This window comes from Thermostichus sp. OS-CIW-29 (assembly GCF_054058195.1).
This window is the reverse complement of the sequence record NZ_JBSSAB010000021.1, coordinates 1-53,419: the sequence shown is the minus strand read 5'-3', so window position 1 is coordinate 53,419 and position 53,419 is coordinate 1. Positions and strand designations below refer to the sequence as shown.

General features: G+C 59.0%; 46 protein-coding genes. 24 read left to right on the top strand and 22 right to left on the bottom strand.

Features of this window, described 5'->3' with window-relative positions; translation table 11 throughout:
* Positions 1–1,386: 1,386 nt before the first annotated feature.
* Entirely contained in the window at positions 1,387–1,905 is a 519-nt protein-coding gene (locus tag ACVWZJ_RS08815) for an HNH endonuclease (RefSeq protein WP_011432587.1), read from the bottom strand.
* 155 nt (positions 1,906–2,060) lie between these two features.
* Between ACVWZJ_RS08815 and ACVWZJ_RS08810 the strand changes: the two genes are divergently transcribed.
* The 5 genes from ACVWZJ_RS08810 to ACVWZJ_RS08790 all read left to right on the top strand — a co-directional run bounded on the left by ACVWZJ_RS08810 (position 2,061) and on the right by ACVWZJ_RS08790 (position 7,972).
* Positions 2,061–4,268 (top strand): glycoside hydrolase, encoded by a 2,208-nt coding sequence (locus tag ACVWZJ_RS08810; RefSeq protein WP_011432588.1) that lies wholly within the window; start codon positions 2,061–2,063, stop codon positions 4,266–4,268.
* A 27-nt stretch (positions 4,269–4,295) separates the two neighbouring features.
* Positions 4,296–5,246, top strand: a complete 951-nt coding sequence (pip, locus tag ACVWZJ_RS08805) for a prolyl aminopeptidase (RefSeq protein WP_011432589.1) — start codon at positions 4,296–4,298, stop codon at positions 5,244–5,246.
* A gap of 240 nt (positions 5,247–5,486) precedes the next feature.
* The gene (locus ACVWZJ_RS08800) at positions 5,487–6,026 is read left to right on the top strand and encodes a PDZ domain-containing protein (RefSeq protein ID WP_238376905.1); all 540 of its coding nucleotides are present in this window, start codon (positions 5,487–5,489) and stop codon (positions 6,024–6,026) included.
* 31 nt (positions 6,027–6,057) lie between these two features.
* A complete protein-coding gene (locus ACVWZJ_RS08795) occupies positions 6,058–6,366 on the top strand; it encodes a hypothetical protein (protein ID WP_011432592.1) in 309 nt (102 codons plus the stop codon).
* 10 nt (positions 6,367–6,376) lie between these two features.
* Positions 6,377–7,972, top strand: coding sequence for a hydantoinase B/oxoprolinase family protein (locus ACVWZJ_RS08790; protein WP_011432593.1), 1,596 nt, complete (start codon positions 6,377–6,379; stop codon positions 7,970–7,972).
* Here the strand turns inward: ACVWZJ_RS08790 and ACVWZJ_RS08785 are convergent.
* Together ACVWZJ_RS08785 and ACVWZJ_RS08780 are read right to left on the bottom strand one after the other, a co-directional pair.
* Entirely contained in the window at positions 7,909–8,301 is a 393-nt protein-coding gene (locus ACVWZJ_RS08785; RefSeq protein ID WP_041437173.1) for a thioredoxin family protein, read from the bottom strand. The two genes, ACVWZJ_RS08790 and ACVWZJ_RS08785, sit on opposite strands and share 64 nt — an antisense overlap.
* A gap of 34 nt (positions 8,302–8,335) precedes the next feature.
* A complete protein-coding gene (locus ACVWZJ_RS08780; protein WP_457395819.1) occupies positions 8,336–9,076 on the bottom strand; it encodes an NnrU family protein in 741 nt (246 codons plus the stop codon).
* A gap of 68 nt (positions 9,077–9,144) precedes the next feature.
* Here ACVWZJ_RS08780 and psb27 point away from each other — a divergent pair, with 68 nt between their 5' ends.
* Both psb27 and ACVWZJ_RS08770 read left to right on the top strand, forming a co-directional pair.
* Complete coding sequence (gene psb27 / locus ACVWZJ_RS08775; protein ID WP_011432596.1) at positions 9,145–9,546, top strand: photosystem II protein Psb27; 402 nt, start codon at positions 9,145–9,147, stop codon at positions 9,544–9,546.
* A gap of 190 nt (positions 9,547–9,736) precedes the next feature.
* On the top strand, positions 9,737–10,240 hold the full coding sequence (locus ACVWZJ_RS08770) for a YHS domain-containing (seleno)protein (protein WP_071818149.1): 504 nt from the start codon (positions 9,737–9,739) through the stop codon (positions 10,238–10,240).
* Positions 10,241–10,264: 24 nt separating this feature from the next.
* Here the strand turns inward: ACVWZJ_RS08770 and ACVWZJ_RS08765 are convergent, their stop codons facing one another.
* The 3 genes from ACVWZJ_RS08765 to ACVWZJ_RS08755 form a co-directional block, all read right to left on the bottom strand.
* Positions 10,265–11,080: a sensor histidine kinase gene (locus ACVWZJ_RS08765; RefSeq protein ID WP_148202698.1), complete on the bottom strand. Its 816-nt coding sequence runs from the start codon at positions 11,078–11,080 to the stop codon at positions 10,265–10,267.
* An 87-nt stretch (positions 11,081–11,167) separates the two neighbouring features.
* Positions 11,168–12,055, bottom strand: coding sequence for a peptide chain release factor N(5)-glutamine methyltransferase (gene prmC, locus ACVWZJ_RS08760; RefSeq protein ID WP_041436326.1), 888 nt, complete (start codon positions 12,053–12,055; stop codon positions 11,168–11,170).
* Positions 12,056–12,067: 12 nt separating this feature from the next.
* Positions 12,068–12,922 carry a Tic22 family protein gene (locus ACVWZJ_RS08755; RefSeq protein ID WP_011432600.1) on the bottom strand — a complete coding sequence of 285 codons (855 nt, stop codon included), beginning with the start codon at positions 12,920–12,922 and terminating at the stop codon, positions 12,068–12,070.
* A 497-nt stretch (positions 12,923–13,419) separates the two neighbouring features.
* Between ACVWZJ_RS08755 and ACVWZJ_RS08750 the strand changes: the two genes are divergently transcribed.
* The 4 genes from ACVWZJ_RS08750 (at position 13,420) to ACVWZJ_RS08735 (ending at position 17,615) form a co-directional block, all read left to right on the top strand.
* Positions 13,420–13,611 (top strand): hypothetical protein, encoded by a 192-nt coding sequence (locus ACVWZJ_RS08750; protein WP_011432601.1) that lies wholly within the window; start codon positions 13,420–13,422, stop codon positions 13,609–13,611.
* Between the two features lie 145 nt (positions 13,612–13,756).
* A complete protein-coding gene (locus ACVWZJ_RS08745) occupies positions 13,757–16,270 on the top strand; it encodes a DUF3656 domain-containing U32 family peptidase (protein ID WP_457395815.1) in 2,514 nt (837 codons plus the stop codon).
* A gap of 164 nt (positions 16,271–16,434) precedes the next feature.
* Entirely contained in the window at positions 16,435–16,959 is a 525-nt protein-coding gene (ilvN, locus tag ACVWZJ_RS08740) for an acetolactate synthase small subunit (RefSeq protein WP_011432604.1), read from the top strand.
* 74 nt (positions 16,960–17,033) lie between these two features.
* Positions 17,034–17,615, top strand: coding sequence for a hypothetical protein (locus tag ACVWZJ_RS08735; protein ID WP_187147264.1), 582 nt, complete (start codon positions 17,034–17,036; stop codon positions 17,613–17,615).
* A 25-nt stretch (positions 17,616–17,640) separates the two neighbouring features.
* On the opposite strand, the gene ACVWZJ_RS08730 is transcribed toward ACVWZJ_RS08735, so the two are convergent.
* The gene (locus ACVWZJ_RS08730) at positions 17,641–18,387 is read right to left on the bottom strand and encodes a DUF3120 domain-containing protein (protein ID WP_457395813.1); all 747 of its coding nucleotides are present in this window, start codon (positions 18,385–18,387) and stop codon (positions 17,641–17,643) included.
* A gap of 152 nt (positions 18,388–18,539) precedes the next feature.
* Here ACVWZJ_RS08730 and ACVWZJ_RS08725 point away from each other — a divergent pair, with 152 nt between their 5' ends.
* From ACVWZJ_RS08725 to ACVWZJ_RS08715, 3 genes are all read left to right on the top strand, one after another.
* Entirely contained in the window at positions 18,540–19,583 is a 1,044-nt protein-coding gene (locus ACVWZJ_RS08725) for a glucokinase (RefSeq protein WP_414344654.1), read from the top strand.
* Positions 19,584–19,845: 262 nt separating this feature from the next.
* On the top strand, positions 19,846–20,832 hold the full coding sequence (locus ACVWZJ_RS08720; RefSeq protein ID WP_457395811.1) for a methyltransferase domain-containing protein: 987 nt from the start codon (positions 19,846–19,848) through the stop codon (positions 20,830–20,832).
* 13 nt (positions 20,833–20,845) lie between these two features.
* Positions 20,846–22,063 carry an FAD-dependent hydroxylase gene (locus ACVWZJ_RS08715; RefSeq protein WP_011432610.1) on the top strand — a complete coding sequence of 406 codons (1,218 nt, stop codon included), beginning with the start codon at positions 20,846–20,848 and terminating at the stop codon, positions 22,061–22,063.
* Here the strand turns inward: ACVWZJ_RS08715 and ACVWZJ_RS08710 are convergent.
* Positions 22,060–23,787, bottom strand: coding sequence for a helicase HerA domain-containing protein (locus ACVWZJ_RS08710; RefSeq protein ID WP_011432611.1), 1,728 nt, complete (start codon positions 23,785–23,787; stop codon positions 22,060–22,062). The genes ACVWZJ_RS08715 and ACVWZJ_RS08710 overlap by 4 nt on opposite strands.
* A 109-nt stretch (positions 23,788–23,896) precedes the next feature.
* Between ACVWZJ_RS08710 and ACVWZJ_RS08705 the strand changes: the two genes are divergently transcribed.
* Positions 23,897–25,090: an RNA-guided endonuclease InsQ/TnpB family protein gene (locus ACVWZJ_RS08705; RefSeq protein ID WP_011432612.1), complete on the top strand. Its 1,194-nt coding sequence runs from the start codon at positions 23,897–23,899 to the stop codon at positions 25,088–25,090.
* Between the two features lies 1 nt (position 25,091).
* Here ACVWZJ_RS08705 and ACVWZJ_RS08700 read toward each other — a convergent pair whose 3' ends face one another.
* On the bottom strand, positions 25,092–25,895 hold the full coding sequence (locus ACVWZJ_RS08700) for an Ig-like domain-containing protein (RefSeq protein WP_071818150.1): 804 nt from the start codon (positions 25,893–25,895) through the stop codon (positions 25,092–25,094).
* A 256-nt stretch (positions 25,896–26,151) separates the two neighbouring features.
* Positions 26,152–26,520 (bottom strand): AbrB family transcriptional regulator, encoded by a 369-nt coding sequence (locus ACVWZJ_RS08695; RefSeq protein WP_011432615.1) that lies wholly within the window; start codon positions 26,518–26,520, stop codon positions 26,152–26,154.
* A gap of 339 nt (positions 26,521–26,859) precedes the next feature.
* On the opposite strand from ACVWZJ_RS08695, the gene coaBC reads away from it, so the two are divergent.
* A complete protein-coding gene (gene coaBC / locus ACVWZJ_RS08690; RefSeq protein WP_414344656.1) occupies positions 26,860–28,098 on the top strand; it encodes a bifunctional phosphopantothenoylcysteine decarboxylase/phosphopantothenate--cysteine ligase CoaBC in 1,239 nt (412 codons plus the stop codon).
* Positions 28,099–28,187: 89 nt separating this feature from the next.
* On the opposite strand, the gene sppA is transcribed toward coaBC, so the two are convergent.
* The 5 genes from sppA to ACVWZJ_RS08665 form a co-directional block, all read right to left on the bottom strand.
* Complete coding sequence (sppA, locus tag ACVWZJ_RS08685; RefSeq protein ID WP_011432617.1) at positions 28,188–28,994, bottom strand: signal peptide peptidase SppA; 807 nt, start codon at positions 28,992–28,994, stop codon at positions 28,188–28,190.
* Positions 28,995–29,068: 74 nt separating this feature from the next.
* On the bottom strand, positions 29,069–29,773 hold the full coding sequence (gene fabG, locus ACVWZJ_RS08680) for a 3-oxoacyl-ACP reductase FabG (RefSeq protein ID WP_414522981.1): 705 nt from the start codon (positions 29,771–29,773) through the stop codon (positions 29,069–29,071).
* A gap of 105 nt (positions 29,774–29,878) precedes the next feature.
* A complete protein-coding gene (gene rsmA / locus ACVWZJ_RS08675; protein ID WP_414428018.1) occupies positions 29,879–30,727 on the bottom strand; it encodes a 16S rRNA (adenine(1518)-N(6)/adenine(1519)-N(6))-dimethyltransferase RsmA in 849 nt (282 codons plus the stop codon).
* A gap of 75 nt (positions 30,728–30,802) precedes the next feature.
* The gene (locus ACVWZJ_RS08670; protein WP_457395807.1) at positions 30,803–32,548 is read right to left on the bottom strand and encodes a sensor histidine kinase; all 1,746 of its coding nucleotides are present in this window, start codon (positions 32,546–32,548) and stop codon (positions 30,803–30,805) included.
* 44 nt (positions 32,549–32,592) lie between these two features.
* Positions 32,593–33,726 (bottom strand): PIN domain-containing protein, encoded by a 1,134-nt coding sequence (locus ACVWZJ_RS08665; protein WP_457387685.1) that lies wholly within the window; start codon positions 33,724–33,726, stop codon positions 32,593–32,595.
* 514 nt (positions 33,727–34,240) lie between these two features.
* Between ACVWZJ_RS08665 and ACVWZJ_RS08660 the strand changes: the two genes are divergently transcribed.
* The 5 genes from ACVWZJ_RS08660 (at position 34,241) to ACVWZJ_RS08640 (ending at position 38,875) form a co-directional block, all read left to right on the top strand.
* Positions 34,241–34,483, top strand: coding sequence for a NifU family protein (locus ACVWZJ_RS08660; protein WP_011432622.1), 243 nt, complete (start codon positions 34,241–34,243; stop codon positions 34,481–34,483).
* Positions 34,484–34,615: 132 nt separating this feature from the next.
* Positions 34,616–35,713 carry an RIP metalloprotease RseP gene (gene rseP / locus ACVWZJ_RS08655; protein ID WP_011432623.1) on the top strand — a complete coding sequence of 366 codons (1,098 nt, stop codon included), beginning with the start codon at positions 34,616–34,618 and terminating at the stop codon, positions 35,711–35,713.
* A 6-nt stretch (positions 35,714–35,719) separates the two neighbouring features.
* Positions 35,720–36,424 carry an endonuclease III gene (gene nth / locus ACVWZJ_RS08650; protein ID WP_011432624.1) on the top strand — a complete coding sequence of 235 codons (705 nt, stop codon included), beginning with the start codon at positions 35,720–35,722 and terminating at the stop codon, positions 36,422–36,424.
* 110 nt (positions 36,425–36,534) lie between these two features.
* The gene (gene rapZ, locus ACVWZJ_RS08645) at positions 36,535–37,518 is read left to right on the top strand and encodes an RNase adapter RapZ (RefSeq protein WP_011432625.1); all 984 of its coding nucleotides are present in this window, start codon (positions 36,535–36,537) and stop codon (positions 37,516–37,518) included.
* Positions 37,511–38,875 carry a gluconeogenesis factor YvcK family protein gene (locus tag ACVWZJ_RS08640; RefSeq protein WP_011432626.1) on the top strand — a complete coding sequence of 455 codons (1,365 nt, stop codon included), beginning with the start codon at positions 37,511–37,513 and terminating at the stop codon, positions 38,873–38,875. Before rapZ ends, ACVWZJ_RS08640 begins: the two co-directional genes overlap by 8 nt.
* Positions 38,876–38,899: 24 nt before the next feature.
* On the opposite strand, the gene ACVWZJ_RS08635 is transcribed toward ACVWZJ_RS08640, so the two are convergent.
* Entirely contained in the window at positions 38,900–40,486 is a 1,587-nt protein-coding gene (locus ACVWZJ_RS08635) for an ArnT family glycosyltransferase (RefSeq protein WP_457395804.1), read from the bottom strand.
* Positions 40,487–40,545: 59 nt separating this feature from the next.
* On the bottom strand, positions 40,546–41,649 hold the full coding sequence (locus tag ACVWZJ_RS08630) for a hypothetical protein (RefSeq protein WP_457395802.1): 1,104 nt from the start codon (positions 41,647–41,649) through the stop codon (positions 40,546–40,548).
* A 262-nt stretch (positions 41,650–41,911) separates the two neighbouring features.
* On the opposite strand from ACVWZJ_RS08630, the gene ACVWZJ_RS08625 reads away from it, so the two are divergent.
* The gene (locus tag ACVWZJ_RS08625) at positions 41,912–43,780 is read left to right on the top strand and encodes a peptidoglycan D,D-transpeptidase FtsI family protein (RefSeq protein WP_457395800.1); all 1,869 of its coding nucleotides are present in this window, start codon (positions 41,912–41,914) and stop codon (positions 43,778–43,780) included.
* Between the two features lie 111 nt (positions 43,781–43,891).
* Here ACVWZJ_RS08625 and ACVWZJ_RS08620 read toward each other — a convergent pair whose 3' ends face one another.
* The 4 genes from ACVWZJ_RS08620 to ACVWZJ_RS08605 form a co-directional block, all read right to left on the bottom strand.
* On the bottom strand, positions 43,892–45,109 hold the full coding sequence (locus tag ACVWZJ_RS08620) for a glycosyltransferase (protein ID WP_457395798.1): 1,218 nt from the start codon (positions 45,107–45,109) through the stop codon (positions 43,892–43,894).
* Positions 45,110–45,307: 198 nt separating this feature from the next.
* Entirely contained in the window at positions 45,308–47,800 is a 2,493-nt protein-coding gene (locus ACVWZJ_RS08615) for an HD family phosphohydrolase (RefSeq protein WP_457395796.1), read from the bottom strand.
* A 66-nt stretch (positions 47,801–47,866) separates the two neighbouring features.
* Complete coding sequence (locus ACVWZJ_RS08610) at positions 47,867–48,316, bottom strand: plastocyanin/azurin family copper-binding protein (RefSeq protein ID WP_041436339.1); 450 nt, start codon at positions 48,314–48,316, stop codon at positions 47,867–47,869.
* A gap of 181 nt (positions 48,317–48,497) precedes the next feature.
* A complete protein-coding gene (locus tag ACVWZJ_RS08605) occupies positions 48,498–49,235 on the bottom strand; it encodes a 4'-phosphopantetheinyl transferase family protein (protein ID WP_071818151.1) in 738 nt (245 codons plus the stop codon).
* On the opposite strand from ACVWZJ_RS08605, the gene ACVWZJ_RS08600 reads away from it, so the two are divergent.
* Both ACVWZJ_RS08600 and htpG read left to right on the top strand, forming a co-directional pair.
* Positions 49,234–50,703 carry an LCP family protein gene (locus ACVWZJ_RS08600; protein ID WP_011432634.1) on the top strand — a complete coding sequence of 490 codons (1,470 nt, stop codon included), beginning with the start codon at positions 49,234–49,236 and terminating at the stop codon, positions 50,701–50,703. The genes ACVWZJ_RS08605 and ACVWZJ_RS08600 overlap by 2 nt on opposite strands.
* A gap of 107 nt (positions 50,704–50,810) precedes the next feature.
* The gene (htpG, locus tag ACVWZJ_RS08595; protein ID WP_457395793.1) at positions 50,811–52,670 is read left to right on the top strand and encodes a molecular chaperone HtpG; all 1,860 of its coding nucleotides are present in this window, start codon (positions 50,811–50,813) and stop codon (positions 52,668–52,670) included.
* Here the strand turns inward: htpG and ribH are convergent.
* On the bottom strand, positions 52,664–53,248 hold the full coding sequence (gene ribH / locus ACVWZJ_RS08590) for a 6,7-dimethyl-8-ribityllumazine synthase (protein ID WP_414421259.1): 585 nt from the start codon (positions 53,246–53,248) through the stop codon (positions 52,664–52,666). The genes htpG and ribH overlap by 7 nt on opposite strands.
* Positions 53,249–53,419: the final 171 nt, after the last annotated feature.

Genomic DNA, 53,419 nt, shown 5'->3' with positions numbered 1-53,419 from the left:
AGGACTTGGGTCATGGTTCTATCATAACTTCCGCATTCCTCCCGACACTGACCCTACGGGTACAGTGCGGGGCTCCTGCGATTTCTAGCTGAAAATTTGTGCAGCCAGGCTTGATGTTCGTTGCCAGAAGGCTCTTCACCCAGCGAGCCAGCAGACAGGGCAACCCATTTCCCCAACTCCAAATATTCGCTCAACAGCCGCGCCAACTTATAAACTCGATAATCGAGCTGCACTAAGCTACTTTTCATCTGCCCCAAAACACCCAGTCCTCTTCTGAGCCGACTTACAACCTTTCCCAAAACCTGCTGAGCAGGAAGCCAACCCCCACCTTGCTTGCTGCAGCCGAGGTGCAAGTTCCCTTTGCCCACAACAGAGCACCTGTAGCTCAGCCGCAAACCTGGACAAAGCTAGAAGAAGCTGTGCCTTACAGTTCTAGTACCAACAATTTTAACTAACGGGGGTGCGGGGGCAATAGGTCCCATGCTCTAGCCGCAGGGTGAGCACTGGGATACATGGATCCCCGCCATACCCCTGAGCGAAATCTGTAGTAAAGTCTACTTATGCTGGCGGTAACCTACAAGTACTGGGCTTATCCAGATGCCTCCCAACAAACCAGCTCACGGGCGGACGACGGGGATTGACCTGGTTTTGGAGCAATTCCTGACGACTTCAGAGGGCGCTTTTGGGAACGGCCCAAGGGCTTCAAAGCCCTGCAAGGCCAGCTGAGAAGGCTGCAACCCAGGGGGGCGAGAAAACAGCAGGGGTCTTGCCACTGGAAGAGAGCACCACTGCAGGTTGCCAGGATGCAGCAGGGCATTGCCAATGGTTGCCAAGAGTTTCATTTCCAGAGGGCCCATTGGCGTTGAGACCGAGGGCAGACCCTCTCTATCTTTTCTTTGTGGAAGATCTTTGTGGAAGACCTCAAGGCCAAGGGCTGGGCAAGGGGGATGTTGCCCAAGGATTGCGTCGAGGCTGCCTGGGGATAGATTCTCTGCCTTCTGGAGTGGGTTTGCTGGAAAGGTGGGGTGGACTTTGCCAAGGTTGACCCCAAAGGAAGCGGCCAAATCGGTTGCAAGTGCTGGGGGATGGTTAGCAACAGCTGGGCTGTCGGGGGGCCTCAGTGCCCTGAATGCCGGTACCGGGTGCATCAGGACTCAGCCTCAGCCTTGGGAACTGTGCTGGGTGGATTAGAGGTTGTTTTGCGAGCTGGCAGTGCCTAGGGGGGAGGCTGGGGAAGGGGAACCGCCTGTCCAGTTGTTCTGTCGGGGGTTGTAGACCCAGACAAGTGGCGTGGGGCAGGAATGCCCGACCGCGAGGTAAGGACTCCGTCCTGCTGACGGGAAGGGTGGCCCGCGCTCTGTCCATAGGATGAGCGCCGGGAGGATGTCACTCTTGCCGACTTTGGTGTTCGCGCCAGAACTGCTCCGCAAAAGCCACCGTCGGGTGGAGAGGGGCACGGGGTTTGCTGCGCAGGGGCATGTTGGCTTCTTCAGGGGTGCGGTTGCCCTTGCGTTGATTGCAGCGTTCGCAAGCCGTCACCACATTGTCCCAACTGTGGGATCCCCCTTTGGAGAGGGGCACGACATGATCCAAGGTCAAATTGTGGGTGGTGCCACAATACTGGCAGGTGTGGTGATCCCGCCGCAAAACCTCCCGCCGATTCACAGGGGGCACGCGCCAAGCGCGCTCTTTGCCCTTGATGGTCAGGCGAATATGTTCGGGCACTTCAATGACCTGGCTGGGGGAGCGCACCTTCCACACCGGCACATTCATCATCGAGAGCGGTTCGGCTTTGCCTGTTAGCAGCAGCACGATTGCCCGCTTGATATTGACCCGGCTGATGGGCAAATAGTTTTGGGAAAAGACAACGATCGACTGTTCCAGAAGGTGGGTAGCGGCAGTCATGGCTCAGCTCTTCCTTTTGCCGCCATTCTCCTGAGGAATCTTGCGAATGGCAAGCTTTTCCCCACCGGCAGCGCTCAGACATTCAAGAGTTTCTTACGATCGCGAGCCAGACAGATGGGCTAGTATCCGGGTGATGGTTGGATCCGGTACCGCCCATGACCTACCCGCTGCACGTCGCCCTGGTTTGGCACCAACACCAACCCCTCTACAAAAGTCCGGTGGCGGGTAAATATCGCATGCCTTGGGTGCGCCTACACGGGATCAAAGATTACCTGGACTTGGTCTTGCTGCTGGAGCGCTATCCCCGCTTGCACCAAACGATTAACCTGGTGCCCTCCCTGATTCTACAGATCGAAGAGTATGTGGCCGGCTCGGCTTTTGATCCTTACCTGGAACTGACCCTATCCCCTGTCGAAAAGCTCGGCCCCGATCAACTGCGCTTTGTGGTCGAGCGTTTTTTCGACAGCCACTACCCCACCATGATCGAGCCCTACCCCCGTTACCGGCAGCTCTACAACCAACGGGAATCTCAGGGGGTGAACTGGTGTCTGCAGTACTGGACTCCGCAGGACTTCGGGGATCTGCTGGCCTGGCACAACCTGTCTTGGTTTGATCCTCTCTTTCAGGAGGATCCTGAGATTGAGGGCTGGATCAAAATGGGATCCGGTTTTACCCTGGCGGATCGGCAGCGGATCTACGCCAAGCAACAACAGATCCTCGGCGCCATCTTGCCCCAGCACGCCAAACTGCAGAGCAACGGCCAACTGGAGCTGACCACCAGCCCCTATACCCACCCCATCTTGCCCCTGTTGGTGAGCGAGCGCTCGGCACGGGTGGCTCGGCCAGGGTTGCCTTTGCCTCGCTACCCCTTTCACTGGGAGCAGGATGTCCACAGCCAACTGGAGCGGGCTAAGCAGATCTATCGGGAGCGCTTTGGCCGCGAGCCGCGGGGCCTGTGGCCTTCCGAGCAATCCGTAAGCCCTGCCATTGTGCCGATTGTGCAAAAACAGGGCTTTGAGTGGATCATCTCCGACGAAGGGGTTTTGGGGTGGAGCCTGGGTCAACCGTTTCACCGCGATGGGCAGGGCCACATTCTGGAGCCGGAGAAGCTCTACCGCCCCTACCGCCTGGAAACCGAGCGGGGGGATCTGGCCATCGTCTTTCGGGATCACCGCCTTTCGGATTTGATCGGCTTCAGCTACAGCGCCATGCCCGCCGATGCTGCCGCCAAAGATCTCATCGGCCATCTGGAGAGCATCCGCAACCGCCTGCCCCAGGAGCAGCCCTGGCTGGTGACCATCGCTCTGGATGGGGAAAACTGCTGGGAGTACTACCCCCAAGATGGCCGGCCCTTCTTGGAAAACCTTTACACCCGCCTCAGCCAGCACTCCTCCCTGCGGCTGGTGACCGTTTCGGAGTTTCTGGATCAGTTTCCGCCCACCGAGTTTTTGCCGGCAGAGCAACTTCACAGCGGCTCCTGGATCGAGGCAGATTTCACCACCTGGATTGGGGATCCCGTCAAAAACCGCGCTTGGGAGCTCTTGGCTCAGGCCCGCCAGGTGATTCAGGATCATCCCCGCGCCAATCCCCAAGCCTGGGAAGCCCTCTGGGCCGCCGAGGGATCCGATTGGTTCTGGTGGTTTGGGGCAGGCCACTCCTCCGCCCATGATGCCGTTTTCGACCAGTTGTTTCGGGAGCACCTGCAGGCGCTCTACACTGCTTTGGGAGAGGCGGTGCCGACCGTGCTGCAATTTCCCCTGGAGGATCATGACGGCCTAGGGGATCGCCTGCCGCAGGGGTTTATCCACCCGGCCATCAACGGTCGTCCGGCAGAACGGGAGTGGAGCCAAGCGGGGCGGGTGGAGATTGGAGCGGCCCGAGGCACCATGCACCGCAACAGCATTGTTCGTCGCCTCTGGTACGGGTTCGATCACTTCAACCTCTACCTGCGGCTGGATTTTAACTCGGTGGTGCAGCGGCCCAGGCAATTGCTGGTGCTGTGGTTCTACCCCAACCGTGTCACCGTCAACAGCCCCATTCCCCTGCAGGGGTTGCCGGCAGAAGCTCCTCTCAACTACCACTACCGCCACCTGCTGCGGTTGTCGCTGCCGCCTCCCGGCACCGGCCAGCATCCGGCAGAGGTGCAAGCCCAGCTCTTGCAGGCAGGGGAGTACCACACCTGGCACGCCATCGGCCATCAAGTGAAGGCGGTGGTGGATGCCTGTTTGGAGGTGGCCATCCCCTGGAGCAATTTGGGCGCCCAGCCGGGTCAGGAGCTGCAATTTGTCATCCTGGCCGCGGATGGCGAGACCTTTCAGGAAGGGATCCCGCCCAAGGCCACCATTGCCCTGCGCAGACCCTGAGAGTGATGACCAGCAGAGCTTCAAGTTATGTCGCGCGATCTCTATCCCCCCATCGAGCCCTACGATCAAGGCTTTCTGGCGGTTTCCTCCCTCCACACCCTGTACTACGAGCAGTGCGGCAACCCGGCAGGCAAGCCGGTGGTGTTTTTGCACGGGGGGCCTGGAGGCGGGATCGATCCCATCTACCGGCAGTATTTCGATCCCAGCCGCTGGCGGGTGGTGCTGTTCGATCAGCGGGGCTGCGGGAAAAGTCGCCCCTATGCCGAGCTGCGGGAGAACACCACCTGGGATCTGGTGGCGGATATCGAGAAGTTGCGCCAGCATCTGGGCATTGATCGCTGGTTTGTGTTCGGGGGCAGCTGGGGCAGTGCCCTTGCCCTGGCCTATGGGCAAACCCACCCCCAATCCTGCCTAGGGTTTGTCTTGCGGGGCATTTTTCTCTTGCGCCCTTTTGAGCTCCGCTGGTTTTACCAGTCGGGGGCCAGCTACTTTTTCCCCGATGCTTGGGAACATTACCTGGAGCCGATCCCTCCCGAAGAGCGGGATGACCTGCTGGCAGCCTACCACCGCCGCCTAAACGACCCAGATCCCCAGGTACGGCTGAGGGCAGCTCGCGCCTGGTCCGTCTGGGAGGCCAGCACCAGCAAGTTGATCCCCAGCCCAGAGCTCATCGAGCGCTTTGGTCGAGGAGAGTTTGCCGAGGCCTTTGCCCGCATTGAGTGCCATTACTTTGTCCACGGCGGTTTTTTGGATCCGGAGGATCAGCTCCTCAGGGGGGTGGGGCGGCTGCGCCATCTGCCGGCGGTGATCGTCCAGGGACGTTACGACGTGGTGTGCCCTCCCATTTCTGCCTGGGAACTGCATCAGGCTTGGCCAGAAGCAGAGTTTCGGATGATCCCCGATGCCGGACATTCCATCACTGAACCCGGAATCCGCACCGCCCTCCTGGAAGCCACCGATCGCTTTGCCGGTTTGTGAGCCCCGCCGAGCCAACCCAGTGCTGCCAGGGATCCCAAGACCTTGAAGAATTGCTACAGGAAGGCCGGCAAAACCTTGGGATCCAGCCCAGAAGCACGGCCAAGCCTATCGACAGTTGGCGATTTTGGGTTTATCACTGAGGGAGGGGCGGTGCAAGCTGCCCACACCTGGCTGGTGCATCCACCCAAGTGCTTCGCGGATTCAAGCTCATTTCTACTTCACCGTTTCCAGGGTCGAACCATGCAGAAACCAACCCATCTGTTCAAGCTTGCCCTAGCCCTGCCCATCTCCTTCTTGCTGGCAGATGCAGTTGTGGCCTACCCCTGCGACTCGGTTGGGGGTGAAGCTTACAACCACCACGGCTCCACGGTTCAGGTCAGCAGCGACGCCAACAGCTTCGGGGTTCAGTGGTCGCCTGCCTCCTATGCTGTCGGCAACGGCTTCATTGGAGTTGCCATTGAAACGGTGAACGGCGAGCAAGCCCAGAGCGCCATCAGCCGTCGTCTGTTCGGCCCCGCACTTCGAGTTCAGGGGGTGCAGGTGGTCGGCTTGCTCCAGGATGGTCCTGCTCAACGAGCCGGTCTGGCCCAGGGCGATATTTTGATTGGAGTGGATGGGCAGCGGGTCACCTCCGTGCAACATGTGCAGCAGATCATCCAAAATACCCCGGTAGGCCAATCGGTGCCGATTACCTTCCGCCGTGGTGAGCAGGTGCTGTCAACGGTGGTTGTGGTGGGGGATGGCCGGGTGTTGCGCCCCTTGATGCTGCAGCAGCAGTGAGCCTTGTCGGGATCCCTACCCGGAGCTCTCTGTGAATGCCAATTGGAGTTCGGGATGGGCTGTCTGGGCAGTTTGCGGCCTCAACGGCTTGCTGTTTTTGGCCCTGGTTGCTCTCATTCCTGTCATTTTGAAGCTGCGCTCGGCTCTTGGGGTCACAGAGCAGGCCATGGCCGATTGGCGAGAAGCAGCTCAACAGGCCTTGGCTCCCACTCCCGCTGAGTTGCTGCGTCTGCGGGATCGTCTGCGCGAGAATCGCCATACCCTTGCCCGCTGGCAACGTCGTTTGCAGTTCTGGCAAGGGATCCGCAGGGTGGCCGTTTGGCTGCGGCGCAGGCTTTGATTGGAGAGGTATGGATAGCAACCGTCCTGTCTCCAACCCCATCCGGTTGCAGGTCATGGCCAACGCTCTGGCGGGGATTGCCGAAGAGATGGGGGCGCGCCTCATCCGCGGTTCATACTCGGCCAACATCAAGGAACGGCGGGATTGCTCCACAGCTCTGTTTGACGCGCAAGGGGCCTGTATTGCCCAGGCAGCCCACATCCCGGTACATCTGGGAGCCCTCTCGGAGGCGGTGCGGGCGGTGGTGGCAGCCGACCCCTGCCCCGGAGATGTGTTTCTCCTCAACGATCCCTACCAGGGGGGATCCCATCTGCCGGACGTTACGGTGGTCGCGGCCATTCCCGGCTGGAGGGATCCCGACCGGATTTGCGCCTATGCTGTGAACCGTGCTCATCACGCTGATATTGGAGGGATGCGCCCTGGCTCCATGCCCGCCGACTCCACAGAACTTTGGCAAGAGGGGCTGGTGATCCCGCCGGTACGGCTGGCTGGGCTCTCTCTAGAAGGAGAGTTGTACTGGCAGGAGGATCTGCTGCGCCTAATCCTGGCCAATGTGCGCAATGCCGAGCAGCGGCGGGGGGATCTGCAGGCCCAGGTGGGGGCCAGCGCAGTGGGGATGAGCCGGTTTCGGGAGTTGCTGGCCCGCTTTGGAGAAGAGGAAGCTTGGCAGTTGATCGCAGGGGTCATCGAGTACAGCCGCCGGCGGATGCGGGCGCAAATTCAGGCTCTGCCCGATGGGATCTACACGGCTGAGGATTGGTTGGAGGGCTACGGGGATCCGCCCGCGCCCCTTGAGATTCGGGTGCAGGTGGAAGTAGAGGGCGAGAAGCTGCGGGTGGACTTCACCGGCACTGCTCCGGCCATGGCGGGAAACCTGAACGCGCCCCTGGCCGTCACCCGCTCGGCGGTGTTGTTTGCCCTGCGCTGTCTGTTGGATCCCACGGCCCCCAGCAATGTCGGCTTGGAGGATCCCATCGAGATCGTGGCGCCGCCCGGCTGCTTGGTGAATGCCCAGTTTCCGGCAGCAGTGGTGGCGGGCAATGTGGAAACCTCGCAGCGCATTGCCGATGTGGTGTTCAAAGCTCTGGCTCCCGTGGCCGGATTGCGGAGCATCGCTCAGGGGCAGGGCACCATGAACAACTGTGTGCTGGGCAACCGCCACTTCACCTACTACGAAACCCTGGGAGGTGGTCAGGGGGCCAGCCGGCAACGACCGGGTTTGGACGGAGTGCATGTGGGCATGAGCAATACCCTCAACACCCCCATCGAGGCTCTGGAGCTGGAGTATCCCCTGCGGGTACTGCGCTACGAGCTACGCCAGGATTCCGGCGGCCATGGCCAACAGCGGGGCGGCTGGGGGCTAATCCGCTCCATCCAGACTTTGCAGGATTGCACCCTCTCCCTGCTCACCGAGCGGCGCCATTATGCCCCCCAAGGAGAACAGGGGGGTGGGCCAGGCCAGGTGGGGATCAACCTCCTCAACGGGGATCCCCTACCCGGCAAAATCAGCCGCTCCCTAAAAGCCGGCGACGTGATCACCCTCTACACGCCGGGCGGCGGGGCTTGGGGCTCAAACGAGGATGAGCAGGCTCCCGAACCCAGGTAGCGCAGGTGGTCAAGAAACAACTGCTCGCAGCGGCGAAGCACCTCATCGCGGCTGGCGAAGTGCTCCAGCCTTTGCACTTCTTGACCTTTCTCAAACAAAATTAGGGTTGGCAAAGAGCGCACCCGATAGCGGCGCGGCAGCCAAAAATTGTCGTCTACATTCACCCGCAGTACTTTGACCGCTCCTCCCCACTCGGCTACGAGACGGTCGGTAATCGGCTGAATGAAGCGACACAGGCCACACCAAGGGGCGCCGAAATCCACCAAAACCAACCCGTCACTTGTCAAAAGTTCTTGATTAAAAGCATCTAAAGCAACTTGCAAGGCCATCACTCCCAAACTAAAGAAGTTCTTTGGGATCATGCTACCAGGCAACTCGGCTGGCTGCAGAAACCATTTGGGGATGGAAGGCATAAAGAATCACTACAAAGCTGAACACCCCCAAATAGGCCCAGCGCAGAAACTCTCGCGGGCGCAGTTGCTGTCGCTTCTGCAGAATGGCCAAGCCGGGGATCACGGAGGTGCGCGCCTTGAGATCGCGGAAGGCCTGCCCGTATTTCCGCTCCAGGCGGTGATCCCCGTGCCAAACCGCAAACAGGTGGTAGGCAATGAGCCCAAGCGAGGTCACCACCATAAAGCTGGAGCCAATCCAAAGGGTATGGGCTACACACCAGATCACCTGGCCCACCATTTGGGGATGACGGGTGATACGGATGATCCCGGTTTCAAACAGGTGGATCTCCGGCTTGCGAATGGCGGCGATCTCCAGCAAGTTGAAGGTGGCCGGATACAAAAAGAAAAAAGAGAGGGCAGACAAAAGAGCAACGGTGGTGCGAATGCCCGGGACGGCTTGGAGATCCCAGAGAATCACCCCGTCGTAGCGGTGGTTGAAAAAATAGATGAGCAACAGCGGTGCCAAACTGAGGCTCACCAGAGCAAAGAAGATGCGGTACAGACGGGATCCCAGCCGGCTTTCCCCCCAGGGTCGCAAGTAGGCCAGTCCGCTGTGAGCACAGGCAAATCCCAAGATTAGGGCCAGCACTGTCCAATGGGATCCGTACTGGCCCAGCTTCTGCAGAAAGTCGCTGAAGGGGGTGAACAGCATCTTTTGGGTGACTCCTCTTCTGGTGTTGCTGTGGCTTATGCTTAAAAGTAAGTTACATTAGGTTCCCCATGCTCAAAACTTTTTTTCTGCGTCTTGTCAGCCTGCTCCTATCTGTAGCCCTTTTGCTGGGCTCAGCGAGCTCAGTTGCTCAGGCTGCCCGTCTCACCGGCAAGTATTACGAAGACAGCATGACCCTGATCCAAACCCTACGCACCGTCCTTTCAGAAGGGGATCCCCTGATGAACCCGGAAGAGGCGCGAGCGGAAGCCATGCAAGCCATCCAGGAGTTTTCTGGGCGCTACCACGGCCATCGCTACGATAAGCTGCAGTCTTTTACCACTTTGCGCACGGTGTTTAACACGCTGGCCTCCCAGTACCGCACTTCCAACCGGCCTCTCAACCCCGAAAAGGTGGAGCGGGTGCTAATGCAACTGGATCGGGCCGAATTGGCCCTGCGCCGAGAAGGTTGAGCTTTTTTTAGATTGGATCTCCCCGATCCAAATCACAGGCAAATCTCCTCGCTGTGGCCAAACTGTTCCCAGTCCCCGGAAGCCAGCATCTCCTCAGATGTCTTTTGTCAGATGTCTTTTGGAACCTGAAGGGGAAGAGTAAGGCTTTCTTGCTCATTTCGATTTTCGATTGAGGACTTGGGAGGTTGTGATGGTCAAAAATCGTTGGGCTTTGATCCCGCTGCTGCTGATGGTTGGGGCTGTTGCTTCTCACCCAGCTTGGCTCCTGTCTCTCCCAGCCCAAGGACAGGTTGTTGGGGCTGTCGAGGAGGGATCCCCGGGCCCCTTTTTTGCAACGGATGGCCTGGCCCTGCGGGGCTATGACCCGGTGGCCTATTTCATCGACGGCAAGCCGGTCAAGGGATCCCCAGCGTATGAATGGGAGTGGGGAGGGGTAACCTGGAGGTTTGCCAGCGCCGACAATCGAGAGCGGTTTCGCAACAACCCAGAGCGCTTTGCCCCCCAGTACGGCGGGTTTTGTGCCTGGGCCGTGGCCCACAACTACCTTTACCCGGTGGATCCCTTTGCCTGGAAAATTGTTGATGACAAGCTATACCTGAACGCCAACCAGCGGGTACAGCGTAACTGGGAGCGCGACATCCCCGGCTTGATCAAGAGGGCAGATGCCAACTGGCCAGCTTTGAGAAGCCGATAGGCCCAAGTCCCTCTGGCCTGGGGTTCAATGGGCGAGGCGCAGGGTCACCTTGATGCCAACTCGGTAGGGGCCGCTTTCGCAGAGTTCCAGCTGGCCTCCCATTTCTCTCAGGAGCCGCTCGCTTACCCGCCAGACAGCACAGCCCTCTGTTTGAATGGGCACATGGCATCGCCCCTCAAGGTTCCACCCCAGGCACAGTCGCCCCTCTTCTTCTGCGGTGGGATAGGGGTGCAAAGCCATCGAACCGTAGCGTAGGGTGCGGATGCCCCAGCGACACACTCCCAGCAGCGCCTGCACCAAGCCGTGGGGATCCGCCCAAACGGTGAGGCTGTCGGGGAGAAGGGGCACCTCAGAGGCTGGGGCTGGTTGTAGAACCGGCCATTCGTAGCGAATGCCCTGATCCTGGGCCTGTAGGCGAGTTAGGCTGTACACATCCTGCAGGAGGGGGCGTAGTCGGGTCGGTTCCGGTCGCAGAGGTTGGATGGGCAGGTCATGGCGAGCCAGGCGGGTGTATTCCTCAAGCAGCTTGATCAGGCGCTCTACCGCCTCTTTGGCACTTTGAAGGTATTCCCGCTCCTCTTCGGGGGAATCACACAGATCTGACAGCACCAACTGCAGGGATCCCATCTGGCTGCTGAGGGGATTGCGCAGCTCATGGCCGATGCTGACGAGCAACTCTTGTTGAAAGGCCCGCATCACCTCAGAGCGTTCAAAAGCAAATTGCCAATCCACAGCCTCTTGCTTGTCGGCAGAGGCAGCCTGCTGTAAGGGTGGGTCGGGTTTGGCTGTAGGCGAAGGCTCCCTCAAGAAGTGCTCCTGGCGAAGGACAGGGGATCCCATCCGTGCTCAGATCTCTGGGCTCGGAGCTTTAAGTTTTGGACAGTTCCGGCTCCGGCGATACCCCATCTTATGGGATCCTACCCTTTTCTATCCGACGAAGTGGGCGCTGACCACCCGTTCAACCCCGGCCAGATCTCGGTGAACTTGGATCTGCCGATAGCAGCTTCTAGCTTGCAACTGCTCCGCCACCCAAGGGGCTTGGCCTCGCATCACTTCCACCGCCCAAAAGGAGTTCGGGGCCAGGTAATCCGGTGCTGCTTGAATCAACAGTCGCAAGTGGGCTAGGCCATCTTCTCCGCCATCCAGAGCCTGTCGCGGCTCGTGCAGTCGCACCTCTGGCATGAGCGAGGCCAGGTCGGCAGAGGGAATGTAGGGAGGGTTGGAAACCAGGCCGCGCAGCCGTCCTCGCCAGGGATCCAAAGGTACAAACCAGGATCCCAGCAGCAAGTTCACCCGCTCCTGCAGATGGTGGGCTACCACATTGTCTGCCGCAACAGCCAATGCCTCTGGGCTAGAATCCACGGCCAGAAGCCGCAACTGGGGGTGCTGATGGGCCAACGCAATGGCAATCGCTCCGCTGCCTGTACCCAGGTCGGCAAAACAGGATCCCGGCGGCAGAGGATTGGCCTGTAGCCAAAGGGAAGCCTGCTCCACCAGCAGCTCGGTCTCCGGGCGCGGGATCAGCACCGCCGGCGTCACCCGCAAGCTCAAGCCCGCCCACTCAACTTTGCCCAACAGGTACTGTAGGGGGATGCGCTCTTCCACCCTTTGCCGCCAAAGGGCCTGCACCTCCTCCAGGGGATCCCCCTCCCCAGCCGGAGCGCGACCCATCAGCCGCTCCAACGGCCCCCACCCCAGCCGTTCTTTGAGCAAAATGTCCACTTCCTCGGCAGGGATCCCAGCCGCTTTTGCCGCCCTCAGGGCTTGGGCACGCCACTCTGTTAACCGCTTCACCAGAGCAGACGGGGATCCCATCAGGGGCTTAGGTTAACGCTGAGGCTGGGGACTTGCAGAAGGATTGGCAGGCCGGGCCAGGGATTGGATATACTCCAGCGCCGAGCGAGAGGGGATAAAAGCGATCTTCTGCACATCGGCCTGTGCGTCGGGAGCCAACATGCGCTCCACCACAATGGCCAGCGAGGTCACTTCAATCTGGGTCTTTCCAACTACATCCGGGTTCTGCGCTGCCGCTCGATCCAAAGCCCTCCGCAAATCGTTGCGGTCGAAGAAGAAGGGCACCACCTCATGGCCATCCTGCTCGATGGTCAGCAGCCCCTCTCCGGAGCGGCCATAGAACAGAGGCACACCAATCGCTTCTGCAGGCACATCTTGACCGGTTTCCTTCAGCACCTGCTTGGCTGCTTCCACATCAGAAGCCCGAGGCACCACCTCAAAATACAGGTCACTATTCTTGGCGCGCTCCTCTTCCGATTTTTCGTAGGCATACCCCAGCGAGAGAGGCACCACCCGGGCTTGACTGGCTATCTCGGGGTTGCTGGCTTTCACCTGCTCCAACACTTGCTGGGCCTGGGCCTGATCCAGCCAGAAGGAAACCACTTGGATGGTGCGGCCATCTCGCTCCACATTGGCGACAACGGGGGTGCCGTTCTGAGACACAATGGCAAAAACAGGCACCAGATTTAGCCGCTCCGCCACCTCTTGCCGGCTCATGGGGCCTGCGGCTGCCTGAGCCAGTAGGGCATTCTCCTGAGCCCAAACAGGAGTCACAGCCAAACCCCCCCAAGCTGTTCCGATCAGGATCCCGGCTACGCCGCCCACCTGAGCTGCACAGCGGCAGAGGGAGCGCACAGGCGATACTACATTACAACGCGTCATTCTCATCTCAACTCCCGGCATCGCGCCTTGTTCTGGTTGCTATGGGGTCAGCTTCCTAAGTACTAACCAACAGCCTGGGGCAAATCAAAAGCTGCCTAGATTAAACCCGCTCAACAGGGCTTAGGCTAGCGATGCGGCACACTCTCAGCCTTAGGATCCCGGTTGGCCATCGCTGACAACACCCCGGCACACCTATCTTGAAGAGCGCTCTTGGGCCACCCTAGAAGCCAAGGTTAGAACATCTGCTCGACCTCTGTCGAGGGGCAAAGCCCCTGTTTTGGGTGGGGATCCCGCATCACCCAATACTATATACGGAGTCGCATACAACTGATCCACGCTAGATGCAGATCCCTCCGAGGGTTGTGTACCCAGCTCTCCCATAAAACGCTGCCTATTCCAGCCTTGTTCGGCGGTGTCCTGATGTAGCCGCGCAAACGTGGCAGCTGCTGTTAACTTTTGTTAAGGTAGGGGTGTTAACCCACAGCTGTAGGGAGCATTGAGTCATGGCTAAGATCTTCACCGCTGAATTCAACCAATTTGAGACCATCAACGCTACTCAGGCCTGGTCTTTGTTTTTCACCATCAGCGCTTCCGATCGGCTGCTGGGTGACAACCCGGCTGTTGGCCGCTACCTAACGTTGGCTTTGTTCAGCGCCGTCCTCACCGGGATCCTGAATGTGCTGGTGGCTTCTTAGCTAGACCCTTTGCGGACGGAACGAGTTTTTTGTTAAGAGGTCGCCGGCAGAGGCAGCTTGACCTGAGACAAGGGGATCCTGCTCTCAGGTTTTTTGATTTTGAATGGGAAAGGATCCCTTGTTCTCTTTGTGGGGCTGTCTTCCGATGAAAGCTGCTGGGATAGATTTCGCGGAAACGGATCACTTTGAGGCGCCGCCTCTGACCACCAAGTTGCCCCTGCTGCTGGCCCCGGCGGGGGATTGGGAGTGTGCCAAGGCGGCAGTGGAAAACGGAGCCGATGCCATTTACTTTGGGCTGGAGCGCTTCAACGCCCGGATGCGCGCCCGCAACTTTACGGAAGCGGATTTGCCGGAACTGATGGCCTGGCTGCACCGGCGGGGGGTACGGGGCTATGTTACTTTGAATACTCTGGTTTTTCCAAGGGAGCTGACGGAAGCCGAGGGATACATCCGCTCGATGATTGCGGCGGGGGTGGATGCGGTGATTGTGCAGGATATTGGCATCGCCCGCCTGATCCGGCATCTTTCCCCCGATTTCCCCATCCATGCTTCCACGCAAATGACCATCACCAGTGGAGTGGGAGCGGAGTTTGCCGCTGAGCTGGGCTGTGAGGTGGTGGTGCTGGCGCGGGAATGTTCCCTCCAGGAAATCGCCCAGATCCAGGCCTATCTGCAAGAGAAGGGATCCTCCCTATCTCTGGAGGTCTTTGTGCATGGGGCGTTGTGCGTGGCCTACTCGGGGCAATGTCTGACCAGCGAGGCGCTGGGGGGGCGTTCGGCCAATCGGGGGGAATGTGCCCAAGCCTGCCGCATGCCCTATGAGCTGGTGGTAGACGGGATCCGCCGCGACTTGGGGGAGAAGCGGTATCTGCTCAGCCCTCAAGATTTGGCCGGGCTGGAGGTGCTACCGGAGCTGGTGAAGCTGGGGATCCGCTGTCTGAAAATTGAGGGCCGGCTGAAATCCCCAGAATATGTAGCCAATGTAACGCGGGTGTATCGGCAGGCCTTGGATGCGCTGGGGGTGGGACAGCCGTGGCAGCCCTCGCAACAGGAACGCTACGAGCTGGAGATGAGCTTTTCTCGCGGGCTCTACACAGGCTGGCTGCGGGGCATCAACAACCAGGAGCTGGTGCACGCGCGGTTTGGCAAGAAACGGGGGGTTTACCTGGGGCAGGTGGTGGGGATCCAACAGGATCAGGTGGGGATCCGGCTGGAGGCACCCCTCAAAGCCGGGGATGGCGTGGTGTTTGACCAGGGGCAGCCGGAGTTACCGGAGCAGGGGGGACGGGTTTACCGGGTGCAAGAGAAGCAGGGGCTGGCCTGGCTCAGCTTCGGAGAGGGGGTCATTGATCTCAAACGTCTGCGGGTGGGGGATCGCCTCTGGAAGACCAGCGACCCGGAACTGGAAAAGCGCCTGCGCCAAAGCTACGCCGGGGATCACCCCCGCTTTCAGCGGCCCGTCCACATGGAGGTTCACGGCCAAGTGGGATCCCCGCTGACGCTGATCCTGCGGGATGAGCAAGGTCATACGGTGCAGGTGGATTCGCCGCTGCCCCTGGAAGCTGCCCACCGCCAACCCCTCACCACCGAAAAACTGCGACAGCAACTGGGCCGTTTGGGCTCCACCCCCTTCAAATTGGAATCCCTGCACAATGCCTTGCAGGGGGAGGTAATGCTGCCGGTGAGCCTGCTCAACCAGATGCGCCGACAAGCGGTGGAACGCCTACAAGCTCTGCGAGCTCAGCCCCCGCGCTGGCAACTCAATCCCGAAGCTCGCTGGCAAGATCTGGTGCCTTCTCAGGAGGAGCCCGAAAGGGGATCCCCGCAGTTGGTGGTGTTGGTGCGGGATCCGGCGCAACTGCCGGCGGCGATAGCCAGCGGTATTAGGCAGATCTATCTGGAGTTTGAGGATCCCCGCCGCTATCGGGAGGTGATCCGCACAACCAAAGCCGCCCATCCCGAGGTGGAACTGTGGGTCGCTCCGCCCCGCATCACCAAGCCAGGAGAAACCTGGATCCTAAAGCAAGTGTTGGTCGGCGGAGCCGATGGCTACTTGGTGAGAAATTACGACCATCTCCGTTTTTTTGCCGGGCAGCGCTGCATTGGGGATTTTTCCTTGAATGTGGCCAATCCCATCACGGCCCACTATCTCAAAACCCGCTACAACCTAGAGCGCTTGACGGCTTCCTATGACCTCAACCACGAGCAACTGGGATCCCTGCTGCAAGCCGGCCCCGCCCATAGGTATGAGGTTACCCTTCATCAACATATGCCCCTGTTCCACATGGAGCACTGCGTCTTTTGCGCCTTTTTATCCAGCGGAACGGATTACACCAATTGTGGTCGCCCATGTGAAAAACACGAGGTGAAGCTGAGGGACAGGGCCAATGTCGAGCACATTTTGAAGGCCGATGCCGGCTGTCGGAATACCCTCTACAACGGCAAGGCCCAAACGGGGGCAGAATATGTGCCGAAATTATTGGCCTTGGGCCTGCGCTATCTGCGCATCGAATTTTTGCATGAATCCCCCGCCGAGATCCAACAAACCCTGCACCGCTATCAGCAACTCCTACAAGGTCAACTCAGCGGATCCCAACTGTGGCAGGAGCTGAAGCTACACAGCCAATTGGGGGTTACGCGCGGGTCTTTGGAGAGTTAACGGCTGCGCTGTCTTTCTCTAGGGCGCCGGCTCTGCAGCTGTGCTCCGACCGGAGCAATGCGAAAAACATTCCGGCAAAGTTGGCGTAAAATTTCCTCAGGGTATTGTTATTCCCAGGTGCTTCCCCAACCTCTTCTCAGCTTTTTCTCTATCCTCTGGTTGCCGTGAAACACACCCTCAGCGCCCTCGTGCAGGATCAGCCTGGCGTTTTAACCCGCATTGCGGGGATGTTTGCCCGTCGCGGCTTTAACATCGACAGCCTCACCGTTGGCCCCACCGAACGACCGGGGATCTCTCGCATCACCATGGTGGTGCAGGGAGATGAACACGATGTGGAGCAGATGACGAAGCAGCTCTACAAGCTCATCGACGTGCTGAAAGTTACCGATATCACCCATGTTCCCTGCGTGGAACGGGAGCTGATGCTGGTCAAGGTCAATGCCAGCCCCGATACCCGCTCCGCCATTATGGATGTGGCCCAAATGTTTCGCGCCCGGATTGTGGATGTGGCGGAGGAGTCTTTGACTCTCGAGGTAACCGGGGATCCCGGCAAAATGGTGGCCATCATCAAGATGTTGACCAGCTTTGGCATCCGTGAGATCGCCCGTACCGGCCTGGTGGCTCTCACCCGCGAGTCCGGCGTGAATACGGAATACCTGAAGCAACACCCCACCTTAGTTACCGTCTGATGGCCTCAGGGGAAGCGATGCCAAAACTGGGGTGGAGTTGTAGGGGATCGGTTCTGCGGGGCACGATTAGCCTTGTGGCTATTGTGCTGGTGGGGCTGCTGGCCGGCTGCGGCCCTAGACCGCCAAAGCCGATTGTGCAGCAGGCCCTCGCCTATCAGATCGCTCATTTGTCCGGGCCGGTGGGATCCTTAGTGGGCAGCGACCGGTTGTCGGCACATCTGGAATTGCAGGATGTGAAAATCCGCCAGGATCGCCGTGAACCTTTGCTGTTAGTCTCAGGAGAAACCCTGGAAGGCCATCACCTCAGCGGCACCTACACCCTAATCGTGCATCCGCCGGGATCCCGCCGCCCCTATCGCCGCAAAGGGGATCCCTTCCAGATCACCCTGGCCCACCAAAAGGCACAAACTGTTGCTACACAACGCTCGCCCGACCGCGTCAAAACCGTGCCCGAACGGTGGCTGCTGGCCTACAGCTCACCGGATTCCAAGACTTGGGAGGTCATCGACTTTCTGCCTCAGCCCGCACCGGCACCGGAGTTGCCTCCTGCTGGGCCAGAACCTACACTGCCGGCAACTGCACCTGCTGCCGCCGACGTTGGCAGGACGGAGTCCGATGGAGCTCCCAGCCCTACCAATACTTCTACTCCCACCTGAAGCAGAGTTATGGGGATGTCCCAGCTCACCGCAGCAGAGCTGCCCCCCAGCCAAATAGCCCATCCACCAACAGGGTATTCAGCACTGCTCCCGCAAATGCCCAATGGTGCAAGCGGCGGGATCCCTGGACTCTCCACAATCCAACACCCAGCAACAGAAGGCCCAAGCCGATGCCCCAACCCAGGCCCCAGGGGGTAGCCATTTTGTCGAGGGCCGCCCTAAAAGGGACAACCGCCTGCTCCAACCGGTCAAACTGCATCGCCTGCCGCCACTCAGGCAGCAGCCCCACCGAGTGAATGTAGAGATCTGTAACCGCCGTACCCCACAGGGAGCCGAGATAAAACCAGGTACCGATGCGGGCAAACCGTCGCCGTATCCCCCACCAGACAATCGGGATCCCCAAGGCTTCCATGGGCATGTGCCAAAGAGGCTCAAAGCGCAGCCATCCCCAATACAGGGATCCTGCCAGCCAAGTCAGGGTAAAGCCGTACAGCAAATCTCCCCACAGGCGGGTACGGGGCTGGGAGTAGAGATGCAAGCTAAGGCCCAGCCAGCCCAAAGACATCACCAAGCTGACCCAAGGGGCATACCGCACCAGGGGCGCTTGCACAAAAACGGGCAGACTCACGAGCAGAGCTGCCACTCCCCCAATGGCATGGTGGGATCGGAAACGCCTTTGAACCGAGAGAGGGTGGGGATCCAGCCCGGCCAAACGCTCAGAGGACAGCAGAGGCTCATCTTGGAGAGGGGGTAAAAAAGGTGTAGAAGACAAAATGCAATATTAAAAACCTTTACATCAGTTAACATAGCACCTTCTTTGCCCTTCCCTCTTCTCCCCAGCAGGAGCGGGGAAGCCTTGGGGGCCTGGCATTCTCTCTCCAGAGATGTCAGGGTGGGAAGGAGGTGCTGGCCGGAGGAAACCGTATGGACTTGTTGTTGGCAGGAGACATCGGGGGCACCAAAACCAGCCTCAGCCTTGTCAATGCCGAGGATCCCGAGCACAGCCTTTACCACTGCCGCTATGCCAGCCAAGATTACGCCAACCTCGCCCCAATGGTGGGAGAGTTTCTGGCCCAGGCTCGGCGGGAGCTGGGGCGAGATCCACAGCCTGCTGCCGCCTGTTTTGCAGTGGCCGGCCCCGTCATGGAAACAAGGGGCTCAGGGTCTGAGGGACAGACTGCCAAAGTGACCAACTTGCCCTGGGATCTGCAGTCGAGCCAATTGGCCGCAGAGCTGGGGATCCCGCGCGTAGCCTTGATCAACGACTTCAGCGCTGTGGGGTATGGCGTGCTTGCCCTCGGCGACCAGGATCTGGACACCTTGCAAGTGGGTGAGCGTCAACCGCGGGCTCCGATTGGCGTGATGGGAGCAGGCACGGGTTTGGGGCAGGCTTACCTTACCTGGGGAGAAGGGGGTTACCAAGTTCATGCCAGCGAGGGCGGTCACGTGGACTTTTCCCCGCGCACCCCTCTGGAGTGGGAGCTATTGAGGTATTTGCAAAAACGGCACGGACGTGTCTCCACCGAGCGGGTGGTCTCGGGGCAGGGGATCGTTGCCATTTATCAATTTTTGCGGGATAGCCAGTGGGGCTCAGGAGAAGAACAGCTGCTGGCCCAAATTGAGGCTTGGGAAAAGGGAGCTAAGCATATTGACCCGGCAGCCCAAATTGCCAATGCTGCCATGGAAGCACGGGATCCCCTGGCGGTGGAGTGTCTGCGGCTTTTCATCAGCCTGTACGGGGCTGCAGTCGGGAACTTTGCCCTACACCTGTTGCCGCGCGGGGGCCTGTTCATCGCCGGGGGGATCGCGCCCAAGCTCTTGCGCCTACTGCATCAAGGGGAGTTTTTGTCCTCGTTTTTGGACAAAGGGCGGATGCGTCCTCTCCTGGAGCAACTGTCGGTGCAGGTGGTGGTGAACGCGCAGGTGGGGCTGAGGGGAGCTGCTCGCTACGCCGCCAACCTTTGGTAGGGAGCAGCCGCTGCTACTGAGGTTGCCGCCCCGGCCCAGCAGGCGATCGCAGCAATCCCAATGGGTGCTGGAAAATCTCGCCCAGCTGCCCTTTGCCGGGATCCTAGACTTCTTCCTTGAGCCAGCAGATGGGGCAAGATGGGATTGCGCCTTTGCTGGGCTGGCCCCATACCGGAAAGCACTCCGCCTGGGGCTGCGCTATCCAACCGACAATGATTGCCACCACGCAGAGGGACTTCATAGAAACTTCATGGTTGATCCGATGAATCCAATCTTTTGGGCTTTGGGCATAGCTGTGCTGCTGGCCGTAGGCTTGGCAGCCTATCTGTTGACTGCTCGCAAATACGAGTCTCCCGCTTCCGTGGCCAAGTCTTACGACGAGTGGACTCGGGATGGGATCCTAGAGTTTTACTGGGGCGAACACATTCACCTAGGCCACTACGGCTCTCCTCCCCAACGAAAAAATTTTCTGCAGGCCAAGCACGACTTTGTCCACGAGATGGTGCGCTGGGGCGGGTTGGATCGACTGCCTGCAGGGACAACCGTGTTGGATGTGGGCTGCGGCATTGGTGGGAGCTGCCGCATCTTGGCCCGCGACTACGGCTTTGTTGTAACCGGTATCACCATCAGTCCTCAGCAGGTGAAGCGGGCACAGGAGCTGACCCCCCCCGATCTCAAAGTTGAATTTCGGGTGGCCGACGCCCTTGATCTGCCCTTCCCCGATGCCAGCTTCGATGTGGTGTGGTCCATTGAGGCAGGGCCCCACATGCCGGACAAGGCCCGCTATGCCCAAGAGATGCTGCGGGTGTTGAAGCCAGGGGGAATCCTGGTGGTGGCCGACTGGAACCAGCGGGACGACCGGCAAAAGCCCCTGAACTTTTGGGAGCGGCTGGTGATGCGGCAACTGTTGGATCAATGGTCACACCCTTCCTTCTCCAGCATCGAAGGCTTTGCCGAGCAGTTGGAGGCTACCGGGCTGGTGGCAGGACGAGTGGAAACCGCCGATTGGACTCAGGAGACCCTTCCCTCTTGGCTGGATTCCATCTGGCAGGGCATTGTCCGTCCCGAAGGGTTGCTGAAGTTTGGCTTGGTGGGCCTGATTAAGTCGCTACGGGAGGTGCCCACTTTCTTGCTCATGCGCCTGGCTTTCGGCACAGGGCTGTGTCGCTTTGGCATGTTCCGGGCCGTGCGAGCCGCCACGTCGGCAGACTCCACCCGCACAGAAGTGGTTGCCCACAGCAGCCAATAGGAGAATAAGAGAGATGACAACTCTTGCTCCCACTCCGGATACTTTGGCAGCCCTCTACGACGTGATTATCGTCGGCGGAGGCATCGCGGGCTTAACCCTAGCTTGTGCCCTGCGGGGATCCGGCCTGCGGTTGGCCCTCATTGAGGCCCAGTCGGCTGAGGCAGTCAAACAGCGCCCCCTGGCCTATGCCCTTTCGCCGCTGTCAATCCGCATCTTCCGGGCCGTCGGGGTGTGGGAGGCGCTGGCTCCCCACATTACGCCCTTTGCTCAGGTGATTTTAACCGACGCCAACGCTCCCCAGCGGGTGACGTTTAGACCGGAGGATGTGGGGGAAGCGGCAGTTTTCTACTGTGGCGAGCATGCCTGGCTGCAGCAGGCGCTCCAGGAGCAGGTGGCTGCCGATCCCAAAATTAGCTGCTACTACGAAGCCAAGGTGGAGAGCGTAACCTATGGGAAGGCTGCAGCCGAGGTAGAGCTGGAAACGGCCCAGGGGCGTCGCCAACTGCGGGCCTCCCTGGTGGTCGCCGCCGACGGCCTGCGCTCCCAGGTGCGGCAGTGGGCAGGGATCCCTAGCGACGGCTGGGACTATTGGCAGTCCTGCATCACCGCCTTGGTGGCCCCTTCCCAAGACCACCAAAACATTGCCTACGAGCGCTTCTGGCCTGCCGGCCCCTTCGCCATCTTGCCCCTGCCCGGCAACCGCTGTCAGGTGGTCTGGATCATGCCCCACGAGCAGGCCAAAGCCACCCTGGCCCTTCCTCAGGCCGACTTCTTGGCCGAGATGCAGCGCTACTACGGCGGTCAGAGCGGCCAGCTCACTTTGCTGAACCGGCCCCAGGTTTTCCCGGCTCGCCTACGGCAAAGCCGCCGCTACTATCAGCATCGTCTTGCCTTAGTGGGAGATGCCGCCCACCACTGCCATCCGGTGGCTGGCCAAGGGCTCAACCTCGGCATCCGCGACGCCGCTGCCCTGGCCCAGGTGCTCCTAGACGCCTGGAGACGGCATGAGGATCTGGGAGATGTCAAAGTCCTGCGCCGCTACGGTCGCCGTCGCCGCTGGGAAAACTGGGTGGTGCTGCTCTTCACGGATCTGCTCACCCGCACTTTCTCCAACTCCTACTGGCCCGTAGTGGTTATGCGGCGGTGGATCCTGAGAGGGATGATGGCCTTCCCCCCCCTGCGGTGCTTGCTGCTGTGCTTGATGACGGGACTTTGGGGGAGCTCTCCCTAAAGTCCCAGCTCCTCCTTGGCCTTCTGAGCGGCCAGGAGCACCTCCGCATCTTCGGCCTGCGACCAGTCGGGGTCGGCGATCTCGGCGTAGAACCTTTGGTCGTAGGAGCGGGTTTGCACCACCACCGGCATAGGCACGGCGTGGCCGAGAAGGAGGGCCTGTTGTTTGGAATCTAGCTTGGCCAACACCGTTTTCAGGTTCTGGCTACCCGCCACCCCTGTGAACACCGCCTCGATATCTTGGTCGTCGTTGAGGAGTGCCGTAATGCGAGTGCCCAACTGCGACATCACCTCGCTGTCGATGCGGGAAGGGCGCTGATCCACCACTAGCAGCGTGACAAAGTACTTGCGCATCTCGCGGGCAATGGTGCCGAAGATGGTCTGCTTGGCCGCCCGCGGATTCAAAAAGCGATGGGCCTCCTCAATGGTGATGCATAGTTGACGGGGCCGGTCGAGGGGATTTTTGGATTGCAAGTACCGCTCCGTCTGATGTACGTAGGCCTGGTGAATGCGGCGGGTGATGACGTTGGCAGCCAACATGTAGGAAAGCAAGTTGGACTGGGATCCAAACTCGATAACCACGTGAATGCCGCGGCTGAGGGCATCCAAAATCTGGCCGATGTAGTTGTGGGGCAGGGTGCTGCGGATGTACTTGAGGTTGTCAAGGCGGGTGAGCTTGCGCTGCAGGGCCATCATCGAGGCTTTGTTGCCCATTTTCTGTTCGCAAAACTCTTGAATCTCGGTGTTGGAAAGGCTCAAGAGGCGGCCGATCCAGTCGCGGCCAAACTCGTTGCGCAGGATAATGGCGTTTTCCAGGCTGGCTTCCGATAGGTTCAGCTCCTCTGCCAACAGGGCCAGATCCTCCACCTCGATCTGGTTGTAGGCGATGAAGAGCTCCTGCGCATCCCGCACCCCTCGCCGCCGGGTGGAATCGGGATCCAGGGTATAGATTTGTACCTGACCGGGAAAGAGCTGCCGCAAGCCTTTCACAGTAGTGGCGTGCTTGTCTTCGCTGGCCGCCTCCCAGCCGTACTCGGAGTGCATGTCAAAGATCAGGTTCACCGCCGCCCGTTTGCGGATGATACCGGCCAGGATCAGGCGGGCTAGAAAGGACTTGCCGGTGCCCGATTTGCCGAAAATGCCGTTGCTGCGCTCCACCCAGCGATCCAAGTCCAAACAGATGGGCACAGCCATGTCGAGGGGCTGGCCGATAGCAAAGTTGCGCCGCTCCGGGTCATCTTCCCAACCGAAGACGGTGCGAAAGTCCAGTTCCCGTGCCTCATACACCTGTGAAAAATGGGCGGGCACTGTTTTCACGGGCAGCAGCTCCATGGCGCCAGCGGAAGGGGGTTCTTGGCCGAGGGGAGCTGCCAACGCTTCTGGCCGTTCGGGATTGACCAGGGGATACAGCCTTTCCCCTTCCGTTTGCCGCGGCACCAACATCAGCATCGGGGTGAGGGCAATAATGCCATAGGTACCGGTACCGGCCAGCACCTCCTGCAGCAAGGTCTCTTCCGGGCGGGGGGGATTGACCAGAATTTGGGGGTTGCTGGTTTCTAGGGTAACGTCAGTAAGCAGGCCAAAGAAGCGGTTGCGCTGCCCCTGGATCACCACGAATTTGCCCACCCGCAAGTCTTCTACCGAGACACCGGGATTGAGGCGAGCTTCCAGCCCTCGACTCAGGGATCCCTGAATCACGGTGGCCAAAGGTTGAGGAGGGGTCATGGCAGTGGGGGTTGGGTTCCAGATGCCTTATTCAGCTAGAAATCGCAGGAGCCCCGCACTGTACCCGTAGGGTCAGTGTCGGGAGGAATGCGGAAGTTATGATAGAACCATGACCCAAGTCCTGACCGTCTCCTGCAAGCTCAAGGTGTCCCAGTCGCAGGCCGCAAAGTTGGATGCGACAATGGATGCCTTTGTGCAGGCGTTGAACTGGGTCAACCAAAACACACCAGAAAAAGTAGTCAACGCAGTCAAACTCCAGTCCCTTTGCTATTACCAGATTCGCGCTCGGTTTGGCTTGTCCAGTAACTTGGCTCAACAGGTGTGCAGACGGGTAGCGGGTTCCCGCAAAGTGGCTAAGCAGAAAAAGCGTCCCGTCAAGGAGTTTAAGAGCGGCTTTGTTACCTACGACGCCCGTATCTTTTCGTTCCGTCAAAAAGACTGGACGGTGTCGCTGACCACGGTGGAGGGTCGGGAGCGCTTTGAGCTGGCGATTGGCCGTTACCAGAGAGAACAGTTGGCAGGCTCCAATCCCAAATCTGCCACTCTGGTCAAGCGCAAAGACGGTTTCTACTCCATTCAAATCTGTGTGGAAACGGAGCCATCCCCACCGCAAGGCACGGATAGAGTGCTGGGCGTGGATTTGGGAAGGACGGATATTGCTCATACATCGGAAGGAGATAACTGGAATGGACAGCAGTTGAACAAAGTCCGCGACCACTACTCCCGGTTGAGGGCGGTACTCCAACGCAAAGCCAGTAAGGGCACACGCAGTTCGCGGCGCAGATGCCGTCAACTGCTGCAACGGCTGTCTGGCAAGGAGAGACGCTTTCAAGCGTGGGTTAATCATCGCATCTCCAAAGCTATTGTCTCCAGGGCAAAAGCTACCAACAGTGCTATCGCTCTGGAAGACCTGACAGGGATCCGGGAAAGGGTTAATCAACAGCCACGGAGCAAGACAGAGCGTAGACGGGCCAACAACTGGGCGTTTTATCAACTCCGTCAATTTTTGGAGTACAAGGCTCTGCGTGCGGGGGTTGCTTTGATTCTGGTGCCGCCTGCCTACACGTCGCAGACCTGCCACCGGTGTTTGCACATTCATCCCGACCCTGCGCAATCCTACCGCAGTGGAAAGAAGTTTAAGTGTGGACACTGTGGATGGGAAGGGGATGCGGATTTGAATGGTGCGAATGTGATTGCGCTTTTGGGGGCTGCTGTAAACCAGCCTAGAGGTTCGTGGTTGGCTTGCCAACTGCAGGGCTACCGAAAGCCCGCCCTGTACTGCGAAGCAGTCAGGGTCGGGTAGTTTACTTGCCCATCTGTAAGCGGGCGCTGGTGCGGGGGGCGCCATCCTGCACAATCCAGGTGCGGACGATCTCCACTTCCTCCGGCGTCCAAAAGCCCAGACGGGACAGGGGCAGCCCGCGAGCTTGAATGTAAGCAATCTCAGGGGATCCGCCGCGAGCTTGGGGGCGGTTGGGGTTAATGGCGTTGAGGATGTAGGCGTGGCGGCTCGTCCACCGGGGATTGATCAACTCGCTATTGGGATCCCCTGGCCTGACATAGGCCATCGTGGCCTCATAACTGTCCAGCAACTGGGTGCGCTGCCGTCCTGCCGGCTGATGGCAACCCACACAACTGGCTTCTAGCAGCGGTTTGACATCCCGTTCGTAGGTAAATTGCGGTTCGGTGCGAAAACTCAGCTGAATGGCCTGCTCGAGGGGCAGCCCCTCTTGGGGAGAAAGCGTGAGGGTGTAACGGGTGCTAAAGCGCAAGGGATCCCGAGGCTTAAGCAACAACTCGTCTCCCTGCACATCAAAAATAACCGCTGCCGGCGGATCCAACTGAACCGCCAGACGTTGTAGATTGGGATCCAGTGGCCGATTGAATTGCAGCCGAATGACTCCATCCACAAAAACATCCTGCTGTTCGGGAGTAGGCTGGGAAGACACCCACTCCAAAAATGCCTGACTTTGAGAAGCATTCGACTGAGGCCAAACTTGCCGATGAGACTCGATGACAAAGAACGCTGCTGCCAACAACAACAGCCCCGCCCAAGTTCGCCACCGCCGCCAATGGCGAAAGACATTTGGCACAGTCGGAGTGTTCATTGTTGCAGACTCAATTCAACTGTTGTCAGAATAGCGAACTTGCCCACACTTCAGCCATTGATGAGGTACAAACTGCCAGGGATCCCCAGCGGATCATGAGGATCCCTTGTTTGAAAAGTAGAGAAACAATAAACACCGGAGCGAAAGGAAGAAGTCGCTGCTCCCAGGCCCCTGAGGGCTAAAAAGAATACCGAGGGCTTTACCCTGGCTGAGATGAGATCACCAGCAGGGAAAAGCGGCACAGGGAGGCAGCAAATCAGTTGACCCGCTCCAGCTTGATGTTGTGGTGGCCCAGCTTGATCTCAAACTCATCTCCGGGCTTGAGGCCCATCTTCTTGGTGTAGGCAGCTCCGATCAGGAGATTGCCATTCTTATGAACCGAAACCCGGAAGGTAGGAGCGCGGCCACGGGATCCATTTTCGTCACTAGCGCCGAGATCCACGCCAACGGCCTTCAACAGGGCGTTGTTAAACTGCATCAGATTCACTCGCTCCTGACCATTCTTGGTGTAGGTGACATAACCACAGGCGCGAGCTTTTTCCTTGCGATCCGCATTTCCCATTGAAGTTACCTTGTCGAGGAGCTCTTGGCCAGTGAGTGGTTTTGGTTTACTGGTTGTAGCCATATCGAGATGGTTTTAGGGACAACTGTTAGTGTAGCCAGAAACAAACAGCGATTGCAATAGAGTTTGATCCAACTCTTCTTAATTAGAGGGAATGAGTGCGCGACTGCAATGGGATCTGAGGGGTGGTTGCGCAAAACAGCAGTGGGGAATTCCCTCTGAAGGCCAGAACCTATGGGGGAGACTTTGGCTGAAATGGGGAATGATAGGCTCTCAGGCCCTATTCTCGACAGGGTCATCCGTCCAAGTCAAAGTATCTTTGGGCGAGGGATCCCCGCTTTGCCGCCGGAATTGAGCAAAAGCAGGGAAACTGGAAACAAGGCTGTTTGCGTGTCACTCAATATGGATCCCTTTTGGTCGGGGCGGCGTCTCCTCATTGGGGTGAGCGGGGGGATTGCTGCTTACAAAACGGCAGCTTTGGTGTCTGCTCTGGTGCAGCAGGGAGCAGAGCTCAAGGTGGTTTTGACAAAAGCTGCGGAACATTTTATTTCTCCTTTGACTTTTGCCACCTTGTCCCGCCAGCCGGCTTTTACGGATGCCGCCTTTTGGCAAGCAACACGAGGACGACCGCTGCACATCGAGTTGGGGGAATGGGCGGAGGCTCTCCTCATTGCACCCTTGTCGGCCAACACCTTGGGCAAGTTGGCTCATGGGCTGGCGGATAACTTGCTCACCAATGTGGTTTTGGCTTCCCGGTGTCCGGTGGCGGTGGCACCGGCTATGAATACGCAGATGTGGAAGGCGGAGAAGGTGGCCGAGAATTGGCAGCGGCTACACCAGGATCCCCGTTTTTGGGCCTTGCCGACGGCCAGTGGCCGCCTGGCCTGTGATGCGGTGGGGGAAGGGCGCATGTTGGAGCCGGAGGCCCTGCAGGAGTATGTGCGGGCTTTGCTCTGGACAGGGGGGAAAAAAGATTGGCAGGGCAAGCGGGTGTTGGTGACGGCGGGGGGTACACGGGAGCCCATCGACGCGGTGCGTTTTATCGGCAATCCGGCCAGTGGTCGGATGGGCGTGGCATTGGCGGTGGCGGCAGCCTGCCGGGGGGCGACAGTGACGCTGGTCCATGGGCCGTTGGGGATCCCTTTTGATCCAGCGCCCTTCGCCATTCGGGCCATTCCGGTGGAGACGGCAGCCCAACTGGAGGCGGCTTTGCAGGCGGAATTTCCCCAGGCGGATCTCTTGTGGATGGCTGCTGCTGTGGGGGATGTGCGCCCCTCTCAGGTTTACGCGGGGAAGCTGCCCAAAGCCGATCTACCCCAGATGTTGCCGTTGGAGCCGATCCCTGACCTGCTGGCAGCTCTGGCCCGCCACAAACGCCCTGGCCAACGCCTCATCGGCTTTGCCGCCCAAAGTGGGGATCCCTTGCCGCCGGCCAGAGAAAAGCTCCGCCAGAAGGGCTTGGATGCCATTGTGGCCAACCCCATCGACCAACCGGATAGCGGCTTTGGCAGCAGCCACAACCAAGGCTATTGGATCCCCCAGCAGGGAAGTCCAGAGCGGATCCCATTGGCAACCAAGCCAACCCTGGCCCACCGGCTGCTGGATCTGGCCCGGCAATTGGAGTTGGGCTACTTTAGTTAAACTCCCTCTCCCTCTGCAAGAGGGGCCGGGGGTGGGGGCTGTGCGGTACAGAACGCTAAACTTCCCGGAATAGCTGTTCGCGAACTGCCTCAAGAACCTGTGTAAAGCCACAGGGGCAAGCCCGAGGTGCTCACTTCAAACTGCAGACGGGCCAAGGCTTCTGCTGCCGGCAAAAACCGAGACCAACCTCTGCGCCGGGGGAGCAGGTCGTAGAACTTCGCATCCGTCGGCAAACCGGCCAGCTCTGCCGCCCAAAGGCGGGCATCTTCCTCTGTGCCCAAGCGATCCACCACACCCAAGTGGAGGGCCTGCTCTCCGCTGAAAATGCGGCCATCGGCAAAAGTTTTGACCACATTCAAACTCAACTTGCGGGCAGCAGCAACCGTCTGCACAAACTGGCCGTAGGTGATGTCGATCAACTCTTGCAGGATGTTTCGCTCTTCTGGGGTCAGCTCGCGATCAAACGAGAGAATATCTTTGTAGGGGCCAGACTTAATTACCTTAAATGAAATCCCCACCTTATCCAGGAGGCGTTCGATATTGTTGCCTCGAATGATCACACCAATGCTACCGGTGATTGTTCCTGGGTTGGCAACAATTTTTTCGGCTCCCATGGCAATATAAACCCCCCCAGAGGCAGCAATGTTGCCAAAGCTGGCGACAATACGGGTGCCCTTTTTCTCTCGCAAACGCAAGAGGGCATTGTAGATTTCTTGGGAGTCGGCCACCGTCCCGCCTGGACTGTCGATGCGCAGCACCACAGCAGGGATCTGGTTTTCTTCCACCTCTTTCAGGGCCTTGAGAACCCGCTCGCGAGTTTTGCCATCAATGGCCCCTGCCACCTCAATGCGACCGATTTGCCGGCGCAAACCACCCAAGAATAATCGCTTCAGCATGGAAAAGAACTGGATAGGGATAAGTGCATATTCTGTATCATGAATGGCGGCTCATGGCTTGGTCAACCAGTTGCCTAGACGTTGCCATACACCGGGATCACCGCCCCTCGCAGATCCCGCGCTGCTTCTGAGACCAAAAAGGCGATCACCTGCCCGATGGACTCTGGCTTTACCCACAGCTCGGCTTGCTCGGATCCCATGGCAGCTCGGTTGGCCGGCGTGTCGATGATGCTGGGCAGGATGACGTTGGCTGTGATGTCGGTGCCTTGGGTTTCGGCGGCAATGGTACGGGTCAGGGCCACCACCCCTGCTTTGGAAGCGCAGTAGGCGGCCAATTGCGGGCCCGGCTCCACCGCTCCTCGGGATCCCACCGTTACAATCCTCCCATAGCCCTGTTGCCACATTCTGCGCAGGCTGTGCTTGCAGGTCAGGAATGTGGTGGTGAGGTTGAGGTCGAAGTCGCGATACCAGTCCGCCAAGCTGTACTCGTGGGTGGGGCCCATGGCAAAGCCCCCCACCAGGTGGATCAGCCCATCTACGCGGGGTAGGTCGGCAATGACGCGGGCAACCGCCGCCTCATCTGTTAAATCCACTTGCACAAAGCGAACCCGATCCAGAGCATTGGCCGGCAGTCGCTCCCGCAAAATGGCAAGATCTTTCTCTTGGCGATAGGTCAAGGTCAGCTCTGCTCCGCTGGCCAGCACCACGGGAACCACCCCCAAACCCAGCCCGCCTGTGCCGCCGGTCAAGAGGATTTGCTTGCCTTGGTTGCTTTGCATGGATGCACCTGCATTGACGAAAGGGATCCAGAACAAGATCGGGAAGGGACTTCAAAAACCCCAGAGGATGTTTGGGTTCGTCCAACTGAGCTTCCCTCTCTCACCCTACCCCGGTTCCTGCCCCTCTTGAAGAACAACAGCCCTTTTGGGCGCTTTCTCCAGCAGCAGGTCGCTCAAGGCCAGCCAGTGGGGCAGGGCCAGCTCTTCGGCGCGGGCATCGGGGTTGAGGCGGAGCTGAGCCAAAGCTGCTGCGACCACCTCTCGCTCCACCAAGCTTCCCAGGGCATTGACGAGCTTCTTGCGGCGGGTGGAGAACCCCTGTCGAAGGAGGTGGTTAAACCAGCAGGGATCCCGGACGGGGGTGGGGGCGGGGCGGGGGGTGAGGCGAATCACAGCAGATTCCACCTTGGGGGCGGGCTTGAAAGCGGTGGGGGGCACCCTGCAGATCAGCTCGCAATCGGCCAAATACTGCGTCCGCAGGCTCAGAGCACCATAGGCTTTGCTGCCGGGGCCGGCCTGCAAGCGCTCGGCCAGCTCTTTTTGCACCAGAAGGACAATGCGCTCGAACTGCCGAACCGGCTGGGCCGGGGATCCGAGCACCTTTTCCAAAATGGGGCCGGTCAGGTTGTAGGGGATATTGGCCACCAGCAGGCGGGGTTGAGGAGGCAGCGGCAGGCGGAGAAAATCTCCCTCCAGCAGGTGAAAACGGGGTTGGCCGGCGAACCGTTTTTGCAGCAGTCGGCACAGATCCCGGTCGATCTCCACCGCCACCACCTGGACACCCTGGGCCAGCAATCGCCGCGTCAGTTGGCCGGTGCCGGGGCCGATCTCCAGCACCCAAGTGGGATCCGCGTCTCCCTCTAGATCATTCAACTGGGCAGCCCGCACAATCGCCTCGTGAACAGCGGGATCCTTGAGCCAATGCTGACCAAACCGTTTACGAGGATAGGGCATGGGGGAATGTTCGCGCAGTGCTGCGCCGCAACTGAGAGGTACCCAGAGCGGTTGAAGGAGAAATGGCCGGGTGGGTCATCGCTGGACTGAGTTGGGAACAGAAATCAAGTTGGGATCCGCATCCTCAGGTCTATCTCGGGCGGGTTGAGCAGGGAGCGCCTCTGGGTTCGGATCCCCGCTCAGGAGCGGCTTGCGGTAGAGGGGCACCGTAAAGGTGACGGTGGATCCCAGCCCTTCGCCCAGGCTGTAGAAATTGATTTCCCCTCCCATCGCCTCCACCAGGCGTTGGCTGATGGCCAGGCCCAAGCCGGTTCCTCCATATTGGCGGGTGGTGGAACCATCCACCTGCGTGAAAGCCTGAAACAGCTTCTGCTGCTTTTCCAGCGATACCCCGATCCCGGTGTCGATGACGCGGATGCGGGCCAAACCCGGGTTGCCGGGCAGGATATCCGCCCGCACGGTTACTGAGCCTTTGGGGGTAAACTTGATGGCATTCCCCACCAAATTGAGCATCACCTGCAACAGACGCTGATAATCTCCCAAGAGCAAAATCTGATCTGCAGTGTTGGGCAAGTGAAAGCTCAGTTGTAAGCCCTTTTGGCTGGCCTGCAAGCTGGTCTTGGCCTCCACATCCTTAAACAAGGCTCGCAGGTCGCAGGGCTGGAACTCCAACTGCATTTTGCCCGCCTCGATCTTGGCAATATCCAGCACATCGTTGATCAGGGCCAGCAGGTGCAGGGCAGAGCGATAGGCCTCTTGCAAAAAGTCCAGCTCCTCTTCGCGGTTTTCGGCCATCCCGTCCAGCACCAGCTTGATAAAGCCGATGATCCCGTTGAGAGGGGTGCGCAGCTCGTGGGAGGTGTTGGCCAGGAATTGGCTTTTCAGTTGGTTGGCCGATTCCGCTTGGGCACGGGCCTGCTCCAGCTCCTTATTTTTCTGGCGCAGAGTTTGGTTGGCTAACTGCAAGCGGGTTGCCAGTTGGCGACTTTGATCCAGCAAAATGGCGTGGGCAATGGCTGCGCCCAGGTAGGTGGCAATGCTCTGGAGTACCTGAATGTGGCTTGGCTGCCAAACAGGAACCCTGTTCGGATCCAGCATTTCCAGCCAGAGCAGGCTGTTGGCGTAGCCCTGGTAAGACATGGCAATGGCCAGATGTCGCCCCGCCTCCACCGGTTCTTCCTGTCTGAGGGCCTGCAACAAATGGGGGTAATCTGCCAGCTTCAGGGTCTGGTGGAGCAGGGAGGGATCCCCAGGATGGCGGCGGTACTCGGCATTGACCGTGAGGGAGTCTTGCCCCACCTCGTAGAGGGCCATCAGGCAGCGATCTACCTCAAACAGTTGCCCCAACTGCTCCACGGTCTGCTGGCACAGTTGCCGGATATCGAGGGAATGCCGGATGTTGCGCACCAACTGCGTCGTGATCCCCTGTACCGGATCGGCCGGGAGAGCATGGGGCTGGCTGTTGGGGCTGCTGGTTCCTCCGGCCAACGCAAAAGGCGTAGCCCCCAGCAACTTGCCCACTGCCGCAACCGCCACCACCTCCCCTTCCGTGTCCCGTACAGGGTTGAGAGAAAGATGCAGATGCAACTTGTAGCGGGGCGAGAGCACCTGACATTCGTAGGAGAGGGGATCCCCGCTTGCAAAGACCTGGTTGAGCTTGGCTTCGTACTCTCCAGCGTTGGCCACCTCCCAGATTTGCTGTCCGCTCACGATGTGCTGAGGGTGGATGCCATATTTCTCGGCATCTTCCCAGTAAAAACTCCAGAAGCGCCTCTGGCGATCCTGCGTGTAGAACATCGGAGTGGGTCGGAGCACATCCATGGGGGAGGAGACCACCATTGCGCTAGGGGAACGTAGGCCAAAACTCAGGTTTTTCCAGAGGAAGCCGGGCTGGCCGGATCAGAGGCCGGGCGGGTTAGTGGGGCAGAGTCCTTGTTGAGGCGGGCGAAGATCATGCGGCCTGCTGAGGTTTGAATGGCGCTGGTCACAACCACAGAGCGGGTTTTGCCCACAGAGCGCTGCCCTTCTTCCACCACCACCATGGTGCCGTCTTCCAAGTAGCCCACCCCTTGACCTGGCTCTTTTCCTTCGCGGGTGATCTTGATATCAAAGCTGTCGCCGGCAACATAGATGGGCCGCAGCGCCTCGGCCAACTCATTCACATTCAGCACCTTGACCCCCTGCAGAGCCGCCACCTTCTTCAGGTTGTAATCGGTGGTAAGCAGCGTTCCCCCCACGGTTTGGGTGAGGCGCACCAGCTTTTCATCGACAGTGGTCAGATCTGGATAGTTGGCTTCGTGAATAACGAAACGATCGGGGTAGGCCTCTCGCAAAGACTGCAGGGTATCCAAGCCTTTGCGGCCCCGCTCTCGTTTTTGGGCATCGGCTTTGTCGGCAATGGTCTGCAATTCCGTCAGCACAAAGCGAGGAACCACCAGGGTTCCTTCCAAAAAACCTGTCTCGATTAACTGAGCCACTCGGCCATCGATGATGGAGCTGGTGTCCAAAACCTTGGCCGTGGCAGCCACCACATTGCCCTCCGCCCAGAGGGCTGCCTGCAAAGCATAGTTGGGGTTAAACAGCCGCAGCAGCGAGGGGCCGTGGGTATCGGCCAGGCTGACCCCCAGATAGGCAAAGGCCAAGCTGAAAAAGACCGAAGCCAGCGGCTCGAGGAACCTATTGAGTTGGGGGGGCAGGGGCAGCAAGTAGACAGGAGCCATGGCCAGATTGGCAATCACCAAGCCGATCACCAACCCCACCGAGCGGCTGATCAACACGTCCGGCGGCAAGGAGCGCACATTGGCCTCGAAGCGACGGTAGCTCCAGCGCACCAGGGATCCCAAAGCCAGTCCTGCCAGCACGCCAAAGCCGCTGGTGACGACACGGGCTCCTTCCACATTGGCCCCCTGAATGGCGGCAGGAGGGAGCAAATCCAGGCCGTAAAACCCGAGACCAGCCCCGGCCAACATGAAGATCGCGATCAGTAAAGCGTCTAGCATAAGAAATAAAGACGGCCCTGCTGAGTGGGTGATGCTGCTGGGAATAGGCAAATCTGCTCCCTACTCATTCTAGTCGTCTGGTGTTGGAGGGATCCGGACAACCAAGCCAGCCCTCCCCCAGAAGGATTCAGACTATGCTGAAATCATAGCGATCCCTTGCCAGCTTGAGGGATCTGTGGAGCATGCCTCTAACCCCCAAAACCCTGAACTTTGCTGAATTTACTGAGCTTTAGGCGGTTTGGCAAAAGTCATTGAGAGGGATATAGTAGACCAAGTTTCCCCCTGATCCTTGAGTCCACCGCAACGGTTGCCGGGAAGTGAAGGGGGAAAGCGCTCGGGGGGTATTCCTCAGGGCTTTGCGGGATACCGCCTTCCTGCTTGGACTCCGTCCCGCTGACGCGAACAGAGATAGGCAGGATGCGATCGCTTCTTTCCTGAACCATGTTCAGGAGAGTTCAGCGTGAATGTATCAGAAACCGCTACAATCCAAATCTCAACGAGGCTAAAAGCAACCATGGCACAAGCACTGGAACTCAATACCGAGAACGTCGAGAAAGTCCTGAACGAGCTGCGTCCTTACTTGATGGCCGATGGGGGCAATGTGGAATTGGTGGAAATCGATGGCCCGGTGGTCAAGCTGCGCTTGCAGGGGGCCTGTGGAGCCTGCCCCAGCTCGACCATGACTCTAAAGATGGGCATTGAGCGCAAGTTGCGGGAGAGCATTCCCGATATTTTGGAGGTGGAGCAGGTATTCTGAGGGGCCCTGTAGGTTTTTGTGAGATTCCTTTAGGGTTCTTTATCATGTGTTGGATTATGTGCCTTGACAAATAGCCTCGGGTGGCTCTCTGCTCCCCACTTCTTTCTTCTGTGCCTTCTTCAGAGCTAGCGCATGTCTGTTCTCCTCTCCATCGCCATTCTCGCCCTGCTGATCCTGGTGCATGAGGCAGGGCACTTTGCGGCAGCCAAACTCCAAGGGATCCACGTCAACCGCTTCTCGCTGGGGTTTGGCCCGGTGTTGTGGCGATACCAGGGCAAGGAGACAGAGTACGCCATTCGCGCCCTGCCGCTGGGGGGCTACGTGGGCTTTCCTGACGAGGATGAACATTCTCCCTACCCGCCCGACGACCCGGATCTGCTGAAAAACCGCCCCGTGTTGGATCGCCTGGTGGTGATGAGTGCAGGGGTGATGGCCAACCTGATCTTCGCCTATCTGGTGCTGGTGTTGATGTTTGCCTGGGTGGGGATCCCCTCGGTAACGCGCCTCCATCCCGGCATTCTCATCCCTCAGGTGATGCCCGATAGCCCGGCGGAGCGGGCCGGCCTGAAGGCAGGGGATGTGGTGTTGCAGGCAGCAGATCGCGATTACAGGGGGATTGCCGACGAGACGGCGGCCTTGGCAGCTCTGAACGATTTTCAGGTGCTGATCCGCAGCAGCGAGAACCGGCCCATTCCCCTGGAGGTGCAGCGTGGGGAAGGGGATCCCCTGCAATTGACGGTGATCCCAGAGGTGCGGGGAGAGACGGTGGCCATTGGAGTGACCTTGGCCCCCCACCAGGAGGTGACCTTGCGTCCCCCTCAGAGTGTGGCTGAGATCCTCACGGAGGCGGGAAATGCCTACCAGCGGGTGGTGATGCTCAATCTGAACGGCTTGCGGCAGTTGCTGCAGAATTTCCAAAGCACGGCTGCTCAGGTCTCCGGCCCGGTGGGGATCGTCAAGATTGGGGCGGATCTGGCCCGCGATGACGCCGCCAGCCTGTTTAATTTCACCGCTTTGATTAGCATTAACCTGGCCTTTCTCAACCTGTTGCCCCTGCCCGCCTTGGACGGGGGACACATTGCCTTTTTGATCCTGGAGGCGATTCGCGGCAAACGGCTGCCCAAGCATCTGGAGGAGCGGGTGATGCAGACGGGCTTGGTGTTGTTGCTGGGATTGGGGGTGGTGCTGATCTTCAAAGACACCCTCGCCATTGTCACCGGGTCGGGCTAGGGGAAGATGGCCAGCAAACGGGCCTTGCGCCAGCGAGCTTTGGAGATCCTGCTCCGGCTGAAGCGCCACTACCCCAACTCCACCTGTGCCCTCCACTACCGGACGCCGCTGCAACTTTTGGTGGCAACCATCCTCTCGGCTCAGTGTACGGATGAGCGGGTGAATCAGGTAACGCCAGAGCTGTTTCGTCGCTTCCCGGATGCCCAGGCCCTGGCGACAGCGCCGCGAGAGGAGATCGAGGCTCTCATCCATTCCACCGGCTTCTATCGCAACAAGGCCAAGCACATTCAGGAAGCCTGCCGCAGGATCTTAAGCCATTTCGGTGGCCAAGTGCCCCGCACCATGCCGGAGCTGCTCACCCTACCCGGCGTAGCTCGCAAGACGGCCAATGTGGTGTTGGCTCATGCTTTTGGCATCAATGCCGGGGTTACCGTCGATACCCATGTTAAGCGCCTCAGCCGCCGCCTCGGCCTCACTGAGCACGAGGATCCCGTGCGCATCGAAAAGGATCTGATGCAGTTGTTGCCGCAAGCGGACTGGGAGAACTGGTCTATCCGTCTGATCGACCACGGGCGGGCCATCTGCACTGCCCGCAGGCCTCTGTGCCAGCAATGTTTTTTGGCGGATCTCTGCCCCAGCGCTCCCCTCCTGAGACCGGCGGCACCGGATGAGAAAATGGATAAAAAAGCTACCAAAGCCTCGCCAACCTGAGAGGATGGTTTCTGGGCGCCCTGTATGGCTGAGCCGGCAGGGATCCCTCCCTTGCAGCACTTGTTTTGGCCGCCTCTCGCCCTAGAATAAGCTCCATGCAGGATAAACCCATGTCAGTCGCGCCCCCCGTTCTGGTCATTGCCGGCCTGACGGGAGCCGGGAAAACTTTGGCCATCCAGCAGTTGGAACAACTGGGGTACACCAGCCTAGAAGGGATCCCGCCTGCCCAGGTGATCCCCTTGGTTGAGGCGATGCGGACCCATCACGCTGCTTTGGCCATCAGCTTGAATCTCCACGCCCAGGAGTACCGGGATCAAGTTCCCACCCTGGCTGCTTGGGTGCAATCGCAAGGGATCCCTTTCCTATTCTTGGAGGCCCGCTCCCCAGTGTTGCTCAACCGTCTCAGCGCCCACCGCCGTCCCCATCCCTACGGGGAAGCTGCGGGTTTGTGGGAGGCCATTGAGCAAGAGCGGCTGGCTCTGGCCCCGGTGCGGGAACGCTGCACCCACTGGTTGGATACCTCCGACCTCAATGCCCAGCAACTGCGGCAGCAATTGCAAGCTTTGGTGCAAGGGATCCCCCAGCCCCTCAACCTAAGGCTGGTCAGCTTCGGTTTCAAATACGGCGTTCCCCCCGATGCCAACTTGCTGTTCGATGTGCGTTTTTTGCCCAACCCCTTCTTTCAGCCCCATCTGCGTCGCCTCACTGGGCAGGATCCCCTGCTGCAGGAGTTCTTGTTTGCGGATCCCATCACACAATCCACCTACCAGCACATCTTGTCCCTGATCAAAGCGTTTTGGCCCCACTACCGCGCAGAGCGTCGCCCCCACCTGACTTTGGCTATCGGCTGTACCGGCGGTCAGCACCGCTCGGTGGCCCTGGTGGAGCGCCTGGCCCAGGATTTGCAGCCTTGGACTGTCCCTGCCGGCAACCACGTTCTTCCCGACCTGAATGTTCAGGTTCAGCATCGCCATCTGCTCGACTCTCAGCGGGAGCTGGAAGCCCGCTTTGGCCCGGTGCCCGGCGAAGCCGGCGTTGCCCAGCAACAGGTTAGGATCCCTTTGGCCGGCGTTCCTGCACCTTCCCATGCCTAAGCCTGTGCCCAGCAACAAGTCCGCCGCTTGGGGCATTCGCCGCCGCAAGGCTGCTTGGCCGGGAAGTGGCTGGAAATGGCTCTTTCCCGGTTTAGCCGTTAAACGCTGGCTGAGCCTGGCGGTTGGGGGCGTGCTGCTGATGGTGCTGGGCATTGCCATCTGGACGGAGTTGACCCCCATCTTTCGCCTGAAGCGGCTGATCGACATCACCCTGCGCCTGATCACCACTTGGATCCCGAACAACATCAGTGGCCCCCTGGTGACTGGGATCGGGCTGGTGATGGTGGTGCTGGGGTTTCGCAGCGCCATGCGCTCCATCGAGGATGTGCTGATCCCCGAGGGAGATGAAGCGCTGGTGGATAAGCTGTTGTCGCGGCGGCGTCTCAGCCGTGGTCCCCGCATTGTGGTACTGGGGGGCGGCACCGGCCTCTCCAACCTGCTGCGGGGTCTGAAGCGCTACAGCTCCAACATCACAGCCATTGTCACGGTGGCCGATGACGGGGGATCCTCAGGGCGTCTGCGGCGGGAGATCGGCGTTTTGCCCCCCGGCGATATCCGCAACTGCCTCACTGCTCTGGCCAACGAGGAAAAGCTGCTCACCGAGCTGTTTCAATATCGCTTCCAGTCGGGGGAAGGGTTGAGCGGCCACAGCTTCGGCAATTTGTTCATCACTGCCCTCACCGCGGTAACCGGCGGCGACTTGATTCGGGCCATCACTGCCACCTCGCAAGTCTTGGCCATTCAGGGGCGGGTGCTGCCGGCCACCCTGGCGGATGTCACCCTTTGGGCGGAGCTGAGCGATGGCCGCCGCGTGGTGGGAGAGTCCAACATTGCCAAAGCCGGAGGACGCATTTGCCGAATCGGCTGTGACCCCCCCAACCCTCCCGCCCTACCGGAAGTCATCGAGGCTATTGAGGCGGCAGAGTTTGTGGTGCTGGGGCCGGGTAGCCTCTACACCAGCATCATCCCTAACCTGTTGGTACCGGAAATTGTGGAAGCTCTGGCCAAAAATATGGCCCCCCACATCTACGTCTGCAACATCATGACCGAGCCGGGGGAAACCGACGGCTATACTGTTGGGGATCACGTCATGGCTCTGGATCGGGTGGCAGGAGTGCGCCTATTTGACGGCGTGCTGGTGCAGCGGGAGCCACCCTCCCCGCGCGCTTTGGAGCATTACCGCCGCAGCGGTTCTGAGTTTGTGGTGCTGGATCCCGACAAACTGGCTTACCTGGGCTGCCGCGCCGTTTTGGCTAACGTCATGCAGGAGGATCCAGAGACCGGCTTGGTGCGCCACAACCCCGAACGCTTGGCTGCAATGCTGATGCGCTGGTTCGACAGACATCGCCCCCTCTAGCTTTGCCCAGGATGTCCTCTGCTGTTATTGCAGGCGGGAATAAGGGCGGGGATAGGGCTTGCGCATCTGTCGAGCCAGGTACACCTGAAAGGTTTGCGCCACCGCCCCTGCCCGCACCAGGGGAACCTCGGCCACAGGCTCGATTTGGGCAAAGTAGTCGCCATAGGTGGCCGGGATCCCTGCCCTCGGCTGGAACAACTTGGAAGTGATGAGCAGCCCATCCTGCCCCAGCCAGTCCTGCGGCTGCGACCAAAAGGCAAAGCCCCGCAAATCTGCATCCAGGCAGGTCAGAGGCTTGTCCGTCAGCGGAGCCAGGGCCATGGCGATCTGACCGCCCAAAAAATAGACATTGGTAAAAACGAACTCTGCCTCCTCAAGGGCTTGAGCCAGGTGGGGATCTGTCCGAAACCGCTGCCGCAACTGCTCAATTTCAATGAGCTGAGTAGAGGGATCCTGCTCCACGGGCCACAGGCCCAGCCCGCCAGGAGCCTGCAGCAGGCCATAGCGCACATGGGCCAGCCCCACCCCCACCACCAAGCTGACCATCACCGCCGTCCCCACTAAGGTTCGCTTCGCTCCCGGCCACCGTTCCCAGAAGGATCCCAGCAGCAGCGTCAGCACCCAAAACCCCGGCATGGGCCAGGTGGGCAAGATGGGCCGGTAGCCTCCCATCAAGGTAAAGGCCAACACCAGCGGTAATCCACAGGCCAGGATCAAAAGGTGCTTGAGCTCTTCATCCGTCAGCCGCATCCCGCGGAGAATCTGCAGGGCCACCCGACCCGTCCCTGCCAAACTCGCCCACCCCAAAGGGATCCCCAAGCTGGGGAACAGGTAAAAGATTTCAGAAAGGATCGTCAGCCCCAGCGCTGGCAGTTGATACCCTGCCTCCGGCACCGCCCGCCCCGCCTGAAAGCGAAAGGAGACCCAATCCTGCTGGGCGTTCCAGATCAGCACCGGGCTGAAGGCCAGCACAAAACCCAGCACCGCCAGCACCGTCCAGCCCGACCTCAAGGCACAGCGATGAACTGGGCTGAGCAGACAAAAGAGTACCAGGCCGAACCCCAAAGCCAAGCCGTGGTACTTCCCCAAGCAGGCCAGCCCCACCAAGAGACCTATGAGCGCTAGCCTAGGCCCTGGCCGATAGCGAGCCGCCCCATAGACTCCCAATTTCCCCTGCCCCAAAGGCACCGGGAAAAACTCCTGGCTGGCCACCCATAGGGTTGCTGCCGTAAAAAAGACCAGCGGACTATCCGGCAGGGTCAGCACCCCAAACCCAATCCAAAGGATGGGTGCGATGCTGATGGCCGCCAAGCTGATCAGTCCCGCCCGAACAGAGAAAAGGCGCGCTCCGGTGTAGTAGAGGAATAGGGAAGAGCCACAATACAGCAGCAGGGATCCCAGTCGAATAGAAAAAGCCGACACCTGGCCGGTCAAGGCAGGCCCCAAGCCCGTTGTCCAGGCCACCAGCGGCGGATGGTCAAAATAGCTCCAATCCAGATGGCGGGTGTAGAGATAGTAGTAGGCTTCGTCAAAGCCAGGCGGCAAAAGGGCAGCCACCAGGCCCCGCATGAACAAGCCCAACCCCAGGATTAGCCAAACCGCTCTAGGCAATGGAGGGGATCCCTTTTGGCAAATCGACAGATCTAACTTACCTTTAACACCCTCCGGGTCTACGTCCCTTTAGCAATCCGATTAAGCAATCCGATTTTTTTTGTCTCCAGCAAAATGACCGGACGCCCCAAAAGTTGACCTAGCTTCTCGGCCTCTGCCCGCGCCTCCCGTTCACTGCTACTGAAGATGGATAGCAAAGGCTTCTGTGATTGCAATGTCACCTCTACCGAAAAGCTAGTATCGCCATCAGAATCTGTCCTGGCCTGAACCGTGACCTGCTGCACATCTCGGAAGGAATAAGTTTTCTGCCCTCGCGATCCAAAAGGAGTGAGGTACTCCTCCTGGATTTGGTACAGGGAGCTGTCCAAAGTCACGCGGCGGCGCCACAAAGCCGATATCAGTGTAAAAATCCCTGGCGAAAGGACGAGGAGGGAGATTATAATCATCAAAGCCACTGAGGGCTTACTGCTATATACTAAGAGCTGACTCTCTGTGCCGTTCACAAAAGACTGAACGCGCCTTGCCAGTTCCTGAGCCTCCCTCTCACTGGAAGCTGACCAGGCTATCTGTTCCCCTGCAGAAGTTTTCAGCGTGACATAGTAGTCGTAGTCGGTTGTTCCTTCAGTTGGGTCTCTTGTGATTTCGGTTTTGGTTCCAGCCCCTCTCACGTCCTTGTAGAGTTTAGTCGTACTTGGCAAAGGCAGAAGCGGCTTGAAAAACACTTCGCAGTTAACCGCAGACTGGTCAACTCGAAAGCAGGTGAAGTGGTGATCGCCTAGGGAAAACCACACTAAAGCCAAGAACGGGAGGTTCATGAAGGTAAGAAAACGGCCCAAACACGAAACTTCCTTTTGGTATACGCGCTTGTTGTGGCTCTCCTCCACGCATTTCATAGACTTAACTCCGAGAAAGCTGGATTTGTTTAGATTATGGCTTGCTAGTCTGCCGGTCGTCTGTTTCCGAGAATACGAAGCGTTTAAAAAATTATGAAAAGCAGTAAGTCCTCCGGTTTTCGCTGTGCTGTATTCAACTTCCCCTCTCTCCAACCAGGAGCGGAAATTGAGTGGCTGACTGCACGAGGCGCCGGGAAGAGGTTTTAAATCAAGCAAGTTAAAGGTTTGAGCTGTTGAATTGAATGTACGCAAGTGAGTTGGGTTTTTCATGTCCTCCCAGTTTCTTTTGAATGTGATTTAAAACTGCGGATCCAAGTGCGAAAAGTCTGAGGATTTGCCCGCACCTAATTCATGTTCTGAGGTATTATGTTATCTCCAATACCTCTAAAATGTCCTGGCTGCTTTTCGGGATCCCAAGGTCTTTCCCAGAAGCTGTGGGGTGGCATAACAGTGGGATGAGCGCCAAACTAGCGGTGGTGCTCATGTGAGGATTGCAATGGAAGGCAGACCTAGGGCTAGGGTAGGGCGGCCTGTGCCGAAATCTCTGGAGACAAGGCAAAATGGCCGGCAACTTGCCCAACGGCGCCGACGCAGAGGTTCTTGGATCCCTTCACCGCGAAGCTCTAGGCAGTGGGGAACAGCGCTGGGATGGCTCTTGGGGGATCGGATCCCGACGGCCCGCCAGCTTGACTTTCGCGCCGGCATGACCGGACTGGCTTTGATCATCGCCCTATTTGTAACAGGAGCACGTCTGGTTTATTTGCAACATCAACAGGCACCCCTATTGCAGCAGCGAGCCGAAGCCCAGCAGCGAGCCCAGCTAAGACCCTTCATTCCTCGTCGCTCAATTGTGGATCGTCATTCTATTGCCAAGCAGCAGGCAGAATTGCTGGCCGTAGATCGCCCCGTCTATACTCTCTGGGCCCATCCCCGCCTCTTTGGCAAACGCACCCCGGAGGAAATGGCCACCGCTCTTGCTCCCCTGTTGCGGCGTCCAGTAGAGCAACTGGCGCAGCGGCTATCGGCCAATCAGGCAGTGCGGGTGGAGCGCTGGGTATCCCAGGAGGTGGCAGATCAAATTCAGGCTCTGCATCTGGATGGCCTGGAGCTGGTGAGCGAGCGGCAACGCGTTTACCCCCAAAAAGAGATGGCCGCTGAGGTGGTAGGCTATGTAGATCTGGATCATCAGGGCCAAGCAGGAGTCGAATATTCCCGACAAGAGCTGCTGGAGCGTACCGTTCAACCTGTTACTATTCCTCGCGATGGCTACGGACGACTGTTGGCTGCCGAGGTGCCGGAAGGGCTGCTGCAATCTGGCGAGACAGTGCTGCAACTTACCCTAGATATGCGTCTGCAAAGAGCTGCCCGCGCTGCCCTGAAAGTGCAACTGGAGCGGTTTCGAGCCCTGCGGGGCACGGTGATTGTCCTCCAGCCCCAGACAGGGGAAATCCTGGCGCTGGTGAACGAGCCCACCTATGACCCCAACCGCTACTTTGAGTATGACCCCGGTCTTTTTCGCAACTGGGCCGTAACGGATTTGTATGAGCCGGGATCCACCTTCAAGCCCATCAACATTGCCATTGGGTTGGATGCTGGAGCCTTTACAGCAGATGAACGGGTCTATGACGAGGGTCGGATTCTCATCGGTCAGTGGCCCATTCAAAATTACGACTACCACCAGCGAGGGGCCCATGGCTGGATGAGCGTCACGGATATCCTGCGGCAATCCAGCAATGTGGGCATGGTACATCTAATGCGCAAGCTGGATCCCCGCCAGTACTACAATGCCTTGGTGCGGCTGGGGTTCAACGAGCGCAGTGGCGTGGATTTGCCCTTTGAGCCGGCCAGCCGTTTGAAACCGCTGCGACAGTTTGTTACGGTGCCGGTGGAGCGGGCCACTGTCGCTTTCGGCCAGGGGCTGGCCCTCACTCCTCTACAGTTGGCTGCCATGCACTGCATCATTGCCAATGGCGGACTGAAAGTACAGCCCCATGTGGTGCGAGGCTTGGTGGAAAAGGATACGGATACTCTGGTTTGGGGATCCCCGCAGCCCCAGCCGGTGCGGGTGTTGTCCGAGCAAGCCACGCTGGCGGTGCGTATCCAAATGCGGGATGTGGTGGACTTTGGCACGGGGCAATCGGCCAAGATCGAGGGGTATGAGATCGGCGGCAAAACCGGCACTGCCCAGAAAGCCGGGCCACGGGGGGGCTATTTGCCCGGCAAGCGCATCACCAGTTTTGTGGGCTATTTCCCGGCCATTCGCCCCAATTACGTGATCTTGGCGGTGATCGACGAGCCCCAGGGGGAAGATGCCTTCGGCTCGACGACGGCTGCTCCCGTTGTTCGCTCGGTGATCCAGGAGATCATCGCCCTAGAGGGGATCCGCCCTAACTCTACTTAGCGCAGCCATAGGAACAATGGGCGAAGGTGGATGCCAAAGGGGGCCCAGACAGTGAGGAAATGAGCGAAATGCCCGTACTTTCCTATTGACTCTTCCTGGAAAAAGCCCTACTCAAGACTTGCCACCCACAGAGTCCGACTTAATCTCTGCACTCCTCCAGCTCAGCTTGGAGTTGAGGTAGAAGTTCCAGAATACAACAATACCGATGGCAATTAAGTTGGCCAACAAATAATGAATGCCCAAGCGCTCGCTCAGCAAGGTCACCAGTGAAGTGTTGAGAACCAAGCCAATTAAGCAGATAACGTTAAACTTCGCCAACCGCTTCAGGCGATTCCAGGGCCCCGGCTGCAAGCGGGTCACATGGCGAAAAGTCCACAGGTCGTTCCAGAGGAAGTTATTGAGAATGGCCACCTCCGAAGCAACCAGCTTACTGGTTATGAGATCCCATCCTAAGTTGGTGGGATCGTGCAAAACATAGAGCAAAGCCATGTCCACCAAGGTGCCGGATAGGCCAACCGTGCTGAAGCGCAAAAAGGATCCCACCTGCCCTAGCGAAAAGCGCAGCACCATCAGGTGGTGGAGATATTGGAGACAAGTTTGCAGTTGGATTTTGCTCTCGCCGTTCTGGCGCTCCTGAAAGATGTAGCCGACTTCAGCAATGGTTTTCACCCGGCCCCGAGCCAGCACCTCGATCAGCAGCTTGTAACCCTTGGGGTTGAGCGGGATCCCGGCAATGGCTTGGCGTCTGACCAGAAACAGTCCGCTCAACGGATCGGAAACACGGCTGAAAACTCCCGGCAGCAGAACCAGCCCAATCCATTGGGCCCCGCGGGAGACAATGCGCCGGCCCAGGCTCCAGTGGCTCACCCCTCCCGATGGTGCATAGCGGCTGCCCACCACCAAATCTGCCCCTTTCTGGATGAGCGGCCACAATTTGAGGACAATCTCCGGCGGATGCTGCAAATCCCCATCCATAACCCCCAGCACCTCTCCGCGGGCAGCCTGCCATCCTCGCACCACTGCTGTAGCCAGGCCCCGTTCCCGCTGCCGGCAGATAACGCTGAGTTGGGGAAACTCCTCCTGCAGCTCCTGGGCCAACTTGGCGGTGTGATCCGGGCTGTTGTCATCCACCACAATCAGCTCATAGGCCCCCGGTAGAATCGTGTCGAGGTGGGCGCACAATTGTCTGACCAAGCTGCCAATGCTAGAGGCTTCGTTGTAGGTGGGAATGACCAGCGAAAGTTGCACAGGGCTGGGGCAAGACAAAGGCGGGATCTGAAGAGGGACTACAGGGGGATGGGTGGATGAAGCAGGAGCTACATAAGGCATAAAGACTCAGTCCCGCTGACGCGAACAGCAGGCCATCCAAAAACAATGAAACAAAGACTCTCAGCCCAGGGCTGCAAATCCTAGGACTGCCTTGGTTCACATTGGATCCACAGAACGATCCCCTATCGTACTGATCGATGAGCCGCAGGGCTAGACCTTTCTCTACCTACCCAGCTTCTTCGGGAAGAGGTTACTTGGCTAAGGGGATCCCGTAGAGGGGCTCATCAACACCGGGATCTGGGCCTGAGCAGAAGGAGTCTCAGGCAGCGAGGGGGCAGGGGTGAAACTGGGATAAGGAATGCGCTCGTGGTTGGATTCCCGCCAGACCTCCACGAAAGCGTCTGCCACCACCTCCAAATCCTCCAGCGTCAGCCCACTATCAACCAACTGGCCATCTTGCCAACGGGCCTGGGCAATTTTGCGGACAACAGCTTTTGCCCGCTCGACCACATCGGGGCCGAAGCCATCGCTCAGAGTCATGCTGCGCAGGGCGGCTTCACAGGCATCGGCCATCATCACCACCCCCGTCTCCTTGCTCTGGGGGATCGGGCCATCGTAGCGGAACGGCTCTTCGGGTACGGGCTGACCCCCGGCTTTCATCTGGGCTTGATGGTAGAAATAGGCAATCAGGATCGTCCCCTGGTGCTCAGGGATAAACGCCTGGACGGCGGTAGGCAGATTATATTGCTTGGCCAGGCGCAAGCCATCGCTGACGTGGGCCTTGATAATCTGAGCACTGCGATAGGGATCGTCCAGTTGGGTGTGGGGGTTGAGGCTGCCCATCTGGTTCTCGATGAAGTAGCGGGCCTGCAGCATCTTGCCGATGTCGTGGTAAAGAGTGCCGGTGCGCACCAGCTCCACGTTGAGGTTCAGCTTCTGGGCAGCCCGTTCTGCCAAAGTGGCCACAAGCAGAGTGTGCTGGAAGGTGCCGGGGGCCTCTGCAGCCAGCCGCCGCAGCAGCGTGCGATTGGGATTGCTCAACTCGATCAGACGAATGGGGGTGGCCAAGTCAAACAGGCGCTCCAGGTAGGGGCTGGCTCCCAGGGCAACAATGCTCCACCCCAGGCTGGTTCCCCCCGCCAAAGCCATAGCCAACAGGTCGATGCCGCCGGTGGTGGCCAAGCTAACCGCCCCGTAGGCCAGCATCTGCACCGCTGCCGCTCCTCCTCCCAACAAGGCCAGCTCTTCGCGGGAACGGGAACGCCCGGCCAGGGCAGAGGCCACCACGCTGCCGGAGAGCAAGGGTACAAGGGTGAGCAGGTTGACAGGGGAGACCAAGGGCAAAAACAGCGCCTGGCCTACCACCACCACCAAGCCCAGCCCTGCCCCGTAAAAACTGCCCAGCAACAGCCCCACTGCCGGCAGGGAGCTGAACTCCAGCTTGAACAAGGCCGCCAAAAGGGGAGCGGTCAGGGAAACTATGAGGATCAACACCCGATCCCGGCGGCGCAATCCCGGCCTCAAGCGTTGTTGCAGAGGCACAAAGACAGCCAGGCCCATGCCCATCACGCCGGCCACCCCCACCAAGCCCCAGACGTTGATCCCGCGCTGGGTGAGCCCAAAGTGGTCCAAGATGAGAAAAATTTCGGGAGTGATGAGCTGATCTGCTCGCACGATCACCTGGTTCTCGGCAACCGAGATCAGAACCGGCTCGACTTTTTCCAGCTCGGCGCGAATGCGCTGCTCGGTGCGCTGGGGATCCACCTCCACATTGGGAATGAGCACCTGCTGCAGCCACTGATAGACCAGCCCTTGCAACTCCTGTCGTTGGGCAGCATTGCCCGGAAACATCAAATCGTCCAGTTGGGCTTGGATCCCTTCGGCGCGAACTTCGCGGGGCAGGCCATCCACAATCCCTATCTTCTGCAGGCGCTCCAAGACCCGCCGGCTCAAGGTTTGCAAATGCTGCCAATCCGCATCTGCCAAGTTGAGAACTGTGGCCGGAACAGGGGGGGTGAGCTGCTCCAGAGCCGGCAAAGCCGCTTGATAGCGCCGTTGCGCCGCTTCCACCTGGGCAATCAACTGGGTATAGGGATCCGTCGCCGCCATCTGGGTGGCCGATCCGTCCAACCAGACCCGCTGCCAAACCTCGACAAGCTCTTGCTTGGCCCGCTGCTCCGGAGGAAGCTGCTCCGGTCGCCCCGAAGAAGGCTCTTCCAAGGGAGATGGGGTGGCTCCGCGGATGGCCTCTTGTCGGGCGCGAGCCTGAAGGAGTTCCCACTCCTCTGGGGAAAGCTGGCGCAGGTAGATCTGCGTTGGCAGAGACAGCAACTGGACAGAAACATAGGGCAGAGGCCCTGCCTCTTGGCGGATGGCCTCCACCTCAGCCAGGAGAGCCTCCAGATTTTGCCGCATGCTGTCGTTGGCGGTGCTGTTGATTTTGAGGGCCTGAACCACCCGCCGCCGCGCCTCAGCTTGTCGGGCCTGGGTAGCCTCCACATCTTCAATCTCCGCCGCAGCAGGGGCAAGAAACGTCTGCGGAGAACGGCTGCCGACGGTCAGTTGTGGTTCGTTGTAGTAGCGGATCCCGTGGACGGCAGTGAGGGAGAGAAGCGCGAGGGCATAGCCGGCAATCCGCTCCGAAAGGGGGGGCCTGCTCTTTCGAGGGGAAGCTGCCTGGCGTCGCCGAGTCCAGTGTTCCGCGTTCGCGTCGGTGGCGCGAAGGGCTTTGGGCGTGAGCGGGTTTTTCATGGATTGGCCTGGCAGCGTCTTTCTCTTTTCTATCCCCTTTTGGCCGGGTAGCCCAGGAAGAGGATCTCAATCGCCGATGGTAATCTGCCCCACCATACCTGCTTCTGCATGGCCGGGAATGGTGCAAACCAAAGCGTAGACTCCAGATTTCAGGGGAATAAATTGCCACTCCACCGAAGCGCCTGGCTTCAGCTCCAGTTCTCGGATCTGGCCCTTAATTTCCACGCCGGCCACGTCCAGCTTGCGGGTCCAGACGGCATCGGCAAAATCCTTGGCGCTGAAATAGTGCTTCAGTTGGCTGGGGTTGCTCAGGCGGAGACGGTAGAGGCTGCCGTTGCGAAAAGACAGTTCCTTGGGCACAAACACCAACTGATTGTCGGCAGTACCCAACTCAATAACCTTCTCCTGCGGCGTTTGTCTGGAGAGATCCCGCGCCCATACCGGATGCGGGATCCCAATCATGAGGGCCGATAGCCAGATTCCCAGCACCAGGAAATGACAGAACCTGTTTAACATTGCAACAACGAGGAGAGAGGAAAGAGCAAAGAGAAAAGAGCAACGAGGAGAGAGAAAAGAGCAAAGAGAAGAGATTCCTCCTTCTCACTTCTCACTCCTCCCTTCTCACTCCTCTGCGAGTAGCCTGGAAACTCAAGATAGCATCTCTAGGCGGAGAGGTTTTGATTCCCTTCTGCCCTGTCTAGCCATCCACATCCTCGTAGAGCCGCACGGCTGGGGCTTCCTCTCCGTCTTTCCTTATTTCAAGGGCTACCGCAGCGGCGTAGCCACCGGCAACCCGAAGGGGTAGGGTTACCCAGCAAGAGTCCCCGTCCAAAGCTCTGGAGCCGGCCAGACCCCTGCCTGTTCCCTTCAGGAGCGCCTCCTTTTGTGTCCACATTTGAAAGAAAAGGGCATCTCGCTCTGGAGCTGGACAGCTGGCCAAACGGCCCTGCTCAGCAGCCGAAAAATAGCGTTGGGCGATGCGCTGCCAGCGGAGCACAGGTCGAACCCATTCCAGATCCACTCCAATGCGGTATTGCCATCTCAGGCCGATCAGGACGCGCTCGTGGGAGTGGCTGAGGTTAAACTGCAGCGGCAGGGGTGGATCCCGCCAGTAGGGTTTGCCGGTAGAACTGTGGTCGAGGGGGATCCCCTGGGGCGGAATGCCGCTGTAGCGGCTAAGCAAGCTCCGCAACCCAAGACGACCGGCCAGAAAGCGGCGCCGATCTGCCGGCAGTTGTAAACGCTCTGCCCGCCGACATTCTTCAGGGGAAAGAAGGCCGAGCTGGGGGAGCAACTTCTCCAACGGGGGGACTGTCTGCAGCCAAAGATGCACCTCTGACTTTCCCGACAACGGCTGCAGGGATCCCCCTGTGGCGACTGCTACCTCGCTGAAGTTGGATCCAGACAACTCTGAAAACTGAGGATAGGGTAACATGGCCTTGAATTGGTGGAGTTGGCAACACCACCCAGACAGTACACCCTTTCCTGTACGCGCTCGCGAGGCCTGGTCTGACCTGATGCCCTCCTTCCACTATCCCCCCCGTCCTGACCGTGTCCGCGCAGCTCGTCAGCAGGCCATTCGTCAGGGGATCCTCTGGCTGTTGTTGGGGTTCACGGCTGTGTTGGCGGGTTCTGCCGGTGCCCTCTTGGCCGTGATGTTGCCCCGTCAGGTGATCCCAACTTCCCTCACTCCTGCAGAACAAGAAGCCTTCCGTCCCGATGCCTTACGGGCTGCGGCTCTGGATCGCTCGTTGCATATCCTCATTCTCGGCACGGACAACCCGGATCCCACCCTGCCCTTGCCCACAGAGCGAGATCGCTTCCACACCCGCAGCGACACCATTCTCTTGGCCCGCTTTGATCCCCAGGCGCGGCGGATTACCGTTTTGTCCATCCCCCGCGATACTCGTGTGCGCTTGCCTGGCTTTGGTGTGGCCAAGATCAATGCTGCCAACTTGGCAGGGGGCCCGGCGCTGACGGCCCAGGTGGTCAGCCACTTGATGGGTGGGATCCCGATTGACCGCTACATTCGCCTCAATACCGACGCTCTGGAAAAGCTGATCGATGCGGTGGGCGGCGTGGAAATCTACGTGCCGGAACCGATGCAGTACGCAGATCACACCCAGCAGTTGTTCATCCACCTGGAGCCCGGCTGGCAACGCCTCAATGGAGAACAAGCCCACCACTTTGCCCGCTTTCGCCGCGATCACCTGGGATTGGGGGATATCGGTCGGGTGCAACGGCAACAGGAATTGCTGCGGGCCCTGAGCCGGGAACTGCTCTCCCCTGCTGTCTGGCCGCGGATCCCAAAGATTTTGCAGGTTATCCGCACCAACCTCGATACCAACCTCACCTGGGAAGAGGTTCTGAGCTTGGCCAAGTTTGTCCTCACCTCTGGGGGCGATCGCATCGACCTGGTGCTGCTGCCGGGCCGCTTCAGTCAGCCGGGAGAATTCTCCACCAGCTACTGGCTGCCGGATCCAGCCGGGATCCGACGGGTGGCCGTCTCCCACTTTGGCCTGGAGGCAGAGGTAGCCCGCATTCCTCCACACCGCCTGCGCATAGCCGTGCAAAACGCAACCGGAGAGCCGGGGATGGCCCGCCGTATGGTGCAAGAATTGGTGAGGCAAGGATACGCCCATGCTTTTGCCGTGGAAGACAGCACTCAGGTGCTGCAGCAAACGGAGATCCTCGCCCAGAGCGGGGATCGGGAGGGGGCTAAACAGATCCGCGCCGCCATTGGCCTGGGAGAAGTGCGGGTAGAATCTACTGGCGTTCTCAACTCCGATGTCACCATTCGAGTCGGCCAAGATTGGGCTCAACAGTTGGCTTTGGATGAAGCACTCCGCGCCGCTGACGCCAACGGCCAAACCCAAGCTCCGCCCGGAGCAGCTCAGCTCTAGAGAGCCGGTTCGGTTGCGAGTGCGGATTTCCGAAAAAGAGCCTGCTTGTCGGGGACTTTTCGGTCTCTGTAGATTAGCACTGAGCTTGTTTGAGTGCTGAGCCACCTATGACCGTGCTGGAACAGGGATCCATCACCATCCACACCGAGAACATCTTTCCCATCATCAAGCAGTCTCTCTACTCGGATCGAGAGATCTTCTTGCGGGAGCTGATCTCCAATGCTGCTGATGCCATCACCAAGCTGAAGATGGCCAGCCTTGCCGGCGAAGTGGCAGATCTCCCAGAGCCGGAGATTACGATTGCCCTCAACAAGGAGGCCAAGACCTTAGCGGTGGCCGATAACGGCATTGGCATGACTGCCGAGGAAGTGAAAAAATACATCAACCAGGTGGCTTTTTCCAGCGCTGAAGAGTTCATTCAAAAGTACAAGGGCAAAGACGCAGAGCAAGCAATCATTGGCCACTTTGGTCTAGGATTCTACTCCTCTTTTATGGTGTCGCAGCGGGTGGAGATCGACACCCTCTCCTATCGGCCCGGCAGCACGCCGGTGAAGTGGGCTTGTGACGGCACCACTACTTTTACCCTCTCCGATTCTGAGCGCTCCAGCATCGGCACCACCGTTACCCTTTACATCACCCCCGAAAATGAAGAATACCTGGAGCCAAGCCGCATTCGGGAATTGGTTCGTAAATACTGCGATTTCATCCCCGTTCCCATCAAGTTAAACGGGGAAGTGATCAACAAGCAAAAGCCCCTGTGGAGAACCTCACCTTCCGAACTCAAAGATGAGGATTACCTAGAGTTTTATCGCTACCTCTATCCCTTTCAAGAGGATCCCCATTTCTGGGTGCACATCAACACCGACTATCCCTTCATCGTGCAAGGGATCCTCTATTTCCCCAAGTTGCGCCCGGATATTGATCCCACCAAGGGTCAAGTCAAGCTGTTCTGCAATCAAGTCTTTGTCCAAGATAACTGTGAGGAAGTTATCCCCAAGTTTCTCCTGCCTCTGCGGGGGGCCATCGACAGCCCGGATATTCCTCTCAACGTCTCTCGCAGCTTCTTGCAAAATGACCGCACCGTAAGGCGCATTGGGGATCACGTTGCCAAAAAGGTGGCGGATCGTCTCAATGAACTGTACAGGGAAGATTACGAAAAATACGTCAAGGTCTGGCCCGACATCAGCCTCTTTATGAAGTTTGGGGCGATGAACAACGACAAGTTCTTTGCCCAGATTAAGGATATTCTCATTTTCCGAGTGGCCGGATCCCCTGCCGATAAACCCGAATATGTGACCCTGAAAGCGTACCTGGAGCGCACTCGCGACAAGCAAAACAAGCGAGTTTACTACGCCACCGATGAGGCTGCCCAGAGTGCCTACATCGATCTCCACCGCTCTCAAGGACTGGAAGTGATCATGTTGGATAGCTGGATCGACAGCCACTTCAGCAGCTTTTTGGAGCGGGAATACAAAGAAGAAGGGATCCAATTTAAGCGGGTGGACTCTGAGCTGGACGAAACGCTGGTGGATAAAGACAAAGCCGCCGAAATTGTTGACCCGGTAACGCAAAAAACCCGCAGCCAAAAGTTGATCGATCTCTTCCGACAAGCCCTGGGCAAAGACAAGTTGCAGATCCAAGCAGAAGCCCTTAAATCGGAGTCGGTTCCGGCCATGATCTTGCTGCCGGAGACGCTGCGGCGCCTACAGGAGCTCAACGCCGTCATCCAGCAAAAGCCGCTGGAGTTTCTGGAAGAGCACACCCTGGTTCTGAACACGGCCCATCCCCTTATCCAAAACCTGCAGTCTCTTGCCGATCAGGGCCGGGATCCCGACTTGGTTCACCTCATCTGCAATCACATCTACGATCTGGCTTTGATTACCCAGAAAAGCTTTGACCCGGCAGCCGCGCGGGCCTTTGTGCAGCGCTCCAACGAAGTGCTGACTCGCCTCACCCGCCCTCAATAGGCAGCGCTGTCCAGGGTAGACTGCAGGGCTTCCGCTCCACCGGGCAGAGACGGACGGGATCCGGCCCCGTTGCCGCTGTGGCTGTAGCTGCCTTGGAGCACGGGGGCAACTTGGCGCATCAGAGTAGCCATCTCCAGGGCACTCATGGCGTATTCCCAACCTTTGTTGCTCTTGACCCCGGCCCGCTCCAGAGCCTGCTGCAGGGTATCGGCGGTGAGGATCCCGAAAATAACCGGCACTCCGGTACGAAATCCTGCCGCCGCAATGCCTTTGGAGACCTCCGCCGCCACATAGTCGAAGTGGGGAGTTTGCCCGCGAATCACTGCCCCCAGGCAGATGATGGCGTCATAACGGCGAGATTGGGCCAGTTGGTGGGCCAGCAAAGGCACCTCAAAACTGCCGGGCACCCAGTAGTAGTCCACCTGCTTGCTCTCCGGGCCGACATCCACACCATGCCGCTTCAGCGCGTCCTGGCACCCTTCTAACAATTTGCCGGTGATCAGGTCGTTAAACCGACCGATGACAATGGCCAGACGCAGATCCTCCGTCTGAACAAAATTGCCCTCGTAAACTGCCATCTGCGCTGCTCCAGACCTACCCAAGAGAAGAATAAGCGGGCCGACACGGCAAAACCACGCTTTCCCATCCTAATTCAGTAAACTACCCGACCCTGACTGCTTCGCAGTACAGGGCGGGCTTTCGGTAGCCCTGCAGTTGGCAAGCCAACCACGAACCTCTAGGCTGGTTTA

What these genes read in the sequence shown, in the direction of transcription:
- ACVWZJ_RS08800 (WP_238376905.1), top strand. Translation starts at nt 5,487, where the DNA reads ATGCAGAAACCAACCCATCTGTTCAAGCTTGCCCTAGCCCTGCCCATC.
- rsmA (WP_414428018.1), bottom strand. Translation starts at nt 30,727, where the DNA reads ATGCCCTATCCTCGTAAACGGTTTGGTCAGCATTGGCTCAAGGATCCC.
- ACVWZJ_RS08780 (WP_457395819.1), bottom strand. Translation starts at nt 9,076, where the DNA reads ATGCTGTTCACCCCCTTCAGCGACTTTCTGCAGAAGCTGGGCCAGTAC.
- ACVWZJ_RS08620 (WP_457395798.1), bottom strand. Translation starts at nt 45,109, where the DNA reads ATGCCTTATGTAGCTCCTGCTTCATCCACCCATCCCCCTGTAGTCCCT.
- ACVWZJ_RS08745 (WP_457395815.1), top strand. Translation starts at nt 13,757, where the DNA reads ATGAAAGCTGCTGGGATAGATTTCGCGGAAACGGATCACTTTGAGGCG.
- psb27 (WP_011432596.1), top strand. Translation starts at nt 9,145, where the DNA reads ATGCTCAAAACTTTTTTTCTGCGTCTTGTCAGCCTGCTCCTATCTGTA.
- ACVWZJ_RS08715 (WP_011432610.1), top strand. Translation starts at nt 20,846, where the DNA reads ATGACAACTCTTGCTCCCACTCCGGATACTTTGGCAGCCCTCTACGAC.
- ACVWZJ_RS08755 (WP_011432600.1), bottom strand. Translation starts at nt 12,922, where the DNA reads ATGAGAATGACGCGTTGTAATGTAGTATCGCCTGTGCGCTCCCTCTGC.
- ACVWZJ_RS08790 (WP_011432593.1), top strand. Translation starts at nt 6,377, where the DNA reads ATGGATAGCAACCGTCCTGTCTCCAACCCCATCCGGTTGCAGGTCATG.
- pip (WP_011432589.1), top strand. Translation starts at nt 4,296, where the DNA reads ATGTCGCGCGATCTCTATCCCCCCATCGAGCCCTACGATCAAGGCTTT.
- ACVWZJ_RS08610 (WP_041436339.1), bottom strand. Translation starts at nt 48,316, where the DNA reads ATGTTAAACAGGTTCTGTCATTTCCTGGTGCTGGGAATCTGGCTATCG.
- ACVWZJ_RS08640 (WP_011432626.1), top strand. Translation starts at nt 37,511, where the DNA reads ATGCCTAAGCCTGTGCCCAGCAACAAGTCCGCCGCTTGGGGCATTCGC.
- rseP (WP_011432623.1), top strand. Translation starts at nt 34,616, where the DNA reads ATGTCTGTTCTCCTCTCCATCGCCATTCTCGCCCTGCTGATCCTGGTG.
- htpG (WP_457395793.1), top strand. Translation starts at nt 50,811, where the DNA reads ATGACCGTGCTGGAACAGGGATCCATCACCATCCACACCGAGAACATC.
- sppA (WP_011432617.1), bottom strand. Translation starts at nt 28,994, where the DNA reads ATGCTGAAGCGATTATTCTTGGGTGGTTTGCGCCGGCAAATCGGTCGC.
- ACVWZJ_RS08665 (WP_457387685.1), bottom strand. Translation starts at nt 33,726, where the DNA reads ATGCTAGACGCTTTACTGATCGCGATCTTCATGTTGGCCGGGGCTGGT.
- ACVWZJ_RS08605 (WP_071818151.1), bottom strand. Translation starts at nt 49,235, where the DNA reads ATGTTACCCTATCCTCAGTTTTCAGAGTTGTCTGGATCCAACTTCAGC.
- ACVWZJ_RS08630 (WP_457395802.1), bottom strand. Translation starts at nt 41,649, where the DNA reads ATGAAAAACCCAACTCACTTGCGTACATTCAATTCAACAGCTCAAACC.
- coaBC (WP_414344656.1), top strand. Translation starts at nt 26,860, where the DNA reads ATGGATCCCTTTTGGTCGGGGCGGCGTCTCCTCATTGGGGTGAGCGGG.
- ACVWZJ_RS08670 (WP_457395807.1), bottom strand. Translation starts at nt 32,548, where the DNA reads ATGGATGTGCTCCGACCCACTCCGATGTTCTACACGCAGGATCGCCAG.
- fabG (WP_414522981.1), bottom strand. Translation starts at nt 29,773, where the DNA reads ATGCAAAGCAACCAAGGCAAGCAAATCCTCTTGACCGGCGGCACAGGC.
- nth (WP_011432624.1), top strand. Translation starts at nt 35,720, where the DNA reads ATGGCCAGCAAACGGGCCTTGCGCCAGCGAGCTTTGGAGATCCTGCTC.
- ACVWZJ_RS08725 (WP_414344654.1), top strand. Translation starts at nt 18,540, where the DNA reads ATGGACTTGTTGTTGGCAGGAGACATCGGGGGCACCAAAACCAGCCTC.
- ACVWZJ_RS08705 (WP_011432612.1), top strand. Translation starts at nt 23,897, where the DNA reads ATGACCCAAGTCCTGACCGTCTCCTGCAAGCTCAAGGTGTCCCAGTCG.
- ACVWZJ_RS08765 (WP_148202698.1), bottom strand. Translation starts at nt 11,080, where the DNA reads ATGGGATCCCCTGTCCTTCGCCAGGAGCACTTCTTGAGGGAGCCTTCG.
- ACVWZJ_RS08785 (WP_041437173.1), bottom strand. Translation starts at nt 8,301, where the DNA reads ATGGCCTTGCAAGTTGCTTTAGATGCTTTTAATCAAGAACTTTTGACA.
- prmC (WP_041436326.1), bottom strand. Translation starts at nt 12,055, where the DNA reads ATGGGATCCCCGTCTGCTCTGGTGAAGCGGTTAACAGAGTGGCGTGCC.
- ACVWZJ_RS08710 (WP_011432611.1), bottom strand. Translation starts at nt 23,787, where the DNA reads ATGACCCCTCCTCAACCTTTGGCCACCGTGATTCAGGGATCCCTGAGT.
- rapZ (WP_011432625.1), top strand. Translation starts at nt 36,535, where the DNA reads ATGTCAGTCGCGCCCCCCGTTCTGGTCATTGCCGGCCTGACGGGAGCC.
- ACVWZJ_RS08770 (WP_071818149.1), top strand. Translation starts at nt 9,737, where the DNA reads ATGGTCAAAAATCGTTGGGCTTTGATCCCGCTGCTGCTGATGGTTGGG.
- ACVWZJ_RS08810 (WP_011432588.1), top strand. Translation starts at nt 2,061, where the DNA reads ATGACCTACCCGCTGCACGTCGCCCTGGTTTGGCACCAACACCAACCC.
- ACVWZJ_RS08815 (WP_011432587.1), bottom strand. Translation starts at nt 1,905, where the DNA reads ATGACTGCCGCTACCCACCTTCTGGAACAGTCGATCGTTGTCTTTTCC.
- ACVWZJ_RS08695 (WP_011432615.1), bottom strand. Translation starts at nt 26,520, where the DNA reads ATGGCTACAACCAGTAAACCAAAACCACTCACTGGCCAAGAGCTCCTC.
- ACVWZJ_RS08615 (WP_457395796.1), bottom strand. Translation starts at nt 47,800, where the DNA reads ATGAAAAACCCGCTCACGCCCAAAGCCCTTCGCGCCACCGACGCGAAC.
- ACVWZJ_RS08660 (WP_011432622.1), top strand. Translation starts at nt 34,241, where the DNA reads ATGGCACAAGCACTGGAACTCAATACCGAGAACGTCGAGAAAGTCCTG.
- ribH (WP_414421259.1), bottom strand. Translation starts at nt 53,248, where the DNA reads ATGGCAGTTTACGAGGGCAATTTTGTTCAGACGGAGGATCTGCGTCTG.
- ACVWZJ_RS08750 (WP_011432601.1), top strand. Translation starts at nt 13,420, where the DNA reads ATGGCTAAGATCTTCACCGCTGAATTCAACCAATTTGAGACCATCAAC.
- ACVWZJ_RS08600 (WP_011432634.1), top strand. Translation starts at nt 49,234, where the DNA reads ATGGCCTTGAATTGGTGGAGTTGGCAACACCACCCAGACAGTACACCC.
- ACVWZJ_RS08720 (WP_457395811.1), top strand. Translation starts at nt 19,846, where the DNA reads ATGAATCCAATCTTTTGGGCTTTGGGCATAGCTGTGCTGCTGGCCGTA.
- ACVWZJ_RS08700 (WP_071818150.1), bottom strand. Translation starts at nt 25,895, where the DNA reads ATGAACACTCCGACTGTGCCAAATGTCTTTCGCCATTGGCGGCGGTGG.